Origin of the sequence: Bartonella sp. AP4SXKL, from assembly GCF_042195845.1 — a bacterium.
Taxonomy (GTDB): Bacteria; Pseudomonadota; Alphaproteobacteria; order Rhizobiales; family Rhizobiaceae; genus Bartonella.
The window spans coordinates 1-57,671 of sequence record NZ_JBHIPA010000005.1 but is presented as its reverse complement, the minus strand read 5'-3'; the positions used below and the strand labels follow the sequence as shown (position 1 = coordinate 57,671).

The following is a 57,671-nucleotide window of genomic DNA, read 5'->3' as shown; positions in this document are numbered from 1 at the left end:
CTGCCTTATAATTACTTTCAACTTTTACAACAGCATGTGCTAAATTAACGGGAACATTATATTTATTCGCAAGTTTCTGAATAAGAAACTCATAAGGACGAGCAGAAATCTTAGAAGCAACAATCACTGAGGTTTCTCCTGATTCCGCAACATTTAAGACACTATGAGTCCAACTTATATCAAATACAAAAAATACAGCACATGCTGTATTTAACAAGATTTTCAAAAATTGCATTTTCTTTCTCTTCACTCAAACATTCTCAAATTCTAGCCGCAAGTAATTTGCAAATGTATTATACAAAAAAGAAAGCAAAAGAACGTCTTTAAAAAGGAAATAGTAAGACAATTTCAAGCTAAAATTATGAAATAAAAGAATATATCTTTATGCACAAGTCTCAGATTTCTCTATATCATAAAATAAAAAAATAAAAAGACTATAATTAATCTTATAGCGTATCAAATAAAATGATATAATCTATAACTTGCGGCTATCTCTGTTGTATCAATCAATTTTTATATTAAAAAAATAGCATCTGAACTAGATGTAATATTTTTTACATAAGATTATTAATTTTTTTATTGAGATCAATCCCTCAAAGAAAGAGAGACAAGAGCATCTTTTTACCGAAGATGCTCGATATCAAAAAAGGTTCACAAAAAATATAAATCGTTATCAACGCTTCTCTCTGATTAATAAACACCCACTGCACTCTTTATGTCCGATAAAACCTCAAAAAATCACAAAACAAATCCCCCCATCATTGCGCATAAAAAATTCATAAATATACTAAAACCATCATACTCTTTACCAATTCAAAATATTGGAACAGACTTTTAGCTCTCAAGATGTCTCAAAGAAGCTTTTTAATTCCTTTTTATAAAGAGTTTTTATCCACACAAGCCTCTACTTGTGGTATACAAGAAACTGATTTTAATTTTTTCACCATGGATAAATTTAAAATGAGAGGATTTTACAATTCTTAAGATTCTCATTCAATATAAAATGATAAATTATCATTATAAAACAATATACTAAAAAAGTTATATCCGTTTTTATCCCTACAACAAAGCTTAACAATTACTTGTGTCTATTTTTTTTGAAAAATGTTAGAAAACTCAATACCCCCAAAGCCTTTTTAAATAAAAATAGACCTCTCATCTTCATTCAAATATTTTTTCTTTGTCACAGACTATCATCTTATCAGTCTTGCACCTCATTTTCAGAAATCATACAAGTGGATAAATATCCTAAAATCTGTAGAACAAAAAAAGCTTAAATCCTTTAAAAAATTTTATTTTCTCATATCAAATAAAAAAATAACCGGCATATAAAATGCAGTTAACGTGTTTTATTATAGTCAATACTGCTTTTGTCATTGTAGCGATTGATAATGCAATTAACTTGGACCAATACCCTTGATAGACTTTCTATCATTCCTGTAATGATTGCAACATTACCCTTATACTCCAATTGCTTACCTTTTGAGAGATAAATTTTGTTAATACCTTACAAATTGATCATCTCCTCGCACTTTTCAAAATTTCAAGAGAAGCTCTTTCTCCTTAAAATAAACCCCAAAAGCGCGATTAAAAAAATAGCTAAAAATAAGCATTAGCAACGGAAGGACGAGAAATCGCTTTCGAGAGAGCCATAGCAACAGTTTCACCAGATTTTTGAGCCTGCTCACGACTCTGACCACTTTTAGAAGCAAGCGCAATTACATCACGACGCAGCTGCGCAATAAACAACTCTTGCTGTTGAGGGGTCATTTTAGAAAGATGCTTGATAATATCTGGAAAAGATACGGATAATCTCTCTAATAACTCCTCCTCTGTTACATCAAGCTGCTGAGAAGAAAAAGAAGAGCGACCGGGAAAAAACTGATAAACAACACCACTTCGAGAAGCAAAAAAGACAGCGCCAAAAATAAAAAATACGAATAAAATAAAAATAATACGATGCGAAAAAGATCCCATTATCTCTTACCTAAAGACCACAGAATACAAACATAGATTCCTTTTATGATTCCCCTTATAGCATTCAACAATGCCTCAATAAAGAAAAATCAAATTATTAAAAATGAATACGCTAACACTATCCGCCCAATAAGACTCGCCCCTCTATGTATTTAGGTACTATAGGCGAAACAATAACAAATTTTACACCTCCCCCCTAATAACACCTTACATTTCCTAAAATAATTACAAAAAGCCTGACTGAGGAAATCCTCAGTCAGGCCAGACAATCTAGGGGATCCACGCGGGGGGGGGGGAGGAGGTTCCCCGATTGTCCTCTTACATCAACCACTAAGATAGCCGATGCAATATTCTTGCTATGGAATAAAATTCTTTAAACAACAAGAAATTCTTATCATCTTCTACGCAAAAAAACATAAAAGAATTATAAATTATTTAAAAATGTTTAAATTTAGGCAAAAAAAGTTCAAAATGACCCAATTTGAAGCAATTTTATTTCAAGAAGCATCAATTAGAATCTACGATCATTATAACTTTTAAATAGTTTCTTTCATAACTCTGATGATCATATTAAAAAACAGTAATTTCTACGTATCCACCCTATAAAAATCAAACTACGTAAAAGTAGAATCACTTTTCCAACAGCAATCACCACAAAAAGAAAAACGTAGATTTTTAAAATCTTACACAAATAACCGTAAAAAATGGAAAACATCTTCTTGCAAGAAAGCTATGAATTATTTAAATAAAACAATAAATTAGAGAAAATAAAATCTTATCTATCTTTATAAAAAATTTCTGTAAATGATCATTAAAATATTGTTACATCCCTCATGTAACAATCAATGAGGAACTTAAACAGCTTAATCTTATGAAAAAATGAGAGCTCTGAAGGTATTTGTTTCGAATCACGCCCCATCGTCATTCCAAATAACGATAAACCATTTTACAATAACCAACAGTCTCTAACGCATTTTAACATAACAAACCGAAATCAATACAGACATTTTCTCTTAATCTCTATCATTTAAATGATCCCGTAAAATAATACACACAGTAGTTTCTATGCTCAAAAATTTTTATATTCTGTTCTTCTAACGTAAACAATTCATTGATTTACAATCATAACTCATCATTTTACAATTTACATGAGAGATCTCAAGAACGTAAGGTTCCCTTATTTTAAATCTTCGTCTATTGAATTAATGAATAGCCATACTACCGCACATCACAAACAAGAAGAAGCATATGGATAAAAAACATAAAACGATGATGCCGGCTTACAACTTTTACTTAAACTAAAGACGATGGTGCCCTATCAATTTTACGCTATACCAACGGACTGCGTCATAAGATGAGCGGCAAACATAAAAAGAAAGAAAATACTTTTGGCAAAAACAATGGACTTATTTAATAACCTTCATAACTTCTCATGATAAAGAGATACGAAACTTTAGTGTAATATCACACTTTTCTTTCCTACTTTCAGCCACAGACTATCCGTAGATCATCGCCGATCTTATTTTTATGAATATAATGCATTGTTTTACCCTTTTACTTTTTCGTCTTTTTAGAGCATCTTTTTGCACCCCTCACTAAAAGTTCCAACGTACTCCTTATCTAAAAACCTGTTTTAAAGAGATATTTTAAGATCTATTGGGCACCACCATCTTTGACATTTATGAAGGTATGAGCCTTCACTATGATTATATTGTGCGGCATTATATCATATTGCAGCCGCTCCCACATTTAGAAAATGTATGAAAGATGTATTTTCTTTTACAAACGGTATCATTAAGATAAATACCTTCTTTTGTAGCAGACAAACAGACTCTTTCGGATTCTGAAACAGGAAATTTGAAATGAAACAACATTCCTGTATTTAAACCTCTTATTGAGTCTAAAAAAATCAATGATCTTTTAAAATCAATATATTGGCTAATAACATAAATATGATATCAAGAACACCTTAAATAATGATCCTCATAGGCTTAACTCTATAGAAGGTGCTTCATTATACAGCCTACACGCCGCTATAAAACACCAATACTCCCATATAAAAACATAATACAAATGTAAAAAACAATAGCTTATCAATGATTGAATAAAGTTTTATCTCTACGCTATTCTTGAGAAAAATCAGAGTATAAAGTACGTTAACAAACGCGATTTATGCAAAATCTACTTGTTTATCTTTGATATCGTCAACCAATAAACGCGGATCACGAGCAAGCCAAAGCGTAGCACTCCCCTCCTCACTGTTTTCATTTTGTATAGGAGTAAGACAAACCGTTTGTTCTAGAACAAGTCCCGCATTTTTAAGCCATTGTTCTATTTGTAAAGCCGAAAATCCAAAACGCATATGCACTTGATCAGAATATGAAGACTCAATTTCATGATAACCAAAATCCACAATCAATAAACGGCCATGAGGACGCAAAACACTTGATATCTCATGAAGGAATATTTCAGGATTTTCAAGAAAATGTAAAACCCAATGAAGAATAACTAAATCAAAAGTTGTATCTCCAACAGACAAGTGAAAAACATTGCTATCAAGCACAACTTGAACCGCATGCGTATAAAGATTAGAAAACAATTTTAAGATAGAGTCTCCACCTCTTCCAATATTCAACATCGTCTGAAATGGTTTATCGCCAATGATTTCAAGTAACGAGTTTTCTACACCATGATCTGCCATATAGGATGACCGTAATACATCCCGTTGCAACGCATTTTGTAAGAAATGCTTCTTCCTCGTTTTTTGACGCTGCTTTTTAACATCCTTCAAACGTTCTAAATCATGCGCTAACAACACATCATCCTTTGGCAAAGCCGAAAGAATACCTATCACAATGTCTTTACCCCAAAAATCATGACAAAGCTTAAAATAAAGGCTATCCCCCTTCTGATAACGCTCAATCAATCGTGCTTCGTACAATAAACGTAAATATCGTGATATACACGCTTGCGACTGATCAAGAATAAAAATAAAATCAGGAATTGTTAAATCTTCATGATGTAAGAGCCTAAGAACACGTAAATGGCTTACTTCTGCGACCGCTTTCAGCAGCACAATCATTGCATCTAAACTTGCACTTTTTTTCATAATTATCCCCTAAACATTCCTATAAACATTTGTTTATAGGAAAAAAAGTCAAGCATACAACGCATATTCTCATCTATTTTGTTCTCTCTATTTTATCATACTATGAAAAAAATAGGCTAATGTAAAAAACGAACAGATCTTATCTCCCTGCTTCTCGTTATAATGAGAATACATTGATTTATAATAATAATTCATTTTTAACTTGAATAAAAAACCGGAATACCGTAGATTTTTCTCATTTCAAATCTATTCATGATAAATCAATCCAAATCATTCTCTTACAGCTCATAAACGGAGGGGACAGATGGATAAAAATACCTTTTATGCCCACCTAAAAACAAGAACTGCATACTATTGAGAAAAAATAACATGATAATGCCAGCTTGCATTTTTATTAAGTAAAGATGATAATGCTCAATGACCAAGGCATTTGTAGAAGTAATACTATACGCTCCATCCCCTCCTTTTCATTGCAGTTTTACAAAAAATAACCGGTTATATATCATGAGTAAAATAACCCTATTTAGGTCATAATTTCATAAAGTGTCTCTTACTCTTTTCAATGAATAAAAACTCCCACAGAGTACACACACACTTTATTTATGAAATAACAAACGCAATAAAATACACTATTATTCTAACAAAGTTGCGATAAGATAAAAAATTCTAGCGTGTAAGAGGTTTATAATTTGCATGCTTAGGATTAAGAGATTCCGCCCCAAGACGACGAACTTTATCAGCCTCATATTCAGCAAAATTACCTTCAAACCATTCTACATGACCATCACCTTCAAAGGCTAAAATATGTGTTGCCAATCGATCAAGAAACATACGATCATGCGATATGATAACTGCACAACCAGCGAAATTTTCCAATGCATCTTCCAATGCACCCAATGTTTCAGTATCAAGATCATTTGTCGGTTCATCAAGAAGAAGCACATTCCCCCCCTCTTTTAGAAGTTTCGCCAAATGTACGCGATTGCGCTGCCCTCCTGATAAATTTGCCACCTTCTGCTGCTGATCTGCCCCCTTGAAATTAAAAGCCCCGCAATAAGCGCGGCTATTCATCTCATATTTGCCTAATTTAATAATGTCATTTCCACCAGAAATTTCCTCCCAAACAGTTTTATCCCCCACCAAGGAATCGCGACTCTGATCCACATAACTCATGTGAACTGTTTCACCGATACGTATCTGACCTGAATCGGGCTTTTCCTGTCCCGTCAACATTTTAAACAAGGTCGACTTTCCCATACCATTGGCCCCAATAACGCCGACAATGCCACCAGCAGGAAGTTTAAAAGAAAGAGAATCAATCAATACACGTTCACCATAAGCTTTAGAGAGATTATCAACCTCAATAACAACTTGTCCTAACCTTTCTCCAATAGGAATAATGATTTGCGCCTCTCCAGGACGGCGCTCACGTGCTGCTTGAACCAACTCATCATAAGCCTTAATCCGAGCTTTTGACTTTGCTTGTCGCCCTTTTGGACTAGAAGCGATCCATTCTTGCTCACGTGATAAAGCACGTTGACGCGCTGCCTCTTCACGGCCTTCCTGAGCCAAACGCTTGGCTTTAGCCCCCAAATAAGCAGAATAGTTCCCCTCATAAGGAATACCTCTACCGCGATCTAATTCTAAAATCCAACCCGTTACATTGTCGAGAAAATAACGATCATGGGTTATCAAAAGCACAGCCCCAGGATATTCACGTAGATGCCTCTCAAGCCAAGCCGTCGTTTCAGCATCTAAATGGTTTGTCGGTTCATCCAAAAGTAATAAATCAGGTTTTGACAAAAGCAATTTACAAAGTGCAACACGCCGCTTCTCACCACCCGAAAGTTTTGTTACATCCCCATCGGCTGGCGGACAGCCAAGAGCAGCCATAGCCATTTCCACTTGACTTTCTAAATCCCAAAGATTCTGACTGTCAATAATGTCCTGAAGCTGTGCGCTTTCATCAGCCGTTTCCTCGCTATAATTCATCATCAATTCGTTATAACGCTCAAGAATTTCCTGTTTATCTGCAACACCTTCCATCACATTACCACGCACATCTTTGCTCGCATCAAGCAAAGGTTCTTGTGGTAGATAACCACAGCGTGCTCCTTCAGAAATCCATGCTTCTCCCGTATATTCCTTATCTAGCCCAGCCATAATACGTAAAATAGTTGACTTCCCTGCACCATTCGGCCCTAAAATACCGATCTTCGCATCTGGATAAAAAGACAAATGAATATTTTCTAGAACTTTTTTATTGCCGTAAGACTTGTTAAGCCCAGCCATATGATAGATAAATTGACGTGCCATAAATTTCTCTTTATATTATGCGATATTAAAGATTAGGATTTTGAAAAAACTGCTTTTGCTTTTTGAAACTGTACAGTAAATAGCACTTACGTCGTATCAAAAGCTTTCGCTTTATATTGGTACATTTTTTCTAATCTCACAAGCCCCAGTATGGTCCTGAATGCAAAAAAACATCCCCCTAAAGAGCAAAAAGCAAATCTTTTTAGCTGTACCTGAAACCTGTTATCAAACATTGCCTCTCTTTTCCATACCAGATATAACATTGTATTTTTATCGTATTAAACCGACTTATCAATGTAATATGGTACCACAAAGAAAAGCAATTCTCTATGCGCCTTCTTTTCTCGCTTTATGGGCTTTATATTACGCAGTAAAAAATCCTTCTCTTTTTTCATCGATTTTTTGCTACGGAAAGCAATGGTCTTCACCCCTTGCCTTGATATGGCTTAAATTACGTTTACAAAACGACCGCCGCCTTATGGGATCTGACGTCCCAAGCCCAATGATCATGAAAGCTTTGCATCAACACGTAGCAACAAATGAATACAGTGCCCTTCCCATTGGTACGTGGTTACAATTCGTAAAAAACTATAAAGCCAATTGTAAAAACTTATCCATCCCCCTCTTTTGGCTTGATAATTATAAAAATAATATCAATATCCAGCACATCATTTCAAAACTTCAAGACGACATATAGCTTTTTAAAAATACGATAAAAGCTCATCTCGTATAGGAATATATTTATGGAAAAAAAAGCCTTAATCGTCATTGATGTTCAAAATGACTTCTTACTAGGTGGAGCACTTGCCGTACCTCAAGGTGATGCTATTTTACCCGCCGTCAATAATCTCATAAATCATTTTGACCACGTTATCTTAACCCAAGACTGGCATCCCAAAAACCATTGCAGCTTTGCTTCCTGCTATCCTGAAAAAAAGCCCTATGATACAGTCATTCTTGACTATGGTCCTCAAATACTTTGGCCTGATCATTGCATACGAGGAACACAAGGAGCAGAATTCCATCCATCTCTTAGAGTAGAAAAGGCACAACTTATCCTTAGAAAAGGCTATAATCAAAAAATGGATAGCTATTCTGCTTTTCTTGAAAATGATCAAAAAACACCAACAGGTTTACAAGTTTATCTCAAAGAACATGGTTTTACTAAGCTCATTATGTGTGGCTTAGCAACTGATTTTTGTGTCGGATTTTCTGCTCTTCACGCTATGCAATGCGGTTTTAAAGTCAGTGTTTCATTAAATGCCTGTGCTGGTATTGATGTAAACGGATCACTAAACACTATGCTTAAAACAATGAACGAAGCCGGTATAGAACTTTTAATGGTCTCTTAAAATATCCTTCTCTAATCTACCATTATAATACACTGATTTATAAAGGATAAATCATTTTGCACATATTTAAGTAAGAGTCCAGAATATCGTAAATTCTCTCATTTCAAACCTGTTTCAAAAACATTCTTTTACACGTTACAAAGAGAATCAATGTATGAATAAATCATTCAAAAAAACAGTAAGAATGCTTCTTATGACCCATTAAATGCAAGGGCTTGTCATAATATTGAAAGCTGGTAAAAAGTATAACATCAGCTTTCTGTCTTATATTTAGGTCAAAAAGTATCCTAGAGATTGTACATTATTGGCTTCATGGGTAGTATCATACAATGAACTCAACTTTAAAAAAACGCAAATAAGCAATAAAATAGTATTTTATTTTGCATAAAAGACCTCTTTCTATTCAAAGATATGCGATAAACAAAAGTGTGAACAAAGGAAGAAATCTCCATTACTTAGATACAACATGTTTATCTAATTGACGATGCTTAAAACGAATCGAAGAATATAATGCCATTCCAATAATACAGACTCCCACAAGTCCTGTTAAAACTTCAGGAACCGATATAATCGTTTGCAGATACATAATCACTGCAAGAACTAGAATTGCATAAAAAGCACCATGCTCTAAATAACGATAATGCAATAATGTTCCTGATTCAACCAACATAATTGTCATAGAACGAACGTAAAATGCTCCGATACCAAGACCTATCGCAATAATAAAAAGGTTGTGTGAAAAGGCAAAAGCACCAACCACGCCATCGAAAGAAAAACTAGCATCAAGAACTTCTAAATAAAGAAACGCCCCTACTCCCCCGTGAGCTACTGTTGTTAAAGTCTTTTGAGGAGTATCCAAGAGATGACCGACAACTTCAACACCGATAAAGGTCAAAAGTCCATAAAGTGCTGCTAATAAAAAAGTTATTTTATTTTCTGCGTCAATCTGAGCTGAAACAAATAAGATCAAAATCAAAACAATTGCAATATCAATTCCAACAAGCGCCCCAAACTTTTGAGCAGATCTCTCTATAACATTAAGCCAATGCACTTCTTTTTCAGAATCAAAAAAATATTTTAAGCCAACCATCATAAGGAAAGTTCCTCCAAAAGCAGCAATCCCCATATGCGCATCGGTTAAAACTTCAGCATATCGATGTGGTTCCCATATCGCTAATTTGACTGCCGCAATTGGATTAATCCCAACAGCAACGACAACCACCAATAATGGAAAAACAATTCTCATCCCAAATACAGCTATCAAAATACCCCATATAAGAAAACGACGACGCCACAATGGACTCATTCTACTAAGAACACGCGCATTGATAATAGAATTATCAAAAGATAAAGAAATTTCCAAAATTCCTAAAACAAAGCAAATAAAAAAATATTTAAGAAAACCAGTAATACTTTCCGTTTCAAACCAACCAATAACCCCTCCTAAAAAGACACCAATAATCGTGAAAAAAAAAGCAAACCCAAAATAGCGTAATAGGGACATGATCATTCCTCAAAGTTTATTTTCTACTTCATCTAAGCACACCCAGTACCAATCCAAAGTTTGCATCTCTTTAAAGTTGCATCTATTAATGCAGAGGTGTATAGAATATATATGGTAAAGTTACATGAAAATTCTCTCAAAAAAAGCAAGAGACAAATGTAGCAACAAGGAATTTTGTTTTGAAGTGAATATCAATTGTCAATACAATAAGTGCAAGATTGCTTTCTATCTACACAAATAAAAAAATAACAAGAAATTAAAGCTATAATATTGACATTATATCATAGAATATTAATACATAGTGTGCTTTTATTATTTAATGATTTATACCATGATGATTTACCGAGGGAGATAATTCGTGGCACGTCCTGAAACTGAATCAAAAACCATATTTGGAAAACGTTTACGTTATGTACGTCTTGCTTTAGGCGATCCATCGCGTGAAACCTTAGCTAAAAGTTTTAGCATGACAAAAAATTCCATTGCTTTTTATGAGCGTGGAGAGAGAGAACCCAATCTTAGTGTCTTACAAACATACCGCACGTTATATGGTGTCAATATTAATTGGCTTTTAACTGGACAAGGAAAAATGTTTGACACCGAATATACAAAAGGTGATTTTGACTGGAATTATTTTATTAAAAAAATCGAGGGACTGGAAGAAACACTTGCCGATAGTGATCGTAACGAAAAACTAAATCAAGAAAAAATCGACAGTTCTTATGAAAAATTGCAGCAATATTTGTCAAGACAAGGTTTATCAAATGGTTTTAACTCTAAAACTACAACCTCTCTTATCGATATGAAAGCTAAAATGGCCAATTCTTATACCCTTAGCTTATTCATTGATTTACTCATTCGAAGCGTATCCCAAAAAGAGGTTATAGCTAATCAATAAACGTCTATTTCAAAAGAAAAAGCAAGAAATGATTAAACACCAGTATGGAAAGAAGTATTTTTTTACTTTATCCGTGCTGGTGAAGTTTTATATAATTTATAAACTTTATTTCTGTAACGACAGAAAAATATTTGCGTTGTAAATGAAAGTATAGTGTCTTTAAATTAAAAAAAATAATTTTATAGTATAAAATTCTCATTCATATCTTATTGACAATAAATTTTTTCTTGTTAAAAGAATAATAGCTCTCATAGAAATTATTTTTTAAGGTCAGAAAATTTAAGGGGAATATATTGACGACTTCCTAGAGAGACATACATTAATGTTTACAAGCGGATTAGTTAAATATTTATCCTGAAAATTATCAGCTATTTTATGAGGTGGGAAGCATGTATTTTGAGGTGTTTCAAGGAGTTCACAATCAATGGTACTGGCGTTTAATCTCAGGAGATGCACAAAAAATTGCTTTTTCTAGTAAAGGTTATCCAACAAAACAAGATATCCTAATCAATATTGAGCAAATAAAAGAAATTACACATAAGGCTCTTATTAGAGAACTACAGTCCTAACGTTCTTTAACATTAAAACAAGCGTTTATTTTGTATAATGGTATGGTAGTTACTTTTGTGATAAATGAAAAGTGATTGATTTGCCCTCAATGAGAGGAAGTTTTTGTATTATTTCTGACACTCACAAAGAACATTCATATTCTTACAGATTATATGTTTATTTTCAATCATACTCAAATCTCTATAGCCTTTATCAAAAAGAAAATCTCTTAAGTGTTGTATTTTTCATAAAAAATAAACGCACATGAAGAGAAGATAAATCATCAATGAGAAATATATTTACTCTAAAAGATATTAATATCTTTTACGTTCATATTCCTCTTCTGTATCTGATAATCATAACTGACTTACCCATTTCATCTTCATAAAAAGCAAATATCTCTTTCTTTCTATTATCATGCAATTTTTTATACCTATTAGCTGAAACTATCGTAGCATTTATACCTTACATCTAAAAAGAACGTGCAAAACTGTTTCCAGCAATAATATAAAATTGCTGGATTGTATAGACGCGCTTTTTAATAACTAGCCTACCTATAAACTGGTTTATCATCATAAACTCTTATTTTATGATCAACGACGCTCTGTCTTATAACCTTAAATGTTGTCATAAAATCAGAGTAAACTTGAATATTCTCTTCCAATACAATCTCTCCATCAGCACCATAATTGGCTTCATTAAAGTTTATCTCTCTCGTCATTCCAATCTTCCTAACACATTTCCAAACCCTTTAATGCAAAATATGAATACAATCACTCTTTATCATCTTCAGATTTAAGCATTTTTTTATATTTCTTTTCATTTTTTTCATATTGCTTAATTTGTTTTTTCAGTTTTTCAATTGCTTGGTCGCGTCTTTTAATCACCATACTTTGCTCTCTAATAGCCCTATCTCGTTCTTCAGTCATCTTCATAGAATCTCTTAAAAACTCATGCTTTATTCTTCTAGATTCCTCTTTTAAAATTTTCACTTGACTGCGATAATATAAAGAAAATCGAAATATAACCCCGCTGCACAACAAAACAACAATCATTGCTCCCAATAAAATTTCGTTTACACTCATTTGGATCTCCCTTAATTGTCGCTCAAGTGATGATCTTGACCAATTTGTTTCATCCTCAATCAAAAAAAGAATGCAATAAATTGCATGTTCCAAGTGTGAACAATCACTCTCGGCGTTCTTATTTTCTCCATTAAAGCATTGATAAATGACGCAAACAAATCTCTGAAAGCGGCTAAATCTACACTCACACCAATTATTTGCGACACATTTATTGACACAAAATACAAAAAATAAGGAACGTCAAATAAAACTAACGACGCAATCCAATCATACAAGCCTTGCCCAAATCGTTCCTATCTTCCTTTTTTACGCCATGTGGAATGCGGCTATATATGAAAGTTTTTCATTATTACAAAAATCTTCAGTGTCACAAAGCACAGCATTTCTGTAAAATTTTGCCTTCCCACAAATCTTTACATCACCACAAACTAAAGCATCATTATAAACTCGAGCCTTTCTAAAATCACGAGTATCACCACAAAATTCAATACATTGAGCATTCAAAACTTGATCAAAAAAGACCGCATTAGCATAAACATATGCATCTCCACTCATATTCAAATAACGATAAAGTTCTTATTTTTCATAAACATGCGAACTCTTACGAACGACTAAACAACCATATGTTAATGCATTGTTATCAATAACAATATCATTATAAACACAGACTTCATTATAAACCGCAGCATCATAAAAACACATTCATCCCCATAAGGGCATTGATCGAATGTACAATTCTACCAAACAACCACCTTTGTGGATCAGATTACCTTCCTGTTTAATAAAATATCCAAGATCACTTTTTTGATATTTCCCATTTTTTTACGCATATATACGATATACCATCTGATAGTGATCTAATTTATTACAATAAAGAAGAAATCAGTATTCTTTGTCTATGCAATTTACATTTTTTCTACAGCCATTATCCTATCTCTTAAGGCTCTAAAGCTTCGTTATATTCACACACTACCCCAACATCAGAATTTTTTTTACAAATTCTGATGTTGGGGTATATCTTGATTTATAATGCTGCTACGTATACTATCATAGTGAAATCTCATAAACATACGAGTGTGTATCGCCCTTTCTGGTATACACATTTACTTTTTCACAACCGTGGAACTAAGCAACCATTTTTATTGATTCGAATCTGAAAGTGTATGGGGACATTTTGTTATTAGTTAAAAACAACTCTATATGCTTCCTTAGCGAAGAGCTACACATGGATATTTTCACGCTCCTTGTATCATATATTCTGGATTCGCAACGCAATATTAACGCTATAGCGTAAATATGTAAAGGTCTAAAAATGACAAAGACTGAAAAAGATTGGTTCCAACGCTTAGTTGAATTGATAAAAAGTGACGGACGAACAATGATTGAAATAAGCAGAGCTGCAGGCTGTGGACAAAATTACGTCCAACAAATGATAAATGGAGGCAAGAGGCCTTCTGTAGATAAACTCATGGCTATTTTGAATACACTGGGAAATGCTAGTGCCATATATGTAATAACTGGTTTCAACATCTCCGATGAAGACTTAAAACTCATAACTTTGATTTCGTCTGGAGATAAAAAGAAGATTGAAGCCTTAAATGTTCTGTTGAATGAGCAGAATCTGTAGCATTTTCTACTTTATCCAATATCGCTTGCTTTTGAGACGTCGATAAAGACTCCCATTTCACAATAATATCAGATAAAGTTGTTTCAAATTTTTTATCATTCTTCATAGTCATACTCCATGTAGTCACACTATATAACGCTAAAGCGTTTAAAATATATCTCATACCTTAGAAAAAAATATTTGCAATAGGCAGTATGGAAGCAATTGTGTACAAACTTATTTTACAAAATCAGATGAAGTTCTATTAGTCATGTACCATGGTGAAACAGAAAGCATCACACGATCCAGACCTTCTTATGAAAATTGGTATAATCTATCAAAAACGCGAATAATGTTACGCAGATCTTGCGATTCGGACCAATAAAAACTAATGTGAAAATATCCCTGAAGACACTCCTGAACTCTATATAAGAGAACACGAAAAAGCTTTTTTGAAAAAAATACATCACAATTTATTCTACATAGCACCATCTATGTTTTTTTAACAATATTGCAAAGCGAGAATATAACAATGTTATAGGAATAAATTCTTATAAACAGAGCCACACTACCTAAAACTCTGTAACACATTTACAGGTAACCTCCCCTCTAAACGCACCTTGTAAATACTAATATAAGTCTCTATCATAAGCAAAAATGATACTATCAAAAAAATAAAACGAATCACCACGCACAATCTTTGTACGTAAATTTTATACAGATTTACAACAAGAGAGAAATTCCCTTATGCAAATGAAGAATTATATTTTAAAAGTATGGCTTTGAAGAAGAAGTATACTTTTCCAAAAAAACACCCTCCCTGCCAATAATTTTTCATAAGAGAAAAAACTCATAATAAAGATAAAACTCTCTATACGATCAATACGAGAAAAATGTTAGCAATACAAAAAAGTGCTAGGGTTACCGCAATATTGCCAATTCCTTATCAGAGTAAAATCAAAAAAGACATCTGCTCTTCAATAATAATTCGGATCACATGAAAACTCTATAATTTAAACATTAAGCAAAAAATACACAAAAACAGAAAATGGCATTTTAACAAATTTTCCAATATCATAGAAAACATTTCTTACAGAGTAATAAAATGCTTATTACAATAGAATCTGGATGATGCAAAGCGATAGAAACAATCACTCAATTGACTTTTCAAAGAACAATTAATAAAATTCTTTTCAAAAAACACGCCACCGTCACTATGAACAATATTTCTCAAGATATTAAATAGAATTCCTTTCTTGGGAAAAAGAAAATAACAACAAATGTTATCATCGTTGCCCCATGATACATATGAATGCCCATAGATCACATTCTCTTATACACTAACCTTTCATCACAATGATGCTATTCGAACGTCTAAAAGACATTAACATCACTTAGAAAAAAGCAAATTTACACTAAATGTTTTTTGAGCCATTTGTTCTGAACAAGTACAATCTTTAAAATTGGTTTTATTGAGGTCTGTTTATTTGCAGAACAAGTATAAATAAACTTATCCAATGAAGCTTTTAGCCTTCTATTTTATGAAGAACACTATATAGAAAAAGTACAAAACAGTATATGAATTAAGAAAGTAAATAGCGACCCATATCAGTTAATCCAAATGCTAAAAGGTTGCAAATGAGAGAACTTCTTTGATGAGACTAAGAAAACATACCATCATATTAAAGCAACTGAGAGAAAAAACTGCAACAAACAACGACCAAAAGCTTCTAAAACAAACAGGAAAATAAATAAAAAACGAAAAAGGTAGAATCTCAAAACTTTTATATAAGCGATCCATTTTTCTATTGTACATTTCCCTATTGGTGGGCCCGGAGGGACTCGAACCCCCAACCAAGCGGTTATGAGCCGCTGGCTCTAACCAATTGAGCTACAGGCCCTAAATAGGTTGTTTCTCTCTAAACTAAAATGCCCTATGATACAAGAGCTGACAAAGATTATAACCCATCTTTTTCTCTTTTCTATTGGTTTTTTTTTCAGTGCTCTAATTTCTTTACAAAAACTCTTAAAAATGAGAGAATAATTAACTGACAAATATAAAGGTATAGATATGATAGAAAAGAAAATTCAACCACTGAAGAGTTCTCTGGTTAAAACAGTTATATTAGCATTTACACTCTTAGCCACATCGTTGACTGTACGTGCTTATGCTGAAGAAAATAAAATGAAAAATGCAACGATTACAGTGACAGCAATCGGAGAAAGTCAAGCAGCACCGGATATGGCCATTATTAATCTAGCCGTTGTTACCTATGACAAAACTGCCCAAAAGGCATTAGCTTCCAATAATCAATCCATCAATGATATTATAAACGCTTTTAAAAACAATGGCATCCAAGCAAATGATTTGCAAACATCAGGCTTATCCATTTATCAGTCGATCTCTGATAAACACCACGAAAAAAAGAATAATGAAAAACTCTATCATGTTTCAAATTCTTTAACCGTGCGCATTCGTGATCTTACCAATGCTGGTAAAATCTTTGATCAAGCGATGACACTAGGTGTTAATTCAGTTAACGGCATTACTTTTACCAACGCAGATACAAAACCATTTTATCAAGAAGCACGTAAAAAAGCCATTACTGAAGCCATTGAAAAAGCGCAAACGATAGCGCAAGCAGCCGATTTAAAATTAGGAAAAATTATTGAAATCAATGAAAAGGATGATTACTATCACCCAACACCACGTCTCATGAGTAGAGCAGCAGATGTAAGCTATGCAAATACAAATTTTGCAGGTGGTGAATTAAATTATAACGTGAGCGTCACTGTAGTCTTTGCGATCGATTAAGTCACAAACAAGTTGTATAAAAAATCATATTACTGGCCTTCACGTAGAAGACCAGTAATGTGATAAAGATAATCTTCCTCAGATAATAATTCGTCTTCGTAAATCTCTATTTGTCCGCGTGCAGAAATATGCGCTGTATGTACCGTCTGACAATCCCCCGATACCAATGGATGCCACCAATGAAGATCTTTTCCCTCATAAATTAATCTATAAGCACAACTTTCTGGGAGCCAACGCGCTGTTTTAACTGTCGTAATGTCTAGCGATATACAATCTGGTACAATTGATTTACGATGAGCATAATCTCGACACCTGCAGGTTTCCCCATCTAAAAGACGACAAGCAATACTGGTTGCATAAAGGTCACCCGTATCATCGTCCTCAACTTTATGGAGACAACAACAGCCACAGCCATCACAAAGGCTCTCCCACTCAGAAATGGAAATCTCTTCTAATTTTTTTACTTTCCAAAAGGGAAGTTCTCCACTCATAAACTCAGACACACCTTTTTTAATTAAGACGATCTATAAAAAATGAAACGTTTAATTTCTATAATTTTATCTATTTCTGTCTCTTAAAAAGATTCAACTCAATGTATACTTTAAACCATGTTCTTAAAAGCTATCTGAATAAAAAGAGAATATTCAAAAATAGCGCATATAAATGAACATAACCTATTGAAACATCTCTTTGTAAACTTAACGAAGAATAAAATGCGTCACCTAAAATGATAGAAAAATTCCGCAAAGAACATACATTTTTCATCAAAAAGTCCGTATGTTGCAATATAAGTTTACTCCTAACAGATCTCATTTCTTAAAAACGAGCCGCGCTATACGCAAGGTAATGTTTTTATCGTTCATTTCTTGAAAGCCCCCTACTCTCTACTCCATAACCACCCTTTGCCCTATATCTATTCTTTTGAGACAGAGAAGTATAAAGCCCCAAAGCTAAGAAAAACATTAAACATCGAAAACTTTCTAGATTGTTCAAATTCTTCCTATGTTTTTCTCAAAAAAGTATCCAAGTACAACATGAAGCACCTCCCCCCTTCATTAGGAAGAAAGAGGGAGTTATTAAAATGCACACGAATTCTTTTATTTAAGAATCGAGAAAACTGCGCAATTTTCGTGAACGGCTAGGATGTTTTAATTTACGAAGTGCCTTTGCTTCAATCTGACGAATACGCTCTCTTGTAACTGAGAACTGCTGTCCCACTTCTTCCAATGTGTGATCGGTATTCATCCCTATTCCAAAACGCATCCGCAAAACACGTTCTTCTCGTGGTGTTAATGAAGCAAGAACGCGTGTTGTCGTATCTCGCAGATTAGCTTGGATAGCTGCATCAATTGGTAATAACGCATTCCTATCCTCAATAAAATCACCCAAATGGGAATCATCTTCATCACCAACAGGCGTTTCGAGAGAAATAGGTTCTTTTGCAATTTTAAGAACTTTTCGTACTTTTTCTAACGGCATAGAAAGCTTGCTAGATAATTCTTCTGGTGTTGGTTCTCGTCCAATTTCATGGAGAATCTGACGCGAGGTACGAACGATTTTATTAATTGTTTCAATCATATGAACAGGAATACGAATTGTACGTGCCTGATCAGCAATTGAACGTGTAATAGCTTGACGAATCCACCATGTTGCATAAGTTGAAAATTTGTAGCCGCGCCGATATTCAAACTTATCCACAGCCTTCATCAAACCGATATTGCCCTCTTGAATAAGATCAAGAAACTGCAAACCGCGATTGGTGTATTTTTTTGCAATTGAAATGACAAGACGCAAATTAGATTCTACCATCTCTTTTTTCGCAATTGTTGATTCGCGTTCACCTTTCTGCACCTGCATAACAATCCGACGAAATTCACCAATCGAAATAGCCGTTTCTTGCGCAAGATTTTGTATTTCACTTCGCAGTTTTTGGATTTCTTTTGCTTCACGCACCGAAAACTCTTTCCAACCAGGTGTAGGCAAAGCAGAAATATAATTCATCCAATCCGCGTCCAATTCACGCCCTTGGTATTCTTTTAAAAAGTCCTCATGGCCAATGCCATAGCTATTGGCAATCCGTTTCAGCTTACCTTCATTATGAATCAATCTCTTATTAATGTCATAAAGCTGTTCAACCAAAGCTTCGATACGATTTTGGTTTAAAGAAAGGGATTTTACTGCTTGAATCAACTCACCCTTTAATTGAATATATTTCTTCTTCTGAGAAGATGTAAGAGCCCCCTCTTTACGCTCTGCCAAACTGCTTTCAACATGCTGATCTTGTAATTTTCGTAATTTCACATAGGTTTGAGCAATAAAATCCAATGTTTCCATAACTTGAGGACAAAGTTCATTTTCCATTGCAGCAAGCGATAAGTTAACATCGTCCTCATCCTCTTCATCATCGTCTTCAATGTTTCTCTCTCCTGCGCTCTCCCCCATATTACGTATACCAGAAGACATTTTTTCTTCTACGGTCTTATCAACTTCACTTCGCTCAATAACAGGAGCCTGCTTTGCTTCTGGACCAGCATAAGTCGTTTCAAGATCAATAATTTCACGAAGAAGAATACGCTGCTCTTTTAACTCGTCACGCCAGATAATAAGAGCCTGAAAAGTCAAAGGACTCTCACAAAGTCCCGCAATCATTGTCTCACGCCCTGCTTCAATACGCTTAGCAATGGCAATTTCGCCTTCCCGCGAAAGAAGCTCAACAGCTCCCATCTCACGCAAATACATACGCACCGGATCATCCGTACGATCTGTTACTTCGCGTTTATTCGTTGTCGTTGCAATTGCGTGGCTAGAGGCTTCTACTAAATCACCCCCCTCTACCGTAACTTCTTCTTCATAATTTTCAGACTCAACTTCATCCTCATCATCCACAACATTAACCCCCATCTCAGAGAACATCGCCAAGATATCTTCAATTTGTTCGGATGTAACCTCGTCAGAAGGAAGAACAGCATTGAGTTCATCCATTGTTACGTAACCATTTTTTTTGGCAAGTTTAATCATTTTCTTGATGGCATCATCAGAAAAATCAAGAAGAGGACTATCCAAACTCGCTTGGTTTGTTACTTCTGCATTATCTTTCTGTTTAACCTTTGTTGCCATACCATAACTCCACTCGATCACTTCACAGTTTCCATGTAACCATAGTTTCCATGTGACCAGTTTTTTTGTTCTCACTAAAATCTACCAATAGTTACTCATATATACTTCCTGTTAAGAGATTACCATTGGAAAGAATACATTTTGTATACGCCCTGACATCCAGACAAACTTGACATCCAGACAAAAACGCGGGAAAACTCCAGAAGTTTCCCCGACACCTCTCAGCCCTTCTGAGATAATCTCTGCACCCTATCGTAAGAACCAATTTCCCGCTTTTCCTAAAATTTACCCGCTTTTCCTAAAATTTAATTGTCATCTTTATAAAAATGTCACTCCACATAAACTTCCTCATCTAAAATTTAAGTGACTGATTCGCATTAAAAAAGCGAATCATTTTATCGTATCTTGTGTATTCCCGTCTATTTTTTCATCCAACCAACTTCCAAATCCTTCAATTAACGCTTCTGTTGCCTGCATCTGCTCCAGCTCATTTTTTACCTCACGAAGCAGATCAAAAACCTCACTCTTAGGATTTTCTACAAGTTGCTCTTCAATATCCTGTAACCTCTTATGTAGGTGGTGTTCTTGAAGATGCAAGTAGACAGCTTGTTTTAATATAGCACGCGCATCTTCTATAGGAGCTCTACCAGGAATAATACGCATACCAATATTTTGCACAAGATGTTTCATACGCTCTAACAGAGCCTTTTGCCCTCTTTTTTCTAAGAACGCAACCATCGTCTCTTTATCATGAAGCTGTTGGTCCCCAAGAATTTCCAACATAGCTTGATGAAAAATTATCAATTGAGTATTTTTTAATTCTAACTCAGAAAGAATTTCAAAATTTTCATACCACAACTCAGGATAGTAAGCTAAAGTAAGTAAAATCACTGCTTCACGCAAAGGGATAGATTGCGAAGAATTTCGTACTATTTCAGAATTTGCTAACAGAGAAAAGGTTTGATCTTTAAAGGTCCTATTTGGTGAAGATTGACCATATCGCCCTTCCCCCCTTTTTTTCGAAAAAGAGGGACGAAAAAAATCAAAAAGGCGTTTTTTTACATCTTGCAAATAATAACGACGGACATCTTCATCCTTAATCGTAAAAATTTGTTGTTTTAGTTGTTTTTCTAGCGCTGCTCGTGCCTCTGGAATTTCAAAATGCTTTCCATAGGTAGCACGCCACCATAAAAGCTCACTCAAAGGAATAGCTTTTTGCAAAAAAGAAGAAAAAAGCTGTGCTCCACCAGCACAAACAATTTCATCAGGATCTTTCCCTTGTGGCAACAAAACAAAGCGTACACAAACCCCAGCCTTTAAAAGAGGCAACACACGATCAGCAACACGAAAAGCAGCTTTTAAACCAGCATCATCACCATCAAAACACAAAATAGGCTCCTTCCCCATCTGCCATAAAAGCTCAATTTGCGCTTCCGTTAATGCTGTCCCTAAGGGCGCTACAACTCCTTCAAAACCAGCTTTAGTCAATGCAATGACATCCATATACCCCTCAACAACAAGAAGTGAATGAATTTTTTCATCGCCAACAAAGCGACTATTTTTGCGAGCTGCTGCCGCGTTATAAAGTATATTTCCTTTATGAAACAGCACTGTTTCAGGGCTATTGAGATATTTTGCTCGTGTCTCTTTCTCTAATGCACGCCCTCCGAAAGCCACCACACGTCCGCGCAAATCTTCGATAGGAAACATAATGCGATTTCTAAATCGGTCATAAGAATCTGCGCTCTCCTCATGCACTGAGAGAAGCCCACATTCTTCCATTTGCTTTATTGAAATGCCCCGTGCACTCAAAGCTTCTTTCAAAGCTGTACGCCTTACCGGTGCAAAACCAATGCGGAAACGCTCTACAAGCTCTGGTGTAACACCACGTGCATCCAGATAACGACGTGCTTGCGTACCTTCTTTATCGCGTAAATTATATTGAAAAAAATCTGTAGCAATTTTCATCACATCATAAAGGTCAGCTTTTTCCAGTTGACGTTTATGACTTTGTGAATCCAAAATAGGGAGTTTTATTCCCGCAAAATCAGCCAAACGCTCTACACTTTCTGAAAAGTGCAATCCATCAAGCTCACACAAAAAGGTAAAAATATCTCCACTTACACCACAACCAAAACAATAATAGCGCCCTTTATGATCATCACAATGAAAACTTGGCGTTTTTTCACCATGAAATGGACAACAACACCAAAAGTCTCCCCGTGAAGGCTTACTTTTTCGAGGATCAAAATCCACCCGTTGCCCAATCACTGTTGAAATTGGGAGTCTCGTACGCAATTCATTAAGGAAATCGGGCGGAAAACGCATTATCTCTCACAGAGTTTGAAAATTCTTTTTTGCATATTTAACGACTTTAGAGCATAATTCCAATACTTCCTCTTAAGCAGTTGTAAAATTTTAAACCCTCAACTGCATATATTTTTAGAAATGGAGAATAAAAAGTGATCGAATTTATTGCTCAATATCCGTGGTTAGAGGCTATTTCTTGGCTTGTTATTCTTACTATAGCTGCCCTTTTAGTGAACTTTCTAGGACGAAAATTACTTATTCACGGAGCAAAAAAACTCTCTTCTTTTCTCCCCAAAAATACAACGATCGATATTAATAATGCTATTCAATACATAGCGGATATCATTTCAGCTTTTATTCTTTCAATTGGTGTTAATTTTATCTCAACATTGCCCGATGCATTTAGCACTGTCATCAGTAATGTTGCCAACGCCTTCATTATCTTCTTTGTCGTCCTGACAATTTCTTCCTGTCTCAATGTCATTAACATCCTTTACGAACAACGACCAACAGCACGACTAAAACCAATAAAAGGTTATATTCAAATTGCTAAAATTGCACTTTTTGCTGTTGCAACAATTTTAATGGTCGCTACATTGATTGACCGTTCCCCTCTTATTCTCTTCTCCGGTCTTGGTGCAATGGCCGCGGTTCTCATGTTAATTTTTCAAGATACGCTTCTTTCTCTCGTTGCCGGTATTCAAATTTCATCCACTGATATGGTTCGTGTTGGGGATTGGATTGAAATCCCCAATCTCGGTGCCGATGGTGATGTTATTGAAATTGCCTTGCATACTGTTAAAGTTCAAAATTTCGACAACACCATCACCTCAGTTCCTATCCGTAAACTTGTGACCGACCCTTTTAAAAATTGGCGTGGAATGCAAGAATCGGGTGGCAGACGCATCAAACGCTCCCTTTTTATTGATCAATCAAGTATCCATTTTCTCACAAAAGAAGAACAAAAATATCTTTCCCGATTTAATTTATTAGAAAGTTATTTCACGCAAAAAGTAGAAGAAATCGAACAATGGAACGCTCAATTAGATAAAAATCATGATGTCTTAGCCAATACGCGCCGTTTAACCAACATTGGAACTTTTCGTGCTTATGTTTTTGCTTATCTACAACAGCATCTAAACATCAACCCTAATATGACCCTCATGGCACGGCAATTACCTCCTACAGAAAATGGTTTACCCTTAGAAATCTATTGCTTTACGAACACCACCGTTTGGATCGACTATGAACAAATTCAAGGCGATATCTTTGATCACCTTTATTCCATTCTGCCCTGTTTCGGTCTAAAGGTTTTTCAAAATCCAAGCGGTTATGATTTTAATCAAGTATTAAAAGCAAAAGTGAAATAAAAACAATAAACTTCAATTTATTAATTTGAGGCAACCACATTCACAACAACAAAGAAAGAATAAAGTATCATGAATGGTTCATTGGTACTCCTTCATCTTGCCGGCGCTATTTCTTTACTTCTCTGGGCCACACGCATGGTGCGCACAGGAGTTGAACGCGCCTATGGTGACAGACTTAAATATAAAATGTGCCACGTCGTTTCAAAACCATTGTTTGCCGTAAGTTTTGGGCTTTTTACAGCAATGATTTTACAAAGCTCTACAGCAATAACACTCCTCGTTGGCTCTTTCGTTGAATCTGGTTTTGTCTCTGGAGTAGCAGGACTTATGGCTGTACGTGGAGGAGAATTAGGATCAGCAATCGTTGTAAAAATTCTCACCTATGACCTCACTCTTGTTGTACCCTTGTGTCTTTTAATTGGCACTTGTATCTTCATGACAACAGAAAAACGTGAATGGCGTCAAATAGGACGTATTGTCATCGGTATTGGTCTTTTGATTTTATCTTTAGAGATGATAAGTACCGCGACAGAACCTTTACGTGAAAGCGAAATTTTGCCTAGCATCATTCGTTATCTTTCAACCGATCCTATTTCCACTTTTTTGTTGGCTGCTGGCTTAACCTACCTCTTACATTCATCCATTGCAGGAATCATTTTGCTGGTCAATTTTGCCAACTACGATCTTATCCATACGCAACTCTGTGTTGTCATGGTTCTTGGTGTCAACTTTGGCTCTTCTCTTATAGCACCACTTTTAACGCGCAACGCCTCTCCTAATACCCGCCTCGTTCCCTTAGGAAATTTACTCATGCGTGGGGCAGGGTCAATCCTTATACTTATCTTATTTCTCTCCTTTCACCCTCCCATCACATGGCTTGGCAATAACGCCCCTACTCAAGTAATCAACGCCCATATCATTTTTAATGTTTTCATTCTCCTTGCTGGAATACCGCTTTCAAAATGGGTTTTAAAATTAACCACTCAGATCGTGAATATAAGTGCAAAAAAAATGCAAGCCGACAAAACGCTCAATTTATCCGATCAAACAGCTCTTGATGACAGTGTTCTTGATCGCCCAACTCTCGCCCTCTCGAATGTCATGCGTGAAGTCATTCATATTTGTGATCTTGTAGACATCATGCTAGAAAAAATTATGGGACTTTATGAAAAGCCTGATCCCAATATTATTCGTGAACTCAACCAACTCAACACCATATTGGACAAAAAACATATCGCCATCAAACTTTATCTTGCACGATTAGCGGGACAAAAATTATCTGACGAAGAAGCTCTTCAAACGCAAGAACTTCTAGGTGCCTGTATAAAATTAGACCAAGCAGGCGATATCATTATTCATAATATGTTGATGCTGGTTAAAAAGAAACAACAAAAAGGTTTACAGTTCAGCAGCGAGGGCTGGAGTGACCTCCTTCGTTTCCACGCCATTGTACTAGCCAACGCGCATATAGCATTTAACGTTCTCGTCTCACGTGATACACACACTGCACACCTATTGGTACAAAAAAAAGATCAACTACGAAACTTAGAAAAAGAGATGAGTTTAAAACATTTTAAACGTCTGCGTGAAGGGGATCTCAAAAATGTAGAATCATCCAGTCTTCATCTCGACACTGTGCGCGACCTCAAACAAATCAACTCTCTTTTGACCTCAATGATCTACCCCATTTTAGAAGAACAGGGACTTCTTCAAAGTTCTCGTCTACGCAACCCTGCTGAAGAACAAACAGAAAAAACTTAAACCTTTCAAATAACTTGAATAAAACACACATCACATCGATTATTCAATTTTGAATATGGTCAAGATATTGATTTAATCAAAATATCTTATTATTCGACAATTTAAATGAGCTTTCTGCATCGTAAGTTTCTTTCATTTAAAATCTATACATGATGAATTGCTCAAAGTCATCTGCTTGCACATTACAAACAAAGCAGCATGTAGAATAGAACTCTTGAAGAAAGACGTAAAAATGCCTAACCATCTCAAAGCCAAGACTGTTAAACACATAAAGAGTAGGTCAAGAGTATGATAGTTCCAACCTAAACCCGCCTTGTAAAAAGGGAACCGCTTCACAGTAGCAGCGAAACAGAAATACTCTATAAGAAATACAAAACCCCACAAAAATGCAACATTTATATCAAGATTGGTAGAGGTTCAACCTATACAGCCATGCTATAACGTATCAACGAAACAGTTTTCATTTCAAACATCATTGATATCAATTGGCAAGCTCCAAACTTTTAAATATCCATTTTACTTATTGCTTTAATCACAATTGTTTTTTAATGTAAGAGAGAGATTTAAAAAGCTTATAAATACACTTTATGAGTTCTTAGAACATTTCTACTAATATTTTCTTCTTTTATTCATATTTATCAATTAATTAATTTATTTATAAATTAAAATATGTTGTATATTTATACTTATTAAGTATTATTATGATATAAATGTGAATATTATTTTTATATAAAGGAAAGTAATAAGTAAAATATCTAAAAGAAATATCCTTTCCACTGGTTAAAAAAGGAATAAACCTTGATTTTTACAAAGTTTACTCTAGTTACAATTTAAATTCAGGCAAAGGAGGGTATCATGGAAAATGCAAACATCGGTTGGATTGCTGCTATTATTATCGGCGGGATTGCAGGTTGGGCAGCACAGTATATTATGAAAAGCCAAACAGGAATATTGTTAAATATTATCTTAGGAATTATTGGCGCTGCGCTAGCAAGCTTTCTTTTTAGTCTTTTAGGTGTAAGTTTTGCTGGTTGGCTTGGCTATCTTATTTCAGGTTTTATAGGAGCCTGTATTCTTATATGGATAGGACAAAAAATTCGATCATAGAGTATTTATTTTTTACACCTTTTGGAATTCAATACAAAACTAGGAAACAACTAGCAGAGTTTGAAATATTTTCTTGTAACTTGGTGTTACCAATTTTGATATGATGGTGAGATGCTTAAGCTGCGATTTTAGGCATACACCATCACCGTATTATAAAACGAAATGCAGTAAAGAACTTTATAACGCACCATTTCATACCTATATAAACTTACGCATATCAGGAGAGATATGTTGCGTTATTTTAACGAAATACGAACTGATTTATGTACCACGTGCGCAAATCCAGCATATCTCACTGTAATAACAATTCATAAGGTTACAAAAATCACTAACGATGATTAAAAATTCTACCGTATAATGCTTAACACCTATACACTCTATCAACAATACCCTTTTTACCGAAAAACTCGAAGCGCTTTTTTACATTCTTAAGAAATAAAGAGAGACGGCAAGAATAAAATGATAAATATTTTTTCTAATCTATGAAATAAAATAGTATCTAAAATAAATATGAAAATTAAATTATAATGTGTTTTTTTAAATTTATTTTTAATAATAAAAATATATAAGTAAAAATTAATAATATTAATGCAAATTTATTATAAAATTAATACACATTATGTGATGTAATATTTCAAAATTTTAATAATATAATATATTTTGCAAAAATATATGCATTACTATAAACTTCTTGATTATAAAGAATACGATCTCCTTTACATCTCAATTCAAAAGATTTGAATATCTCTTCTCTTTCTAAAGTATAAAATAAAGTTTTGTTCCTCTTAAAATTTCCTCTTTATATCATCTTGCATAGATGAATTTTTAGCTCTTCTTTATATGCGTTACAAACGAATTTTAAAGCACGAAACATTTTTCCCATTGCTCTCATGCGATAAAGAAATTTCCGTAATGCATTGTGAAAGCGCCTTGAACAAAACATAATACTTTATTTTGCTTTTTTAAATGAAAATAATCCTATAATATATACTTCCTGCATATCTTCTTTTAAAGACCTTTGCTTTCGATTTTCCCTTTGATATCTTCCTGTTAAAATCTTGCTGCTTTTATACTCCTTGTATTACAATAGAGCTATCTATTTAACCCAACATAACATATGGAATAAGACTTTAGCTGTGGAGTAAAACGATGTCTGATCTTGAAGATTCCATCTTACCACCTCTAAAGTGGTTCTCTGATCAAAATCCTCCAATACCAGAAAATGTTCGCGATTGGCTCATGGAATCGGGCTCAATGACGCTTCGATTAAAGAAATATTGTACCTGCCTCCAAGTTCAACCACAACGCGAATGTTTTATTACGCGAGATAAATTAACAGAAGAAGCAGAGCATCTCCCCGAAAATGCGCGTTATTGGCTACGCGAAGTCATATTAATGGGAGATAATAAACCTTGGCTCCTTGGACGCACTGTAATTCCACAAGAAACCCTCCTACACAATCAAGCCTTGATGCATTTGGGAACTGTACCTCTAGGACATTATTTATTTAACAATGACAAATTAACCCGCGATTACATTCATATTGGTCAACAAGGTGCGCTATGGGCACGCCGTTCCCGTTTGCGGTTAACGGGTAAGCCATTGTTGCTAACTGAACTATTTTTAACAGATTCACCACTGTATCCCCACAAATAGAGGTTACTCATTTTATTCTGCATAACTTATAGATTTCATATAGCTTATAAGGGATTTAATCAGAGAAAAGAATTTCAAAATTATCTCAAGAACACATTAAAAACAAAGATTTCTTTTCAAAATATCCTTTTATTTCATCAACTCAGCTTAAAAAATCTCTTCCCTAGAAAAAACGTTCTAAAATTCTGATTTTCTTATCATTAAAACCAGCACTTGAATTAAAAAGATACACACCATATTGATAAAACCATCTATATTTAAATTTCTTGCTGAATAATCACTACTCTAAAATACGGTAACTCTTTATCAAACAAATGCTTTGAAACAGCAAAAAAGACAATAATACACTCCCCAAAATTGGAAATCTGTATCAATTAGCTTAATCATTCTGTTTTAAAATTTTTAACAGTGCTGACAATAGATCTTTTTAAAAAAGTAAAAACTCTATAATCTTTTTGTTTTTTAATGGTCTAACAGCTTTGAAGAACAGAAAAATATAATACTTAAAAGAATGTTTATTGCTCTATAAGAGCCAAAAAAATTTCGTTGATATCAAAAAAATATTTTTTTGATAATAGTATGTATATAAAAAATAAATGATATTTATCAACATCCTACTGACTTACAAAGGCGACGCACAATAAAAAATATTTTCCAATCCCCTTGAATTAACAAGATCTATTGCAATTTTTGACGAAGACTATTGCACACTTTAGAAAAATTCATTTGCCCCGCATACCGTTCCTTAAGCCATGCCATCACCTTACCGATATCGCGTAATTTTTCTGCCTTTGTTTGTGCCAAAGCTTCACAAAGAACCTGTTCTACTTCCATCTCCTTAAGTTGATAGGGAAGAAATTCACGAATAACTTCTATTTCTGCTTGTCCTCTCTCTGCCAATTCCAAGCAACCAGACTCTTTATAGGCTCGCATCAATTCTTCACGCTGTTGAAGCATTTTAGTGAAAACAGACTGTATCTGCTGATCATCCACTTCTAGCTTCCCTTCATCATAATAAAGAATATCACGATCCCTAACTGCAGCATTCATTAAACGAAGTGTAGCAAGACGCGCACTATCTTGCGCTTTCAAAGCAGCCCTAAGAGCCCCATCAATCTGGTTACGCAACATAAATTTATCCAATTTTTGTTCAAGAAGAAGATGCCTTTTAACCAATCTTTATCCATCTTGCAATGGAGAATAAAAAATAATTAAGGACTCGATCTTCGAAAAGCTAAACAAGACTTTACCTCTTCATGGAATGTACTTATACTGCCTACTTCAAGCGAAACGTTACCAGAATAATATACACAGCATCTGCTAAAGGTATGATTTTTGTGTAAAGTTGATCATTATACCTTTCAGAGAATAAATTGTGGATACATACTATGATACAAGCGACTTCACCCAGCCACCCTTGGAGTATCAAAAAACCGACAGCCCTCTTAGTCTTAGCAGATGGAACCGTTATTGAAGGCAAAGGAGCAGGTGCTACAGGTATAGCTGAAGCTGAAGTGTGTTTTAACACCGCCATCACAGGCTATGAAGAAATCCTCACAGACCCGTCATACACACAACAAATCGTTAATTTTACTTTTCCTCATATAGGAAATGTAGGGGCAAATAGCGAAGATATTGAAGATCTCTCTCCTCTCAATTGTCATGGTGCTGTTGGCGCTATTTTCAAAGCAGACATTACACATCCCTCAAATTATCGATCCAATGAAAATCTTCATCAATGGCTTAAAACGCGTAAAATTATTGCACTTTGTGGTATTGATACACGTGCACTCACAATTCTTATTCGTGAAAAAGGTGCACAAAATGCTGTCATTGCACACGATGCTAATGGAAACTTTGATATTCCTTCTTTAAAGAAACGTGCGCAAAAATGGCAAGGTCTCGTCAATCTTGACCTTACGAAAGACGTGACATCTCAATCATCAATGCAATGGAATGAAAAACCATGGAGTTGGAATAAAGGATACGGTACAAACAATGTGCACAATCTTCATATCATTGCAATTGACTACGGTATTAAACGTAATATTCTTCGCCTTATGGCAACACAAAAAGCACGCATTACTGTTGTGCCTGCTCACACAACTGCAAAAGAAATTCTGGCAATAAACCCTGATGGCGTTTTTCTTTCTAATGGACCAGGAGACCCCGCAGCTACGGCTCAATATGCCATTCCAACAATCAAAACATTAATTGATCATAATTTACCAATTTTTGGAATATGTCTTGGTCATCAACTTCTCGCTCTTACGGTTGGTGCAAAGACCGTGAAAATGCACCAAGGACATCATGGTGCCAACCACCCAGTTAAAGACCTTAACACTGGAAAAGTTGAGATTGTATCGATGAATCACGGTTTTGCCGTAGATTCTTCCTCTTTACCACAACATGTTCAAGAAACACATATTTCTCTCTTTGATGGTTCAAACTGTGGTATTCGAATCATTGGAAAACCTGTTTTTTCTGTTCAATATCACCCCGAAGCTTCTCCTGGACCACAAGATAGCCACTACCTCTTTCAGCATTTTAGTGATCTCATTATGAATTATAAAAAAATATCTTAAAATAAAAAGCCTCACCTTTTAACTTCTCTCCTTTAAATTATATCATCTTCCTACGCACAATTATATTATTTTTATACCTACAACTTATTGAATAAATATTCTTATTGATCATTCTAAAACTAAAAAGAGCGCTCTGAATAGCTTAAATTTTTCTCATTCCTCTCCTCTTAAGGTCGTATCCATCAAAATCATTGGTTTCTCCCCCCAAGCAAGATAAGTGGGTCGATAAAAACCATTTTTAAAAAGAGTAAAGTGCCTAATATTCAAATAAGCATTTGATTCACAATACAATTTTAAGCATTCTATTGTGCATGAGAAACATAATCCCTCCTAAAGAATAAAAAAATTAAAGTGTGAGACAGTGCAACAAATCTCTACTTTTTAAAAGATATTGCCGTAGATGGTTTTGAAAACTGTAAAGCCGAATAAAAAAGTAATAGCAAAACAGAAAACATCTTTTCAATTTTACAACTTTATATTCTTCCAAAATGAGGTTTTCTTTCGATTCCAGAAGTGATGCCAACAAATATAAGCAATATTTTACTTCCAATTTGCCATATAAAATTTGGAATTGTTCATACAATACTGATACATCTAACTCAGATACGTTTTAATCTTTGTTTTCAATATGCTGCTGCATTAGCACTGGATATTAATTTGCAAGCAATAGAAAAAATACGGACTCCCCCTCTACAAACAATATCACAAAATAAAAAAATTATTTTTACTAAATGAGAAGGATATATCGATATTTTATACAACACTTTGTGAAACAAATATCACAAAAACTTTCTGCCTATAAAATGATACATTTTGTTTATCTTGTGCATTCTTTAGCAAAATAGTACGTACCAGCCCCTCTCAACAAATTAACGTACCCGCAAGACAAAAATAACTGTCGCAACAACAAGAAGAAAAAAGCCTCCAACAAAAGGAGCACCAGAAAAATAAAACAGTGCATTTTTATCTGTAAAACATTCAAAAAGAAACACATAAAAAACAGAACCAAATGTTAAACTCAACGAAATAACAGATGTCATCGCTCCTTGCAGTTCTCCTTGTACATTTGTCGGTACCTGCGCTGAAGCAATAGCACGTATAGGTGCATGAACAAGATACTCAAGCATAGTACACACACAAACCATATAAACCATCCACCCCTGCGTCGCAAATGTATAACCCAGCATAGCAACAGAAGCAAACAAAAGCCCTACTATAACAATATGCCAATCACTCCATCGTTTAGAAAAATAAGGCAAAATGAGAGCGACTACAATAAATTGGCCTATCCCAAAAACACTATAGGAGAGTCCAATAGAAAAAGAACTCCAATCATAGCGTTCTTTTGCAATGAAAGCCCAAATGCTTAACCATACAGATTCCGCAAACCAATAAAGAAAAAAGACCAATAACACCCAAAGAACCATCGGGTATTGTTTCAGATGCCAAAAAGCACCTAAGGGATTTGCCCGCTTAATATCAAAAAAGCGCCTATTCCATAAAGAAAGGGTTTCTGGAAGCATAACCCAAGAAAAAATAAAATTAATGAGTGAAAAACCAACAGCAAAATAAAACGGAATACGCGGACCAAACTGACCTAAAAAACCACCAATAAACGATCCTAAAATAAACCCCAATGCGGATGCAATGCCTAACAAACCAAAATTGCGTGTACGGGTTTTATCATCAGATATATCCGCAAGATAAGCTGTACAAGTTGCAAAACTAGCGCCACTTATCCCTGACAAAAGACGCCCGATAAATAACATAGAATAGCTCCATGCTATAGCACATATGAGATTATCAAGAGCAAAGCAAATAATAGAGAGAAGCAAAATAGGACGACGACCATAACGATCAGAGAGATTGCCAATAACAGGAGCAAACAAAAACTGCATCACTGAATAAGCTGCAAGTAATTTTCCTCTTTCTACAAAAGATGTACTGACCTCTTTTCCAGTTAATTGAGAAAAATATTCAGGCAAAACAGGACAAATGATCGCAATACAAAGAATATCTAACAATAAAGTGATGAACACTAAAACGAGCCCACGCTGAACAAATTTCGGATTGAGCATTTGGTCTGGCATAACATACACACTATTTTACGCATACAATGACTCCCCCGCTCTCTTTTAACTCCCGTTTCCTTTTAAAAGTATTCTATACCGTATACTTTTCACATACAAAATAATAACAAAGTAAAAATTTAAGTAAGAGTCAAGATAAAACTATAAAATTACGTTTTAATTGGTATATATTTAATTGCTATCTCATTGTCAAAGAATAAAAATTTTTTTGCATTATACGAACAAAATATTTGTGCGACAAACTCATGAACAAAATTTCATGAAACACAAAGTATTTCCAATAGTTTTAGAGACATTATGATGAATTTTATCAGACATCGTTTCCCCCTCTCATCCCACCGTTTTCAGGAATCTCAATTCCATCAGATACGTTAGATATACTATAGTAATTGAAACCTTTTAAAAGATAAGCTCTTAAAAAATTTTCTTACCCTCAGAATATGCTATAAGGTTAAAGCAGCATTACCAGAATAGCTTAACAACGTAAAAAGCTCATCATATTTTTAAAAGTATTTATTTGACAATAATTTTGATTAAAAAATAAGTATATTATAGAGAAAGTTCTTTAATTCTATAATCTTAGAAAATATTCATATCGCTTGCAATTTGTGGAACCTTATTTTATCTTTATATTCATTGATACTCTTAATGATTGTATGCTACCATTAAATCTAACGATGATCATGATAAGCATTTAAAAAAATAGCACTTTTAGAAATAGTTCGTCATGAATTTTTAATTCAAAAATGGTGTATAAAATGCGAAAAATATCCCTATTAATTCTCATATTAATGTTGGTAACAGGATGTGATGTTCAGGATTCTGATTCACAAGAGAGTATTTTAGAAAATAAAATAAAAACACAACAAACAACCAACGTAAACCTAGATCCCTATACTCTAAATAAATTAAATACTCTTCTCAAAAAACGTTCAGAAACAAATTATCAGGAAAAAGGGGCACTAATTGACTTTCTTTCTGAAGCTTTTTTAGGGACACCTTACCAAGCAAATATGTTACATGGCTCAGAAAATACACCAGAAAAACTGATTATTGACTTTAGAGGCTTAGATTGCTTCACTTATCTGGATTATGTTGAAGCATTGCGCAAATCAACATCCCAAACAGAATTCATAAATAACGTCATAAAAACGCGTTATATTAACGGTAATGTTGATTTTTTAAATCGGAAACATTTTTTTACGGATTGGGCTTATAGAGAATATAAACTCGCCACTGATATTACCGCTGAAATAAGTCCCCATGCGGTAAAAATAGAAAAATATCTCAACAAAAAAGCTGATGGTGAAAGCTATCTACCTGGGTTGCCAGTTGTGAAACGCACGATAACGTATATTCCAAGTAACTTTATTAATGAGGAGGTTATAGGTCGTTTACAGTCTGGTGATTTCATTGGTATTTATACGAAACTTGCTGGATTGGATGTAACACATGTGGGCTTCTTTATCATGACAGATAAAGGGCCAATGTTAAGAAATGCTTCTTCACGAAAAGAAAACGAAAAAGTCGTTGATTCTCCTTTTATGAATTATGTTGAAAAAACACCAGGAATCATTGTTTTAAGAGCTCTTGAATAACATCATAGCGATATGAAATATCTTCTCTATTCTTAAAATATATACTGTCGTTATTCAGGTAAACATCTAACTTCGTTCAAGCTATACGGATATAATATATTTGTTTACAGTTTTAAGAGAAAAAAGTCGTTTTGATCTAACTTTGTTTATAGGTATGACAAAATCATTTTTGGAGAAATCACGGATTTGTAATCACTTTTACTGGTTGAAAGATTAAAGACAGAAAAGACTCTATTATAGTATCACGCTTTCCTTTCATATTCTCAACCAAGAGTTATCTTTAGATTACCGCTAATCTGATCTTTACGAATATAACGCAAAAAACACAAACGAACGTTTGTAAAAATAAGTAAAAGTAAAGCCAGATATGTTTGGTGTTGTTTCATAAAGTATTTTATAAAAATTCAATCTACCTCTCTAATTTATTGCATATAAATTTTTGACTTTATAGCATTGTTTTCCTTATAAAGTCTTTGCTTTTTGTTATTGTCTATCAATTAAAATAGCTCTAATGTAGAAGCATATTTATGATTAGGATGCACCAATACTGTACGAGTCCTTGTAAAATTTTGATGCCAGATTGGAATGAAAATATGAAAGCATCAATTAAAACCAGTTTCTATCTTTAGCATCATTCTTTAGTTCAGCTTTGCGATTTTCTACAGCAACGACAATAATATCCTTCAAAGAGTAGAGACATGAGCATTATTTTTTTTCATTCTTTAATGAGTCCCCATCCTTCATGCAATAAAGAACACTCTAAACAGAATCCATTGTATCGATAAAACAATACATTTATTAGCAACAATAATGATGATTAATCTATGATCACAAACTTTAAAACCCTATTCATAACTTTTATATAAAATTTATAATTAAATCTCATTAAACTTATTACGAAGGCTTCACTCCTCTTCGCCCTAAGAGACGAAACATCTACTCCTGAAAGTCTGTAAACAATCCGTTCTCTTAAGTGGATTTAAGCTGCTAACCATTTCATGAGATTCACTTACAAAAGAATACAGCAGTAAGTCCTATTTTGAATATTTACTCCATACTCTAAAAACACTTAATAGATCAATTTTATATGCCTTATCTCACCACACCTTAAATGACAGTGTTTTAACGAAATAGAATAAATCTTGCCTTAAATACTCTGTTTAACCTTGTATACTTGATTGATGCAAAAATAAAATGAACAAAAGAGCATCATCGTATTTTCGAAAGGTATGAATCGCTCCATCATAAAAAAACAGCCCTTATAACATAACAGACAATTTGAAAAAATCTTTTTATATAAAAGGGATCACCGTTGTACCGGGAGGCAATTTTGCCTCATCTTCAGGCTCGACATGAATAGAAATACGCACATTATCAAATTCTTTTTGAAGAACAGCTTCGATTTTATCACAAATTTTATGTGCTTCTCCTACCTGCATTACAGCAGGCACAACCAAATGAAACTCTATAAAAGTAACCCTCCCAGCAACACGCGTCCGTAAATCATGGACCTCAAGCGCACCCGATGCATTTGCAGAAATCAGCTCCCGAATCCGCATGCTTTCATTCAATTCAACGCCAACATCCATTAATCCCTGAACAGCACTTCTAATCACCTTCCAGCCCTGTAAGAGAATATTAACGGCAACGATTATCGCTAAAATTGGATCTAAAGCTCCCCATCCTCCGACAAAACCGGCAATCAAACCAATTAAAATTGCAAGCGACGTAAAAACATCTGTTATAAAATGTACTCCATCAGCTTTAAGAGCCGGTGAGCGATGGAGTTTTCCCTGCCCAATAAGAACCATTCCCCACATACAGTTTATGACAGTTGCAATAAGATGAATAGCAAGCCATATTCCAGGTTTCTGCAACAATTTAACGGTAGAAAGAGCTATCCATGCTTCTCTTAAAATAACAATTGCCGCAATAATAATGAGTACCCCTTCAAGAATTGCGGAAAAATATTCCGCTTTATGATGCCCAAAGGGATGATCATGATCTGCTGGCTTCATACTCACTTTAACAGCCCACCATGCTGCCAATGACGCAAGGATATTAACGATTGATTCCAATGCATCAGAATAAAGTGCAACCGAACCTGTGATGTGATATGCCCAATATTTCAAAGCAAAAACAATACACGCAATAAAAATAGAGTATAAAGTTAAGCTTTGTATATTGATTTTTACATCCATGAACCTCATCCTTTTCTTCACGAAATAGGGAATTAATATTTTCAACCATATCATTATACTTTTGGCATAACGACGATCTTTCCTCAATATTACAGAAGCTTCATCATACAATAAACGCTTCAGCTCACCATTATTATCGTAAAAATTGCTCAGTTACACGAACAGCACCAATAAATAAAGAAGAGAGAAAATAATAGAAAGAAGAGCTTTCCCAAGAGCAATCAAACACATAACCTTCATTATTAATCGTTTTCTGAATAACTTAAAGCCATCTCACTTCTCATAAACGAAAAACTTGTTTTTGCTCAAATCTATCATAATCATGCATTTTTTTAGTCTTATGATGTGCATTATAACCCATCTATAAGCCATCTTTGCACCTTAGAAAAAATATCTTAGCACTCTACGGTAACCTTACAGGTCAACTGGATTTCAAAATATGATTTACTAAAAAATTTAGATATAAAAAGAAGAACAATAATTACCCTCAAAAAAAAAAGAATCTGGGCATTGGGGACCCAGATTCTTTTCCCTTAGAAATTAAGGGCATACAGAACTTGGGAAATAGCGGGGACCCAAGACACTGCACCCGATACAAGAAAAATATATGATTCCGTATCAGTACTTTTACTGTATACCTATGGTTGTATATTGTCAATACAAATTCTACCATAAGTTTTAAAAAATATTTTTTTATCTCTTTTTTTTAAAATAAAACAAATTCAAACATCTGGAAATCATAAGAAAAAAGCACTAAAAATCTCGCATGCATTTGAATATCATAACAATCAATGAAACAGATGATCCACGCCTAAAAGCCTATCATAATATCCGTGAAAAAGATCTTGTTGGACGGCAACATCAATTTATTGCTGAAGGCAAAGTAACATTGTCCGCATTACTACACTCAAAAGAGTTTTCTGCCATCTCACTGCTCATCGTAGCAAACCGTCTCTCTGGACTTCTACCGCTTTTAGAAAAAACACAGCCCCTATGTCCCATTTATTGCGTTCCACAAAAAGTTATGGATAATATCACCGGCTTCCATGTTCATCGTGGTGTTCTGGGTATTGGTAAACGCAAAATACTGCCATCCTTACAAAGTTTTTTACAATATCTTCCAGAAAAAGCTTTGATTCTTGTTTTATGTGGTATCTCGAATCACGATAATATGGGATCAATTTTTCGTAATGCAGCAGCCTTTGCCAGTAATGGCATTATTGTCGACAAAACCTCATGCGATCCACTTTATCGCAAATCAATAAGAGTTTCTGCCGGCGCTGCTTTAAAAGTACCCTATACGCAAAACGCTGATATAGATGACATTATAGCTGCTCTAAACGATGAAAACTTTCATCTTTATGCACTCTCCCCTTCTGCCTCACACACTCTCAAACAAGCCAACAAAACCAAAAGAATAGCACTTATTTTTGGAACAGAAGGCGATGGCTTACCACCCCATATACTACAACAATCAAACACCTTACGTATTCCCATGACTGACGGTTTTGACAGCCTTAATGTTGCCACAGCCTCAGGTATTGCACTTGCCCATTTTACTAACTTTGACCCCTAAAGATGATAACACTTCAAGTTATAGAACATATCCAATGTTGTGTGTTATCTACCAGTCTCCAATAATATTACCGTTCCCTAGCCTTTGAAAGCATTGATAAAAAACATTTTCACATTTTCTTTATCATCATTTTCCACACCCTAACCCCGCTTATGAAATGCAGAAGATATAATTTTGATGGATTCAATCATAAAACAAACTTTCAATGAGAAAATTTTCCGGAAGTCTCTCATTCAAGTTTAAGATTAAAAAATATCATTATAAATCAATTAACTATGCTTTATAAAGCTGTTGTTTTTAGTTCTGAGGAAACAGAATCTTTTGTTTCAAGATTGCATAAAACGCGCTTCAACATCATTTCAGTATCGGCTGCACGTTCTGAATGTGTTACAAATCCTCCCCCAAGAATACGCGCCTCATGACCATTTCCATCATAAAGAACGCAAGCTTGCCCTGGTGCCACACCATTTTCACATTCCAATAAATCAACGGAAAAAATACCTTCTTTATAATGTAAGCGCGCAAGGTGAGGAGGACGCGTTGAACGCACCTTTACAGCCACCTCAATACCTTGAGAAGGGAATTTATCTAACGGTTCATCACCAAGCCAATTCACATCACGTAAAAAAAGCTTATGCGTTTCTAACATTTCACGCGGTCCAACAATAACACGTGCATTTTCCACATCGAGATAAATCACATACAGCGCTTCACCCGTTGACACCCCAATACCACGACGTTGACCAACAGTATAATTAACAATTCCCGAATGTTTACCTAAAATCTTTCCATCAATATGGACAATAACGCCAGGATTAGCTGCTTCTGGACGCAGTTTTGCGATAACATCTGAATATTTTCCTTGTGGAACAAAACAAATATCCTGACTATCATGCTTATTGGCAACCACAAAGCCCATTTCTGCTGCCATTTCACGAACGCGGGCTTTTGGAAGGTCACCAAGTGGAAAACGCAAATAATCAATCTGTTCTTGTGTCGTTGCAAAGAGAAAATAACTCTGATCACGATCATTATCGAGAGGACGAAAGAGTGCTCGATGCGCTCCGTGGGAACGCGAACGAATATAATGTCCCGTAGCCAAAGCATCTGCTCCCAATTCGCGTGCCGTTGTTAATAAATCAGCAAACTTAACCGTTTGATTACATGCAATACATGGTACTGGGGTCTCTCCATGAGCATAACTTTCTGCAAAAGGATCAATAACAGCTTCGCGAAAGCGCTTTTCATAATCAAGAACATAATGCGGTATTCCTAGTGTTTCTGCAACGCGGCGTGCATCCTCAATATCTTGTCCTGCGCAACACGCCCCCACCCGATGCGTTGCTTCCCCATGATCATAAAGCTGCAACGTAATGCCAATAACATTATACCCTTCCTTTTTCAAAAGACCTGCAACAACCGATGAATCAACCCCCCCCGACATTGCAACAACAATGCGAGAATCCTCAGGTTGTCCTGGTAAATCAAGACTGTTTAAAAACATGTATTCATTCTCTATTTAATGCTCTGTTTAATGGCTAGCCATATGTTGACATTCTGATGCACGCTCTTTAGCACTTTTACACGATTGATTGTCTTTATATTATTTTTTTATCCTTTCCACAACCATAGGCATTACTTTCTTAAAAGCTGCTGCAAACAAAAAAAGAATGATGGAAATAAGGCATAATGGTAATCGTTTAGGAGAAAACCTTTTTTCTCTTTTGAAAAATCCGGTAAAATATTGCAAGAATCTCTTCTACACACTTCAACTTGAGCTTCTTTTTACATACCCAATCACTTTATTAATTTTTTCTTTCAGCGCTTTTAGCTCTTTTTTAAATTTCATGCTCTATAAACGAATCAAGTCCTTGACTAAAGGTAGAGGATACGAATGAGCAACTTGATAAAAACACAAATGAAATATGTTATTGGGCCAGATGGAAGTCCGCTTACAATTGCCGACCTACCGCCGCAAACAACACGGCGCTGGGTGATTCGTCGCAAAGCTGAAGTTGTTGCGGCTGTCAGAGGTGGATTGTTAAGTCTTGACGAAGCGTGCCACCGTTATACTTTGACTGTAGAAGAATTTCTTTCATGGCAAAGTTTAATCGATGAACACGGTTTAGCGGGATTACGAACGACCAAGATTCAACACTACAGGCATTAAGTTGCCATTGATTAATAACATAAAGCAATCTATAAAACAGCCAAACTTGATAAAAGTTTGGCTGTTTTATACTATATCCAAAAGATAAACCTGAAAGAATGGATTTTTCAATAATTGCTTTTATCATCCAGCCATTAAATTAGCCAACCATTGAATTAGATTGAATCAAAATATCCTTATCATCCGCAGCAATCTTCTTTTCTCGTGCTTCCAAAAGCTGTGCACGTTGCAGCTCTGTATTAGCTTCATGGAGAGCAATTTCAGCATTTGTTTTTTGAAGTTCTAAATCACGAATTGAATTGATCAGATTATCACGTCTTTGCCGCGCTGCACGCGCAAAAGCAGAATAAGCAAAATGGTGAACATCATTGTTTCCAGATTTACGTTCTTCATGAGTAATCTGTGCTTCCAACTCTAACACCATTCGTTCAAATTCTGCGATCATCATCTCAAGCTGTGCAATTTCACGGCGCTTTCCACGCACTTGAAACATCCTTAATCGCACCATATTTTCTCGTGGCTTCATACTCACTACTCCTTGATTGCGCCAACTCAAAACTCGCATTCACACCCAATAAATATCTTTTAGTTATATATCTATCCGACAAAAACAGTCTATTAACTTGAAATTATAATAATTTTTGCCTTTCATTAAAGCATCTGAAAATACAATCTGCTTTAATAGAGCAATAACTATTTCTTTAACTTTTCCCCTATTATAAACTGAAGAGGTTTAAAGCTCAGTAAATAAACACTGAAATTGTAAAAAAGTAATTTATAAAGCTCTTTTACAAATTTTTTTAAGTTAAAGTTTATAGAAAAAGCCCTCCTTTTTTATTATGTTAAAAAATATAGGATTTTTCTAAAATAATTTTGTGGCCTCTTTCAAAAATAAAAATATTTTGTTAACCACTATCATGGATAGTGGGGAATTTAGTAGTGATTGTTACGCGTACTACTGAAATGTTCATAAACGCTTTGTTATAAGTGTTTGATTTAATGAATTGTTTTTATAACAGTGGTTTTGCTAACTGATATAAAATAGAAATGCTCCTTATGATTCGTGAAGGAGCAAAGTGAGGGATCTAAAATGCGCGTATTATTAATTGAAGATGATAGAGCAGTTACTCAAAGCATTGAGTTGATGTTAAAGTCGGCTAACTTTAATGTTTATATCACTGATCTGGGTGAAGAAGGTATCGATTTAGGAAAACTCTATGATTATGATATCATTTTGCTTGATCTGAATTTGCCTGACATGTCAGGGTATGATGTCTTGCGGACTCTAAGGTTGGCAAAAATAAAAACTCCTGTCCTAATCCTTTCTGGTATGAATGCCATTGAAGACAAGGTTCGTGGTTTTGGCTTTGGAGCAGACGACTATATGACGAAGCCTTTTCATAAGGATGAGCTCATTGCACGTATCCATGCAGTTGTTCGTCGTTCAAAAGGACATGCACAATCGGTTATTGTTACCGGAGATCTCACCGTTAACCTTGACACAAAAACTGTCGAAGTTGCAGGGCGCCCTGTTCACTTAACCGGTAAAGAATACCAAATGTTAGAGCTTCTCTCTTTACGCAAAGGCACCACCCTTACCAAGGAAATGTTTCTCAATCATCTCTATGGTGGAATGGATGAACCAGAACTAAAGATTATCGATGTTTTTATCTGTAAATTGCGGAAAAAATTGGAAGCAGTCTCTTCCAGTGTAAATTACATTGATACAGTTTGGGGACGTGGTTATGTATTACGTGATCCAGTTGAAGAGAACGTACGAAAAACCGCTTAAGCAGTGAACATGCATATTGTAAAATCTCGGAGTGTAGCGGGCCGAGATTTTTTCCCGAGATCTTTTCTCTGTTAAAAGTAGAGAACTCGCACACTAAAAATCTCATATAGAAAGCGCTTAAAGCTTAAGAAGTAACCACACCCAATTTACACATATAACCTTATCGCTCATAAGTTCAATCGAAGCCACTTTTCCCAACACAGCTTAAGCGCTTCTCTCTTATTCAAAGCTTTTTTACACTTTCTAAAACAATACAACCATCACTTTCATCAATATTTATTTTCATCTCTGTCATCTGAGCAAGTAACATTGTGTAATAAAATTGGATGACATGTGCATCAATAAGCTCTTCTTGAACTTCTCCACGAAATAACGCAAGAAAATGAGGGGGTATACGGAGAGTTCTACCGAAAACCTCAAATCGAAAAGAACGTTTATTTTCTTCTTGCAAAATCATAACAACAATTTCACCACCACGAGAAACTGTTGCGTTTGCAATCAATAATAAATTAAGCAAAAGTTTAACTTCATCTTTTTCTAACAATAAAGAAGAAGCTTGCCATTTTAAAGTTGCTTTTTCTTCTTTCATATATTGTTGAGCAACCTGCTCTGCAGTCCGTGTATCTATTTGTCCTCCACTTGCACCAGCAAAACCAAAAGCCAATCGCGCAAATTGTAGACGTGCAGCAGCACTCGCAACGGATAAACGCACCAATTGTAAAGCATCTTCTTCAGCTCCTCCTTCATCATAAAGCTCCATTGCATTTTGAATAGCCCCCACAGGTGAAATCAAATCATGGCAAATACGACTACAAAGCAAAGCAGCAAGATCCATAGGCTTCAAAGAAATATCTAACGTCATAATGATTGAAAACTCCTAGATTCAAAAAAACAAACTTTATTTTAAAGAAAAACTCTTAACATCTGATGCATAATAGGAAACATTAACAATCATGCTAAAAAATTCAGAAATAAATTCAAGAATTTAAATAACCTTATATCTTATTTTTTATTTGAATAGAATGAAAATTCTAATATTATCTTTTTGTTTATCACTAATAAAAGGAGAAAACTCCATGGCTCTCTCTCTGCTCAAATACTGGTACAAAAATATTATATCTTTAATCTTCCTTTTATTCATCACCATAAACACTACACAAGCTCGACTAAAACCAATAGAGCAAAACGAACCTCATTATTCACTCCAAGAAATTATTGATTCTGGTCATATTTTTTTTGGAAAAACAGCCAGTGGTCTGGCTGTTGCAATTCAAAATATTTTTTCAAAATACGGTTATCCCAATGCCTATATTTTAGGAGAAGAAGCTTCTGGTGCCTTTTTTGCTGGATTAACCTATGGCGAAGGAATGGTTTTTACCAAAAGCTATGGTCAACATAAAGTTTTTTGGCAAGGTCCCTCAGTAGGATGGGATTTTGGCGGCCAAGGCTCCCGTTTAATGATCTTAGTTTACAATCTTAATGGCATAAATAATTTATGGAGACGCTATGGTGGTATTTCAGGTTCGGCCTATTTAATTGCAGGTGTTGGTTTTCATGTCCTAAAATACCACAATACCTTGTTAATCCCAATACGTACAGGAGTCGGCGCACGCCTTGGTATCAATATAGGATATTTAAAATTAACACATAGACCGACATGGAATCCGTTTTAAACGGTTTCTTATTTGAAAAGGGGTATTATGCTTATTCAATCATTTCTTTTTTTTATACTTGGAGTTGCTTTCACTTCCTGGTTACTGGTGCTTTTATCTCCTTTTATTTGGCGTAAAGCCGTTCATTTTGCGTATAAAGATGTTTGTGCGAAAATGCCATTATCACTCGCGGAAATAGAAGCAAATCACGATTTTCTTCGTGCACAACATGCTGTAGAATTAGCAAACAACCAACAAAAGTACGAATTTTTGCAAAAAAAATATGTCCAACAAAAAATACAACTGAGCCAAGTAACAGAACAATTTTATCGGCTATGCCTCCCCACAAAAGATACTCTCACCAAAGAAGCGATAGCAATCAAACAAAATATCGCCACACTATACACTTCCAAAGGAAAGACAAATGATGCGTGAAAAAGTCGCACACTATCAGCAACGCTTACAAAAAATCCAAACTCATGAGCTGGACACGACCGCCAACCACCAATTGCTAGAAGAACTCCGAGAAGAAACAAAAGAACTTGCAGCAACATTGGCAGCTCAAATAGCGCTACAAGAGGGGAATACATCACCCATCAACACATTGATTCAAAAATCCAAAAGCAAAAATGACCTAGCATCACGTATTCGCAAAAAAATAACGTTTCTCTCCAAAAGCCCCGTTAAATAAGTTATCTTTTAAAACACCTTAAATGGAGAGTAAAATCAACAAAGGTTCATTGTAACTTTCATAACCCAAATCCTTTTTATTAAACGTGACTTTCTAGCTAAGCTAAAGGACAATGTTTTTTAACCCATAGCGTTCTGTAAAAAAACATCTTCTTGTCTAACAGATTCACTTTCTAATCATATCACCGCCCTAAAGGATAACATTTCATAGTCCCTAGAAAGGAAATAACACCAAAATATTGGTCACACACTCTAACAAAAAATACCTTCTAAGATGGATCACCAATAGAGCTTTGACCATAATTTAAAGGATAAAAACATGCTCTCAAGAGTGATAAAAATCTCTTATTTTTTTGATAATCATATCCTGATCCGTTTGTGTCAAGTAAGGATGCATTGGTAAACTTAAAACACACTCTCCCAAAGACTCTGAAACAGCAAGGGAATCTTTTACATAAGGGAAGTGTTTATAAGCAGGCTGTTGATGTAAAGGAATTTTATAATAAATCATTGTAGGGATAGAATTTTTTTGTAAAAAATCTTTTAATTTATCCCGTTCTTTTACCTTAATCGTATATTGTGCATAAGCAGAACGAATATTTTCTCCTATTTCTGGAACTGTAACAATATCTCTTAAGCCATTGGAATAACGTTGAGCAATTTCTACACGCTTTTCCATTTCATCTTCAAAGATCACAAACTTTTCTAGTAAAATTGCAGCCTGAATACTATCTAGGCGCGAATTCATACCAATACGTACATTGTCATATTGCGTTTCACCTTTACCATGAAACAAAATAGAACGTAAAAGTTCTGCCAAATGATCATCATTGGTCATCATAGCGCCTCCATCGCCATAACATCCTAATGGTTTTGCAGGATAAAAACTTGTGGCAGCCACATCACCAAAAGCACCGCACATAATATTACCGCTTCTTCCGCCCATAGATTGAGCAGCATCTTCAATCACAAAAAGGTTTTCCTTTACTGCCACTTGAGCAATTTGCACATAATCAGCAGGCAGCCCAAACAAATCAACAGCAATAATAGCCTTTGGCTTTAAACGTCCCTCTTTTTTTACCATTTTGATTGCGTGAGAAAGTTTTTCAACATCAATATTGAAGGTATCAGGTAAAACATCAACAAAAACAGGTTCAGCCCCCACCAAAGCAACCACTTCAGCCGTTGCTGAAAATGTAAAACTAGGACAAAAAACAGCATCTCCTGGACCAATATTTTTAGCCATAAGAGGCATCTTCAAAGCATCTGTTCCATTAGCACATGCAATCACATGTTTAACGCCAAGATATTCTGCCAATTTCTCTTCAAATTCTGTTACTTTTGGCCCCAAAATATACTTACCACTAGCGACTACATGCGCAATTGCAGAATTAATTTTATCTTCAATACGCGCACGCTGCGCCCCAAGGTCTATGAATTGCATATTAACTCCATTGATCATCACAAGAATGCAAAAGCGCTACCTATCTCTTTTATCTATTATAATTGACATCAGCAGCTGTTAAAATCCGTAAAACAGCAACAGCATCATCACCATTTGTACGAGGTGATTGACGCGTTTCAATACATTGAAGGAAATGCCGTAATTCGCAAGTAAGCGGCAAATCTTCACAAACATCAATGTAATTCAGCTCATCCATGCTAAAAGCCCACTCTTGATTTTCTTTCCAAACAGCAAAATGGTGTATTGCCAATTTACGACTCCACGGTTCCATATCATTAAAAACGAGCATAGCCTTTGTTCCAACAACAGTTAAACGCCTCTCACGATAAGAACTCAAGCGTGAAGTAAAAAGATGACTACGCACACCATTTGGAAAAATCATATGAATATGAGAAAAATCAGAAATCTGATCAACGACAGCAGCCCCCTCACCGCGAATTTCGGAAGGTTCACATCCTGTCAAGGCCAAAATCATTGAAAGATCATGAGGGGCAAGATCCCATAAAGCATCACTGTGTGTGTGAAATTTTCCAAAGCCTAATCTATGAGAATAAATATATCGCACATCTCCCACATCTCCGTTTTTCACCAATTCACACATTTTTTCAAAAGCCGGATGAAAACGCAAAATATGGCCCACCATAAAAACTCGCTCATAGGCCTCAGCCTCCTGAACTTGGCGTTTAGCATCAGAAACATTCAAGGCTATTGGTTTTTCCACCAAAACATCTTTACCATTTTTAACAGCACGAAGCACATTTTGCGTATGAAATTGTGGAGGCAGCGCTAACACCAGTGCATCAATATCTCGCTGAGTAAAAAGATCATCTGGTTTAACAACCTCTACACCATACAGTGTTGCAAAACTGGCAGCACGATCACTATCAATATCAGAAACTGCTGCTAAAGCCCCAAGAGAGTGAAGTGTCCGTATATGATTTCCACCCCAATGACCGCATCCTAAAACCGCTACACGTGGCACCATTTTCATGCCTTACCTTACTTTATCATATGAAAATTACACTTTTACATATCGAGGATAAAATAGAATGACAAGAGAAAAGCTTAAAAACGATGCTTGACATCTTACTATTCTACCCCTTATATCCGCAAAAGATGTAATTATTGACAATTATGATTGCTTATTTTGGCGGAGTAGCTCAGTAGGTTAGAGCAGAGGAATCATAATCCTTGTGTCGGGGGTTCAAATCCCTCCTCCGCTACCATTACTTTTTGTTGTGTATGTAGCTTGCCAGTGTAGCTGTTGTAGCTTTGTAGCTGTAGCTTGCCAGCAGATTTTGTATATTTTGCCACTAGGTTTTGTACCAATTTATTTTTTTTCAAAGAGTTTTAAAGGTGTTCTCAAAGGGTCTTCAAAGACCTTTCAAAGATCATTTAAAGCCTCTTTTTCTTTTCTGCTCAAAATCGCAATTTGAGATGATCAATCATTGAGTTGGAATCGTATTATTTGAGAAGCAGCGTATATAAGATGGTATGACTTCTTTTAGCATAAATTGACTGATGATTTTTCTGTATCCTAAGCACATTATTCAGGACATTATTAAAAAGGGAAGCGTTTAAGGAATTCGGTCAACTTGACCAAATTGCTCTTCAGTATGCAATTGTGCAATGTTTGCACAATTGCTCCTTTGAGGAATTGGGTAAACAATACCTTATTGCTGTACTCATGCAATTGGATCAACTTGATCCTATTTCTCGTTTTAGCAATTGGTGCAAGTTGCACCTATTCCTTACCTCCACACCAAAATGCGAACTTTTGATTTTGGTCTCAATACTCTTCAACACCGATCAAAGGGTCAAGTTGTCCCTTTGATTTTCTGTCTCTCCAAGGTTTATTTTTCTCCTGCCTCTTTTCCCTTGTTTGGTGCCTCGAGTGTGATTTCTGTTGTGTATCCGCTTTGTTTTTCATAGCGGTGGGTGACGGTTGCGGCTTTCCATGGACCATTGATTTGCCCACGAAACCCTTGAAGGATGAGAGGTTGATCCGCCATGATTTCAGGGCGTCCCTCAAGGGTCAAAGAACCACTGCCTACAGCACGACACAACCTGTCCGACTCGGAAGCAGCAGCAGCTCGTGCTTCCTCCTCACAAGTGTAACAAGTGCGAAGACGCCGCACGGGACCGCTAAACCCTGTCTGATGCTTGACTTGGCATTGCTGCCCTTTTGAGCGATCAAAATAAGAAGCTTCAATAGTGCCGTATTGCGTACGTGGTTCTAACGTGAATTCCCAGTTAGAACAGTCGTGCTTATGAAGTTCAAGGGCTGGTAAATTATCCCCGCTTAAAAATAAAAACTTATGGTCTTTGATTAAAAAACGCGCCCGCATGCGATCGGCAAGGCGGGTTAAAAAATCAACCGCCGATTGATCTGTTCGAATCACATAAGGCAAAGTTTGTTTGGTAAATTGGGGACTGACCTTTGCTTGATAGCCATGGCGTTTGGCAAGTGTCTCAACAATCTCACCAACAGTTTTGTGGTCAAAATGTTCACTCACCTGTTCTTTGAGCTCTTTACGCATCGAGGCACTTTTGCCACAAAGGCGCAAGATCTCTCCATCACTGCCCCCACAACTTACAACCGATTCGACAACAAAACACCCCATAAAGGCACTGATGCTGTTCTCATAGCCAAAGATCACCTGTAGCGCACTGTTGCTTGAGGGAATCTCTAAATCATTGCCACCATCATCAAACTCTGCTTCAAATGTATCGGCTTCATTGCCCGCATGGTCCGTAATGGTTGCCGTTAAAAGACGCTGGTAAAAAACCTCATGAACAGGTTTGTCTCCCACCTTGACCACAATAAAGGGGTGTGTACGCATTAATCCCATAACCGCTTCACCATGCTTTGGGGATTAGACAACACAAATTCAGGCAGAATGACCTTTAAGCCCCGTGGTAAAAACACACCATATTTGGCAATCTCTGGATTAGCTTCCAGTGTGGCTTCTAAATAGCCTTTGAGTAAACCAGCTTGCCTCCGGTCTCTGAACACTGCCATGACATGGTGAAAGCAAAGGAGATCGAGGCTCATATCCTCTAGCTCTACAATAACATGCTTTTCTGGTATCTTCATAGAGTTTGTCCCACTTGGATTTGTCCCTCTTGGTATTGTCCTTGTGGTTTTCCGCCATTAAAAAAGGGCAAGAGCGTAATGGAATAGCGGATGCGTTGGGATTGACCAGAGCGACTGATATAGTCATGGTCTTTATTGATCGTGGTGATTACTACGGGTCCATGGAGAAGGACACTATAGGTGGTATCATTGATCCAACGAAGCATCTGCACCGGCTTTGCTCTTCGGATAGTTGTAGTGATGGCATCTATCGCTACCCGGTCCCCAAATTCTTCTGGAAACCAAACCCCATGAATGGTTTTTGCATCATTGCCATAGCCGGTAAATTGCAAACTGGGTGCCTTGCCAAAACGCTCCATACAAACCCATGAGGCAGAAAACTCTTCTTCAAAAGATTGGAAATTTAGCCAGTCCACATAAAATTGATGCGGACCTAACATCATCAAAGGATCTCTCATAGGCTCCCTCCCCTCATTCTGTCCCGCCATGCAGCGCATTAGCGCGTGCCCGTTGAATGGCATGGGCAACCGCACGACCAGTGGCCATGGGTTCACGCGCCCCATTAACATGCACCGTGACATTTTGATTGTGGGTGATGGTGGAACGCTCTTTGCCTCTTTGCTCTCTCGCAGATGAATTTACAGGAGAAGCCCCCGCAAATTGCACGATGGGTTGAATAGCTGTTTTGCCTCCCAAAAAACTTGGCAAAAACTCTCTTACATCAATGGACCCAATCCACCCCTTAATGCGGCTGGGCAAAGATTTACAATAATCCATCAATTATGAGATGGTGCCATAAAACCATCAACAATCCAATTGGCTAAATCTTCGCCGGCTTGTTCCATACCAGCCTTGGCACCCTCCGAGAGCTTTTCGCGGGCAAAAAAGCTCTTTCTAAACTGAAACTTCTTAAAATTCCCTTTTTACACTTCTCTCAAAGCAAAGATAAAACTGCCAAAACATGTGAAAGTCATCTAAGGATAATTGCATGAGACCATAACCGCTATAAACAAACTCCAATATTTGTATCGTATTATTGTAACGATTTACTTACGTATAAAAGAAGAAGATAAAATTGTAATACAACTAAAAGTTTATACGGTTAATCAAGAGAAATTATACAGCATCACAAAACATCAATTGTTTGAAGATTATAAGTAAAAAATTGATCAAAATAAAAAGCTTTTCTTATGAAAAAGAAAAGAGTTGCCCATGAGTAGATATTATAAGCTCTAACAAAGGACATAACTTGATAATTATACTGCAACAAACTAATAGAAACAGCCTTCTTGATAATTCTGGACACCATGTGCTAGCAAATTATGAACATACCCTTGACAACCTCTCCTTTTCTTCAAAGATAAAAGCCTAAAAAGAAAAAATAGAATAACAAACCATTATTCTACTTTGTATTAAAGCTCAGTTCACATTAAACCATTGCACTTATAGCGTATAACCTGAAATCTTAGCAGCTTTGAAAAAAATATGTCTGATTTTTCATTCTATTTCTAAGCAACATTTAGACACTCCTACCGCTCTTCAAGTCCGTACATATAATACATTTTTTCCCTCATGCTTTAAAACAAAGAAACAAATCCTATTATAACTTACTGCAACTTGCCGAAAATTGGGTGTCTTTCCCTATAACACCAAGATCTTTAATTAAAAGCGGTTTTCCTATTTCTCCATTATAGGCTTTAACGTGAATGGTCTTGCCTTTCACATCTATGAGGTAATAATCTCCATTAAAAAGCGCACCAGCTGTATAGATAGGGATATTTCCAAAAACCTTATCATTTTTCGCACGGCAATAAGACTGATAATGCGTGTGACCCACGAAGATTGCTTTAACATTATGAGAGGTAATAATTGACTTAAAAACCGACAAATCTTTAGCATTCTTTTTACGAATAAAAAAGGATTCACCATCAATAGAAGCAGCACGCGCATCATGAAAATTAATGATTGTCACTTTACCTCTTGCATCAGCAGCAGCTAAATCGTTCCTAAGCCAATCTAAAGATTTATTGATTTGCACTTCTGTAGACTGCCCCTTCAAACGAACCGTATAGCTTGGATAATTGTGAAGCTGCACATAGTGAACATCTCCATAATCCCAAGAATAACTCAAACTCCCCCTTATCGAGCGAATATTTTCACCCGAAATAGGAATCAAACTTTCAGTAACATCTGCATTGAAATGCGATAATTGACTACGGTATTTTTTGATTTCCGATACCATTCTTGAAACTGCACTTATAGCACAAGCATCTTTGTAAAAGCTGAATTCTTGAGGATTTGTACAATTACCAACATTATTGGCATAATCGTGATTCCCTAGCCCCTCATAGACAGGTGCTCCAAGAGTTTTATAAACATTTTCATAATCATCATAGTTTTTTTGTTGTCCAAACTCCGTCAGATCACCATTGACAATATGGAATGCAGCTTTGTGCGCTTTTATCACACCAGCAACCTGCTCATTTATCTTTAACCATGGCTCTCTGTTTGATATTCCATTGGCATCACCAGAGTTTAAACGCCACGGTTGCGGATCAGCCATAATGATAGCAGTATAATTTTTTGTAAGAGACTTTTCTTTCATCGACCAATCCATGAATGCATCATGATAAGGACTCTTGTCTCTTTTTATTTTTTCAGCATCAAGATTAAAACAACCAGAGAGAGTAAAAGCAATCACGGTGATTACCAATTCAACTTTATATCTCATAAACCTATCACCATAAAAACGTTACATATTTTTTATATTAAAAAATTCATCAGAGACAATTTTTTTAGATTTTATTGTCAAAAATATGTCAAAAATTCGAAATAATAAAAACAATAATCCTTCAATGAAGGTGCACTTTGATGATATAAAAGCACTGTTGATTTCAAGCCTTCAACTTGAAGCATCTTCATTGATTAAGATTTATAAGCTTGGGCTCTGGCTCTTTCAAATGTCATCGATACATCAACAGCTTATAAAAACTTAGTCGTATACTATTAAAATATCCCCAACAGGAGAAAAAATGTATTCTTATACTAGAGCACCCAACTCCTTTGGATATCAAGATCAAATATATTAGAATATTATGATAAATAAGGTATAAATAATCAAAAGTGCTAGCAATAGTGTTTGAGTATTACCGTCATAACTTACTTTGATAAGTTATAAAAATGCAGAAGTATTACAGAAAATACTATTATTACTTTATAAAAAATAATATAACTTATGTAAGTATTATAATAATATTTATAATTTCTATAATATAGATTTACAATAAATTTAATTATATAATATAAATAATTACAAACACATTGTGTGTTAAATATAAATTAATACAAATTTAATATCATTTGTTTTTTAATTTTGACAAAAAACCAAAAATATCTTACCAAATAAAGACAATTATCGAAATTAATAACAACTATCCATTTTCACTTCTTCTTATGAAGTTTGCGGGGAAATGAATATTTGGGGGCTCTCATAAGGAGAATACTGGTGTATAAAACATCCCTTTTATCATGCACGGCTGCGGCTGCTATCATACTATTCAACATCCAGTTCACTGCACATGCTGAAACTCTTGACGTTGCCAACGAAGAAAAAGATATATCCGGAAAAACGTACGAGACTATTTATGTAAAAGACAAAGGAAAAATCACCGGCAGTACTGTAACTGTAACTGGAAATAAAAACACAAATACAGACACAAGTAGCGATAAATATGTTGTAACAGTTGAAGGTGCTAACAGTGCGCTTGAATTAAATGGCTTAAATATTCAAGGCACTGATTCTGATGTTCGTTTTGGTATTTCTGTAAAAGACGGCGCTAACATCAACCTGACTGGGGGGAACATTACAGCTTCTCAAACTGGTGTTTATATTGATGATAGTAAGAATAGTAGAAATATACTACAAAATGTAGTGATATCAGATAATAAAAATGAAGCATCATCACTCCTTGGAATAGAAATAAACAACGAAAGTTTTATCACTTTAGAAAATGTAACAGTTAAGCAAGCAGAAACTGGTATACTTGCGGATGTCGTTTCTCAAGTTATAGTATCCGGAGGATCATTCGAAGGTAAAATGGATGGCGTATATGCTATGGGCGGCACCACCATTACTGTAGATGGCGGTACTAACATTACCTCATCTAATGGTAACGGACTCCATGCCGATGATGAAAATACCACCATAAAAATGACTGGGGGAAGCGTAACTGGAAAAGACGCAGCATTGTATACAAACGACGGTGGTCATATTAAAGTCACGGGTGGTACTCTAACAGCTAAGGAAGATACCACAAGTGCACCTACTACAGAAGGGGATAACCCTGCATATAATAAGGGTACTAAAATTGAGAGTGGATTCGGCGCATTGTCTCAAGGTGAAAACAGTGTGATTGAATTATCTGATACAAAGATCAATGATGCGACAATCGGGTTAAAAACACAAGAAAGTGGCGCAATCGCAATGACTGGGGGAAGCATTACAGCGTCCAAAGTTGGTGCATTCTTTTTAGATAGCAAGAGCAAAGAAAACGAACTGAAAGATGTAGTGACATCAAGTGGGAAAGATGATGCGCCACTAATCAATGGAATCAAGGCAACTAACAGTAATGTCACTTTAAATAATGTAACAGTGACGCAAGCACAAACTGCCATAGATGCATATGATTCCACAGTAAACGTCTTAGGAGGATCATTTGATGCAGAAAAAGCAGCAATATTTGCTCAAAACGGCGGCAACATCACTTTAACTGGCGGTGCAAAAATTACATCATATAACGATGCTGGACTCTATGCGGAAGGTTCAAAGTCCATCATCGAAATGACAGGAGGGAGCATTACAGCGAAAGAGGAAGCAGTAACGACAACATACGGTGGCCATATTACTGTTACAGATGTCACCCTAAAAACAAATGGTGATGGACTTGGTGTAGCTTCTGATGACCTTGGTAGCATGATTGAATTACTTGGAAAGACAACGATTAGTGATAGTGCAATCGGGCTTCAAGCACAAAACGGTGGTGTAATCAAGATGACTGGGGGAACCATTACAGCTTCTGCAGCTGGTGCTGGCTTCTTAAACAGTAACAGCCGTGAAAACAAACTAGAAAATGTGACAATATCGAGTGGTAAAGACGATGCGCCACTGAACTTTGGAATAAAAGCAGATAAAGGTACCGTCACTTTAAAAGATGTAACAGTGACTCAAGCAGCCGCTGGTATATTTGCAGATCATGATTCGACAATAACAATCTCGGGAGGATCATTTCATGCACAAAATGCAACAATATCTGCTCAAAACGGCAGCGCCATCACTTTAACAAACGGTGCAAAAATTACATCATCTGATGATGTTGGATTATATGCTAAAGATTCAAACTCCTCCATCACAATGATAGAAGGAAACGTCACGGGAAAAGCGAGTGCTTTGGTTGCTGAAGATGGTGGTCATATTACTGTTACAGATGTTACCCTAAAAACAAATGATAGTGATAAGTCATTTGGTGTATTTTCTAATGGCGCAAATAGTGTAATTGAATTGCTTGGAAAGACCACAATTAGTGGTAGTGCAATCGGGCTTGCATTCCAAAATGATGGCGCAATCAAGATGATTGGAGGAACCATTACAGCTTCTGCAGCTGGTGCTGGCTTCTTAAACAGTAACAGTCATGAAAACAAACTAGAAAATGTGACAATATCGAGTGATAAAGACGATACGCCACTGAACTTTGGGATAAAAGCAGATAAAAGTACCGTTACTTTAAAAGATGTAACAGTGACTCAAGCAGCCGCCGGTATATTTGCAGAGAATGATTCGACAATAACAATCTCGGGAGGATCATTTCATGCACAAAATACAACAATATCTGCTAAAAGCGGCAGCACTATCACTTTAACCAATGATGCAAACATTACATCATCTGATAATGTTGGACTCTATGCAGAAGGTTCAAAATCCACCATCACAATGACGGCAGGAACTGTCACGGGGAAAGGTAATGCATTGGTTGCTGAAAATGGTGGACATATTACTGTTGCAGATGTGGCTCTAACTGTCACAGATGTGGCTCCAAGTGACGACTATATATCGTCTGGTGTATTTTCTGTTGGTGAAGGCAGTGTAATTGAATTACTTGGAAATACAACTATTAGTAATAGTGCACTCGGGCTTCAAGCACTAAACGATGGTGCAATCAAGATGACTGGAGGAGCCATTAAAACTTCTCTAGTTGGTGCTGGCTTCTTAAACAGTAACAACAGCGAAAACAAGCTAGAAGGTGTAAAGATATCGAATAGTAAAGACGATGCGTTACTGAACTTTGGAATAAAAGCAGATAAAAGTACCGTCACCTTAAAAGATGTAACCGTCATGCAAGCAACCAATGCCTTAGTTGCAGATGATCACTCGACAATAACAGCCTCAGGAGGATCATTTCATGCACAAAATACAACAATATCTGCTCAAAACGGCAGCGCCATCACTTTAACCAACAATGCAAACATTACATCATCTGATAACATTGGACTCTATGCAAATAGTTCAAACTCCACCATCAGCATGACGGGAGGAACCGTCACGGGGAAAGGTAATGCATTGGTTGCTGAAAATGGTGGACATATTACGGTCACAAATGTGTCTCTAAATGTTACAGATGTATCTCTAGGTGACGAAGATATATCGTCTGGTGTATTTTCTAATGGCGAAGGCAGTGTAGTTGAATTGCTTGAAGGAACAACGATTAGTAATAGTGAAATTGGACTTACAACAAACGATGGTGGCGCAATAAACATGACTGGAGGGACCATTAAAACTTCTCTAGTTGGTGCCGGCTTTTTAAACAGTAACAGCGGTGAAAACAAGCTAGAAGGTGTGAAGATATCGAATAATAAAGACGATGCGTTACTGAACTTTGGAATAAAAGCAGATAAAAGTACCGTCACTTTAAAAGATGTAACAGTGACTCAAGCAGCCGCCAGTATAGTTGCAAATGATCACTCAACAATAACGGTCTCAGGAGGATCATTTAGTGGACATGATGTAGGAGGAAGCGCCGAAGCCAGCAGTACGATTATCTTAAAAAACAATGCTAACATTATATCATCTAATGGCGAAGGACTCCTTGCAGACGGTTCAGGATCTAAGATCATAATGACGGGAGGATCCGTAGCCGCGAACAAAACAGCGTTATTCGCAATCAACGGTGGGCATATTGATGCCACAGATGTTGCTCTAACAACAGAGGGAAAAGGAAGCGGTGCATTTGTAAGTGGCAATGACAGCACAATTCAATTGCATGGTGATACAATAATTAACAATACTTTGGACGGCCTTGGAGCAGTTAACGGTGGTAAAATCATTAGCGAAAACTTATCGATAATCGGTGGTGAAGCACTTGAAGGCTCCGACAACGAACGCACTGGTATATGGACATCGGACTCTGGTAGTGAAGTTAGGTTAATGGGCAAAACAACCATTCAAAATGTCGATGAAGGGTTTTATGCAGACGGTGGAAGTCAAATCATTAGCGGAGATTTAATTATAACCGGTAGTGAAAGTAAAACAATGACCGTTGGTGTAAACGTTGCAGAAACTGATAGTTTAATTAAGTTAAATGGTAAAACAATCATTCAAAATTTTGATGTTGGTCTTTTTGCAGGAAATAATAGCACAATTAAGATGACGAATGGTTATATTGGAGCAACAGAGAATACAATAAAAAATAAAATAGAAGCAAAAAAAGTTGCACTATGGGCGGCATTTAACGGACATATTGATGTCGTAAATACTTCTATGATAGCAGGAGTTGCTGGTTTGCAATTTATAGCTCTCTCTAATCCTGATTTAGATTATCCAGATGATCCACAAAAACGTAAAAGCAGTGAAATCAATTTAACCAATGCAGATATTCACGTTGAAAATGGCACAGGAATTTTTGTTGGAGCTTTTACTAACACAAACATGGAAGATATTCCAACTTTATCAATCGGTACAGCAAATCTCAAAAATTCAGAAATCCATGCTGATGTATTGTTAGGAGATGGTCTTTTCGAAGATCCAAAATCTTGGAAAAATGACAATTATTGGAACAATAAAGAGGTTAAAGCGATCTCCAATGGCACGTTCACATTAAGCGCTGATCATTCAACTTTAGAAGGCAGAGCGAATATTGCTAAAGACAGAAATGTACATTTTGATCTAAAAAA

General features: G+C 35.7%; 45 protein-coding genes and 2 tRNA genes (1 of these 47 running past the window's edge). 20 read left to right on the top strand and 27 right to left on the bottom strand.

All coding sequences use genetic code 11. From position 1 onward, the window contains the following. The 4 genes from ACFIMI_RS03905 to ettA all read right to left on the bottom strand — a co-directional run. Positions 1–235, bottom strand: the 5' end (the start) of a protein-coding gene (locus ACFIMI_RS03905; RefSeq protein ID WP_375613362.1) for a lytic transglycosylase domain-containing protein. It extends 275 nt beyond the left edge of the window; only the first 235 of its 510 coding nucleotides appear in the window; it begins with the start codon at positions 233–235; its stop codon lies beyond the left edge, outside the window. A 1,364-nt stretch (positions 236–1,599) separates the two neighbouring features. Continuing rightward, positions 1,600–1,977, bottom strand: a complete 378-nt coding sequence (locus ACFIMI_RS03900) for a hypothetical protein (protein WP_375611985.1) — start codon at positions 1,975–1,977, stop codon at positions 1,600–1,602. Between the two features lie 2,170 nt (positions 1,978–4,147). Further along, positions 4,148–5,086: an ArsR/SmtB family transcription factor gene (locus ACFIMI_RS03895; protein ID WP_375636810.1), complete on the bottom strand. Its 939-nt coding sequence runs from the start codon at positions 5,084–5,086 to the stop codon at positions 4,148–4,150. Between the two features lie 666 nt (positions 5,087–5,752). Continuing rightward, complete coding sequence (gene ettA, locus ACFIMI_RS03890) at positions 5,753–7,402, bottom strand: energy-dependent translational throttle protein EttA (protein WP_375613359.1); 1,650 nt, start codon at positions 7,400–7,402, stop codon at positions 5,753–5,755. A 160-nt stretch (positions 7,403–7,562) separates the two neighbouring features. Between ettA and ACFIMI_RS03885 the strand changes: the two genes are divergently transcribed. Both ACFIMI_RS03885 and pncA read left to right on the top strand, forming a co-directional pair. Then, on the top strand, positions 7,563–8,099 hold the full coding sequence (locus tag ACFIMI_RS03885; protein WP_375636811.1) for a hypothetical protein: 537 nt from the start codon (positions 7,563–7,565) through the stop codon (positions 8,097–8,099). Between the two features lie 46 nt (positions 8,100–8,145). Further along, positions 8,146–8,754, top strand: a complete 609-nt coding sequence (gene pncA / locus ACFIMI_RS03880) for a bifunctional nicotinamidase/pyrazinamidase (RefSeq protein WP_273790795.1) — start codon at positions 8,146–8,148, stop codon at positions 8,752–8,754. A gap of 451 nt (positions 8,755–9,205) precedes the next feature. Here pncA and ACFIMI_RS03875 read toward each other — a convergent pair whose 3' ends face one another. After that, positions 9,206–10,258, bottom strand: a complete 1,053-nt coding sequence (locus ACFIMI_RS03875; RefSeq protein ID WP_375628804.1) for a DUF475 domain-containing protein — start codon at positions 10,256–10,258, stop codon at positions 9,206–9,208. Between the two features lie 358 nt (positions 10,259–10,616). Here ACFIMI_RS03875 and ACFIMI_RS03870 point away from each other — a divergent pair, with 358 nt between their 5' ends. Next, positions 10,617–11,156, top strand: coding sequence for a helix-turn-helix domain-containing protein (locus ACFIMI_RS03870; RefSeq protein ID WP_375628802.1), 540 nt, complete (start codon positions 10,617–10,619; stop codon positions 11,154–11,156). A 389-nt stretch (positions 11,157–11,545) separates the two neighbouring features. Continuing rightward, positions 11,546–11,725, top strand: coding sequence for a DUF1508 domain-containing protein (locus ACFIMI_RS03865; protein WP_142416545.1), 180 nt, complete (start codon positions 11,546–11,548; stop codon positions 11,723–11,725). A 530-nt stretch (positions 11,726–12,255) separates the two neighbouring features. Here the strand turns inward: ACFIMI_RS03865 and ACFIMI_RS03860 are convergent. The 4 genes from ACFIMI_RS03860 to ACFIMI_RS03845 form a co-directional block, all read right to left on the bottom strand. After that, a complete protein-coding gene (locus tag ACFIMI_RS03860) occupies positions 12,256–12,426 on the bottom strand; it encodes a hypothetical protein (protein WP_375613355.1) in 171 nt (56 codons plus the stop codon). 52 nt (positions 12,427–12,478) lie between these two features. Beyond that, a complete protein-coding gene (locus ACFIMI_RS03855) occupies positions 12,479–12,790 on the bottom strand; it encodes a hypothetical protein (RefSeq protein WP_375613354.1) in 312 nt (103 codons plus the stop codon). 306 nt (positions 12,791–13,096) lie between these two features. Next, a complete protein-coding gene (locus tag ACFIMI_RS03850) occupies positions 13,097–13,345 on the bottom strand; it encodes a hypothetical protein (protein WP_375613353.1) in 249 nt (82 codons plus the stop codon). Between the two features lie 21 nt (positions 13,346–13,366). Then, positions 13,367–13,492 (bottom strand): hypothetical protein, encoded by a 126-nt coding sequence (locus ACFIMI_RS03845; protein ID WP_375613352.1) that lies wholly within the window; start codon positions 13,490–13,492, stop codon positions 13,367–13,369. A gap of 610 nt (positions 13,493–14,102) precedes the next feature. On the opposite strand from ACFIMI_RS03845, the gene ACFIMI_RS03840 reads away from it, so the two are divergent. Beyond that, positions 14,103–14,417, top strand: coding sequence for a helix-turn-helix domain-containing protein (locus ACFIMI_RS03840; RefSeq protein WP_007347852.1), 315 nt, complete (start codon positions 14,103–14,105; stop codon positions 14,415–14,417). Here ACFIMI_RS03840 and ACFIMI_RS03835 read toward each other — a convergent pair. Both ACFIMI_RS03835 and ACFIMI_RS03830 read right to left on the bottom strand, forming a co-directional pair. Further along, positions 14,341–14,523, bottom strand: coding sequence for a hypothetical protein (locus ACFIMI_RS03835; RefSeq protein WP_375611974.1), 183 nt, complete (start codon positions 14,521–14,523; stop codon positions 14,341–14,343). The two genes, ACFIMI_RS03840 and ACFIMI_RS03835, sit on opposite strands and share 77 nt — an antisense overlap. A 1,697-nt stretch (positions 14,524–16,220) precedes the next feature. Further along, positions 16,221–16,297, bottom strand: a tRNA-Ile gene (locus ACFIMI_RS03830). A gap of 170 nt (positions 16,298–16,467) precedes the next feature. Between ACFIMI_RS03830 and ACFIMI_RS03825 the strand changes: the two genes are divergently transcribed. Continuing rightward, the gene (locus ACFIMI_RS03825) at positions 16,468–17,211 is read left to right on the top strand and encodes an SIMPL domain-containing protein (RefSeq protein WP_375638343.1); all 744 of its coding nucleotides are present in this window, start codon (positions 16,468–16,470) and stop codon (positions 17,209–17,211) included. A gap of 29 nt (positions 17,212–17,240) precedes the next feature. On the opposite strand, the gene ACFIMI_RS03820 is transcribed toward ACFIMI_RS03825, so the two are convergent. The 3 genes from ACFIMI_RS03820 to dnaG all read right to left on the bottom strand — a co-directional run bounded on the left by ACFIMI_RS03820 (position 17,241) and on the right by dnaG (position 22,656). Beyond that, positions 17,241–17,702 carry a YcgN family cysteine cluster protein gene (locus tag ACFIMI_RS03820; protein WP_375628795.1) on the bottom strand — a complete coding sequence of 154 codons (462 nt, stop codon included), beginning with the start codon at positions 17,700–17,702 and terminating at the stop codon, positions 17,241–17,243. A gap of 610 nt (positions 17,703–18,312) precedes the next feature. Then, a complete protein-coding gene (gene rpoD, locus ACFIMI_RS03815) occupies positions 18,313–20,328 on the bottom strand; it encodes an RNA polymerase sigma factor RpoD (protein WP_375613401.1) in 2,016 nt (671 codons plus the stop codon). Between the two features lie 390 nt (positions 20,329–20,718). Continuing rightward, positions 20,719–22,656 (bottom strand): DNA primase, encoded by a 1,938-nt coding sequence (gene dnaG / locus ACFIMI_RS03810; RefSeq protein ID WP_375692261.1) that lies wholly within the window; start codon positions 22,654–22,656, stop codon positions 20,719–20,721. Positions 22,657–22,790: 134 nt separating this feature from the next. Here dnaG and ACFIMI_RS03805 point away from each other — a divergent pair, with 134 nt between their 5' ends. The 4 genes from ACFIMI_RS03805 to ubiC all read left to right on the top strand — a co-directional run bounded on the left by ACFIMI_RS03805 (position 22,791) and on the right by ubiC (position 28,532). Then, entirely contained in the window at positions 22,791–24,008 is a 1,218-nt protein-coding gene (locus ACFIMI_RS03805) for a mechanosensitive ion channel family protein (RefSeq protein ID WP_375638344.1), read from the top strand. A 69-nt stretch (positions 24,009–24,077) separates the two neighbouring features. Next, positions 24,078–25,769: a Na/Pi cotransporter family protein gene (locus tag ACFIMI_RS03800; protein WP_375613347.1), complete on the top strand. Its 1,692-nt coding sequence runs from the start codon at positions 24,078–24,080 to the stop codon at positions 25,767–25,769. Between the two features lie 855 nt (positions 25,770–26,624). Continuing rightward, positions 26,625–26,876 (top strand): GlsB/YeaQ/YmgE family stress response membrane protein, encoded by a 252-nt coding sequence (locus ACFIMI_RS03795; RefSeq protein ID WP_375611967.1) that lies wholly within the window; start codon positions 26,625–26,627, stop codon positions 26,874–26,876. 1,149 nt (positions 26,877–28,025) lie between these two features. Then, positions 28,026–28,532, top strand: coding sequence for a chorismate lyase (gene ubiC / locus ACFIMI_RS03790; protein ID WP_375611966.1), 507 nt, complete (start codon positions 28,026–28,028; stop codon positions 28,530–28,532). Between the two features lie 678 nt (positions 28,533–29,210). Here ubiC and ACFIMI_RS03785 read toward each other — a convergent pair. Then, positions 29,211–29,708 (bottom strand): GatB/YqeY domain-containing protein, encoded by a 498-nt coding sequence (locus ACFIMI_RS03785; RefSeq protein ID WP_375611965.1) that lies wholly within the window; start codon positions 29,706–29,708, stop codon positions 29,211–29,213. Positions 29,709–29,920: 212 nt separating this feature from the next. Between ACFIMI_RS03785 and carA the strand changes: the two genes are divergently transcribed. After that, a complete protein-coding gene (gene carA / locus ACFIMI_RS03780; protein WP_375628787.1) occupies positions 29,921–31,117 on the top strand; it encodes a glutamine-hydrolyzing carbamoyl-phosphate synthase small subunit in 1,197 nt (398 codons plus the stop codon). 869 nt (positions 31,118–31,986) lie between these two features. On the opposite strand, the gene ACFIMI_RS03775 is transcribed toward carA, so the two are convergent. Continuing rightward, positions 31,987–33,207 (bottom strand): MFS transporter, encoded by a 1,221-nt coding sequence (locus tag ACFIMI_RS03775; protein ID WP_375628786.1) that lies wholly within the window; start codon positions 33,205–33,207, stop codon positions 31,987–31,989. Positions 33,208–33,965: 758 nt separating this feature from the next. Between ACFIMI_RS03775 and ACFIMI_RS03770 the strand changes: the two genes are divergently transcribed. Continuing rightward, the gene (locus ACFIMI_RS03770; protein WP_375638346.1) at positions 33,966–34,805 is read left to right on the top strand and encodes a DUF1460 domain-containing protein; all 840 of its coding nucleotides are present in this window, start codon (positions 33,966–33,968) and stop codon (positions 34,803–34,805) included. A gap of 1,292 nt (positions 34,806–36,097) precedes the next feature. Here ACFIMI_RS03770 and ACFIMI_RS03765 read toward each other — a convergent pair. Then, positions 36,098–37,006 carry a cation diffusion facilitator family transporter gene (locus tag ACFIMI_RS03765; RefSeq protein ID WP_375668332.1) on the bottom strand — a complete coding sequence of 303 codons (909 nt, stop codon included), beginning with the start codon at positions 37,004–37,006 and terminating at the stop codon, positions 36,098–36,100. 766 nt (positions 37,007–37,772) lie between these two features. Here ACFIMI_RS03765 and ACFIMI_RS03760 point away from each other — a divergent pair. Then, positions 37,773–38,582: a TrmH family RNA methyltransferase gene (locus tag ACFIMI_RS03760; protein ID WP_375606935.1), complete on the top strand. Its 810-nt coding sequence runs from the start codon at positions 37,773–37,775 to the stop codon at positions 38,580–38,582. A 280-nt stretch (positions 38,583–38,862) separates the two neighbouring features. Here ACFIMI_RS03760 and mnmA read toward each other — a convergent pair whose 3' ends face one another. Further along, positions 38,863–40,086: a tRNA 2-thiouridine(34) synthase MnmA gene (mnmA, locus tag ACFIMI_RS03755; RefSeq protein WP_375692260.1), complete on the bottom strand. Its 1,224-nt coding sequence runs from the start codon at positions 40,084–40,086 to the stop codon at positions 38,863–38,865. A 390-nt stretch (positions 40,087–40,476) separates the two neighbouring features. On the opposite strand from mnmA, the gene ACFIMI_RS03750 reads away from it, so the two are divergent. Continuing rightward, on the top strand, positions 40,477–40,752 hold the full coding sequence (locus ACFIMI_RS03750) for a DUF1153 domain-containing protein (protein WP_273790817.1): 276 nt from the start codon (positions 40,477–40,479) through the stop codon (positions 40,750–40,752). Between the two features lie 139 nt (positions 40,753–40,891). On the opposite strand, the gene ACFIMI_RS03745 is transcribed toward ACFIMI_RS03750, so the two are convergent. Then, positions 40,892–41,278: a flagellar export protein FliJ gene (locus ACFIMI_RS03745; protein WP_375606932.1), complete on the bottom strand. Its 387-nt coding sequence runs from the start codon at positions 41,276–41,278 to the stop codon at positions 40,892–40,894. A gap of 564 nt (positions 41,279–41,842) precedes the next feature. Here ACFIMI_RS03745 and ctrA point away from each other — a divergent pair. Then, entirely contained in the window at positions 41,843–42,544 is a 702-nt protein-coding gene (gene ctrA, locus ACFIMI_RS03740) for a response regulator transcription factor CtrA (protein WP_273790819.1), read from the top strand. A 223-nt stretch (positions 42,545–42,767) separates the two neighbouring features. Here ctrA and chpT read toward each other — a convergent pair whose 3' ends face one another. Further along, the gene (gene chpT, locus ACFIMI_RS03735) at positions 42,768–43,406 is read right to left on the bottom strand and encodes a histidine phosphotransferase ChpT (protein WP_375632317.1); all 639 of its coding nucleotides are present in this window, start codon (positions 43,404–43,406) and stop codon (positions 42,768–42,770) included. 214 nt (positions 43,407–43,620) lie between these two features. Between chpT and ACFIMI_RS03730 the strand changes: the two genes are divergently transcribed. Genes ACFIMI_RS03730 through ACFIMI_RS03720 form a run of 3 tightly spaced genes read left to right on the top strand, consistent with a single transcriptional unit; the run spans position 43,621 to position 44,887 of the window. Further along, complete coding sequence (locus ACFIMI_RS03730) at positions 43,621–44,217, top strand: DUF1134 domain-containing protein (protein WP_375613340.1); 597 nt, start codon at positions 43,621–43,623, stop codon at positions 44,215–44,217. A 27-nt stretch (positions 44,218–44,244) separates the two neighbouring features. After that, entirely contained in the window at positions 44,245–44,631 is a 387-nt protein-coding gene (locus ACFIMI_RS03725; protein WP_375628774.1) for a hypothetical protein, read from the top strand. Beyond that, the gene (locus ACFIMI_RS03720; protein ID WP_375692259.1) at positions 44,621–44,887 is read left to right on the top strand and encodes a hypothetical protein; all 267 of its coding nucleotides are present in this window, start codon (positions 44,621–44,623) and stop codon (positions 44,885–44,887) included. The genes ACFIMI_RS03725 and ACFIMI_RS03720 overlap by 11 nt, the downstream gene beginning before the upstream one ends. A 324-nt stretch (positions 44,888–45,211) precedes the next feature. Here ACFIMI_RS03720 and ACFIMI_RS03715 read toward each other — a convergent pair whose 3' ends face one another. Further along, positions 45,212–46,330 carry a DegT/DnrJ/EryC1/StrS family aminotransferase gene (locus ACFIMI_RS03715; protein ID WP_375665771.1) on the bottom strand — a complete coding sequence of 373 codons (1,119 nt, stop codon included), beginning with the start codon at positions 46,328–46,330 and terminating at the stop codon, positions 45,212–45,214. A 49-nt stretch (positions 46,331–46,379) separates the two neighbouring features. Further along, positions 46,380–47,336, bottom strand: a complete 957-nt coding sequence (locus tag ACFIMI_RS03710; RefSeq protein WP_375692272.1) for a Gfo/Idh/MocA family protein — start codon at positions 47,334–47,336, stop codon at positions 46,380–46,382. A gap of 164 nt (positions 47,337–47,500) precedes the next feature. Between ACFIMI_RS03710 and ACFIMI_RS03705 the strand changes: the two genes are divergently transcribed. Then, a tRNA-Met gene (locus ACFIMI_RS03705) sits at positions 47,501–47,577 on the top strand. Between the two features lie 627 nt (positions 47,578–48,204). On the opposite strand, the gene ACFIMI_RS03700 is transcribed toward ACFIMI_RS03705, so the two are convergent. The 5 genes from ACFIMI_RS03700 to ACFIMI_RS03680 form a co-directional block, all read right to left on the bottom strand. Further along, on the bottom strand, positions 48,205–49,194 hold the full coding sequence (locus ACFIMI_RS03700) for a phage late control D family protein (protein WP_375692271.1): 990 nt from the start codon (positions 49,192–49,194) through the stop codon (positions 48,205–48,207). Further along, entirely contained in the window at positions 49,194–49,448 is a 255-nt protein-coding gene (locus ACFIMI_RS03695) for a tail protein X (RefSeq protein ID WP_375668632.1), read from the bottom strand. The genes ACFIMI_RS03700 and ACFIMI_RS03695 overlap by 1 nt, the downstream gene beginning before the upstream one ends. Then, positions 49,445–49,906: a phage tail protein gene (locus ACFIMI_RS03690; protein ID WP_375682043.1), complete on the bottom strand. Its 462-nt coding sequence runs from the start codon at positions 49,904–49,906 to the stop codon at positions 49,445–49,447. The genes ACFIMI_RS03695 and ACFIMI_RS03690 overlap by 4 nt, the downstream gene beginning before the upstream one ends. 13 nt (positions 49,907–49,919) lie before the next feature. Continuing rightward, the gene (locus ACFIMI_RS03685) at positions 49,920–50,225 is read right to left on the bottom strand and encodes a hypothetical protein (RefSeq protein ID WP_375692258.1); all 306 of its coding nucleotides are present in this window, start codon (positions 50,223–50,225) and stop codon (positions 49,920–49,922) included. Between the two features lie 823 nt (positions 50,226–51,048). After that, a complete protein-coding gene (locus tag ACFIMI_RS03680; RefSeq protein WP_375692257.1) occupies positions 51,049–52,179 on the bottom strand; it encodes a metallophosphoesterase in 1,131 nt (376 codons plus the stop codon). A gap of 774 nt (positions 52,180–52,953) precedes the next feature. Between ACFIMI_RS03680 and ACFIMI_RS03675 the strand changes: the two genes are divergently transcribed. Then, on the top strand, positions 52,954–57,671 hold a 4,718-nt coding region (locus ACFIMI_RS03675), incomplete at its 3' end, for a beta strand repeat-containing protein (protein WP_375692256.1).

Coding starts and splice junctions, on each gene's coding strand:
- ACFIMI_RS03900 (WP_375611985.1), bottom strand. CDS start 1,977: ATGGGATCTTTTTCGCATCGTATTATTTTTATTTTATTCGTATTTTTT.
- ACFIMI_RS03895 (WP_375636810.1), bottom strand. CDS start 5,086: ATGAAAAAAAGTGCAAGTTTAGATGCAATGATTGTGCTGCTGAAAGCG.
- ettA (WP_375613359.1), bottom strand. CDS start 7,402: ATGGCACGTCAATTTATCTATCATATGGCTGGGCTTAACAAGTCTTAC.
- ACFIMI_RS03885 (WP_375636811.1), top strand. CDS start 7,563: ATGCAAAAAAACATCCCCCTAAAGAGCAAAAAGCAAATCTTTTTAGCT.
- pncA (WP_273790795.1), top strand. CDS start 8,146: ATGGAAAAAAAAGCCTTAATCGTCATTGATGTTCAAAATGACTTCTTA.
- ACFIMI_RS03875 (WP_375628804.1), bottom strand. CDS start 10,258: ATGTCCCTATTACGCTATTTTGGGTTTGCTTTTTTTTTCACGATTATT.
- ACFIMI_RS03865 (WP_142416545.1), top strand. CDS start 11,546: ATGTATTTTGAGGTGTTTCAAGGAGTTCACAATCAATGGTACTGGCGT.
- ACFIMI_RS03860 (WP_375613355.1), bottom strand. CDS start 12,426: ATGACGAGAGAGATAAACTTTAATGAAGCCAATTATGGTGCTGATGGA.
- ACFIMI_RS03855 (WP_375613354.1), bottom strand. CDS start 12,790: ATGAGTGTAAACGAAATTTTATTGGGAGCAATGATTGTTGTTTTGTTG.
- ACFIMI_RS03850 (WP_375613353.1), bottom strand. CDS start 13,345: ATGAGTGGAGATGCATATGTTTATGCTAATGCGGTCTTTTTTGATCAA.
- ACFIMI_RS03845 (WP_375613352.1), bottom strand. CDS start 13,492: ATGTGTTTTTATGATGCTGCGGTTTATAATGAAGTCTGTGTTTATAAT.
- ACFIMI_RS03840 (WP_007347852.1), top strand. CDS start 14,103: ATGACAAAGACTGAAAAAGATTGGTTCCAACGCTTAGTTGAATTGATA.
- ACFIMI_RS03835 (WP_375611974.1), bottom strand. CDS start 14,523: ATGAAGAATGATAAAAAATTTGAAACAACTTTATCTGATATTATTGTG.
- ACFIMI_RS03825 (WP_375638343.1), top strand. CDS start 16,468: ATGATAGAAAAGAAAATTCAACCACTGAAGAGTTCTCTGGTTAAAACA.
- ACFIMI_RS03820 (WP_375628795.1), bottom strand. CDS start 17,702: ATGAGTGGAGAACTTCCCTTTTGGAAAGTAAAAAAATTAGAAGAGATT.
- rpoD (WP_375613401.1), bottom strand. CDS start 20,328: ATGGCAACAAAGGTTAAACAGAAAGATAATGCAGAAGTAACAAACCAA.
- dnaG (WP_375692261.1), bottom strand. CDS start 22,656: ATGCGTTTTCCGCCCGATTTCCTTAATGAATTGCGTACGAGACTCCCA.
- ACFIMI_RS03800 (WP_375613347.1), top strand. CDS start 24,078: ATGAATGGTTCATTGGTACTCCTTCATCTTGCCGGCGCTATTTCTTTA.
- ACFIMI_RS03795 (WP_375611967.1), top strand. CDS start 26,625: ATGGAAAATGCAAACATCGGTTGGATTGCTGCTATTATTATCGGCGGG.
- ubiC (WP_375611966.1), top strand. CDS start 28,026: ATGTCTGATCTTGAAGATTCCATCTTACCACCTCTAAAGTGGTTCTCT.
- carA (WP_375628787.1), top strand. CDS start 29,921: ATGATACAAGCGACTTCACCCAGCCACCCTTGGAGTATCAAAAAACCG.
- ACFIMI_RS03775 (WP_375628786.1), bottom strand. CDS start 33,207: ATGCCAGACCAAATGCTCAATCCGAAATTTGTTCAGCGTGGGCTCGTT.
- ACFIMI_RS03770 (WP_375638346.1), top strand. CDS start 33,966: ATGCGAAAAATATCCCTATTAATTCTCATATTAATGTTGGTAACAGGA.
- ACFIMI_RS03765 (WP_375668332.1), bottom strand. CDS start 37,006: ATGGATGTAAAAATCAATATACAAAGCTTAACTTTATACTCTATTTTT.
- ACFIMI_RS03760 (WP_375606935.1), top strand. CDS start 37,773: ATGCATTTGAATATCATAACAATCAATGAAACAGATGATCCACGCCTA.
- mnmA (WP_375692260.1), bottom strand. CDS start 40,086: ATGTTTTTAAACAGTCTTGATTTACCAGGACAACCTGAGGATTCTCGC.
- ACFIMI_RS03750 (WP_273790817.1), top strand. CDS start 40,477: ATGAGCAACTTGATAAAAACACAAATGAAATATGTTATTGGGCCAGAT.
- ACFIMI_RS03745 (WP_375606932.1), bottom strand. CDS start 41,278: ATGAAGCCACGAGAAAATATGGTGCGATTAAGGATGTTTCAAGTGCGT.
- ctrA (WP_273790819.1), top strand. CDS start 41,843: ATGCGCGTATTATTAATTGAAGATGATAGAGCAGTTACTCAAAGCATT.
- chpT (WP_375632317.1), bottom strand. CDS start 43,406: ATGACGTTAGATATTTCTTTGAAGCCTATGGATCTTGCTGCTTTGCTT.
- ACFIMI_RS03730 (WP_375613340.1), top strand. CDS start 43,621: ATGGCTCTCTCTCTGCTCAAATACTGGTACAAAAATATTATATCTTTA.
- ACFIMI_RS03725 (WP_375628774.1), top strand. CDS start 44,245: ATGCTTATTCAATCATTTCTTTTTTTTATACTTGGAGTTGCTTTCACT.
- ACFIMI_RS03720 (WP_375692259.1), top strand. CDS start 44,621: ATGATGCGTGAAAAAGTCGCACACTATCAGCAACGCTTACAAAAAATC.
- ACFIMI_RS03715 (WP_375665771.1), bottom strand. CDS start 46,330: ATGCAATTCATAGACCTTGGGGCGCAGCGTGCGCGTATTGAAGATAAA.
- ACFIMI_RS03710 (WP_375692272.1), bottom strand. CDS start 47,336: ATGGTGCCACGTGTAGCGGTTTTAGGATGCGGTCATTGGGGTGGAAAT.
- ACFIMI_RS03700 (WP_375692271.1), bottom strand. CDS start 49,194: ATGCGTACACACCCCTTTATTGTGGTCAAGGTGGGAGACAAACCTGTT.
- ACFIMI_RS03695 (WP_375668632.1), bottom strand. CDS start 49,448: ATGAAGATACCAGAAAAGCATGTTATTGTAGAGCTAGAGGATATGAGC.
- ACFIMI_RS03690 (WP_375682043.1), bottom strand. CDS start 49,906: ATGAGAGATCCTTTGATGATGTTAGGTCCGCATCAATTTTATGTGGAC.
- ACFIMI_RS03685 (WP_375692258.1), bottom strand. CDS start 50,225: ATGGATTATTGTAAATCTTTGCCCAGCCGCATTAAGGGGTGGATTGGG.
- ACFIMI_RS03680 (WP_375692257.1), bottom strand. CDS start 52,179: ATGAGATATAAAGTTGAATTGGTAATCACCGTGATTGCTTTTACTCTC.